At 67.8% G+C, this 57671-nt stretch carries 45 protein-coding genes; 18 read left to right on the top strand and 27 right to left on the bottom strand.

Annotated elements, in window-relative coordinates:
* Positions 1-26: 26 nt before the first annotated feature.
* The gene (locus ACIHAO_RS18235; RefSeq protein ID WP_396559191.1) at positions 27-701 is read left to right on the top strand and encodes a helix-turn-helix domain-containing protein; all 675 of its coding nucleotides are present in this window, start codon (positions 27-29) and stop codon (positions 699-701) included.
* A 60-nt stretch (positions 702-761) separates the two neighbouring features.
* Here ACIHAO_RS18235 and ACIHAO_RS18230 read toward each other — a convergent pair whose 3' ends face one another.
* Entirely contained in the window at positions 762-1580 is an 819-nt protein-coding gene (locus ACIHAO_RS18230; RefSeq protein WP_396559189.1) for a peptidoglycan-binding protein, read from the bottom strand.
* A gap of 255 nt (positions 1581-1835) precedes the next feature.
* On the opposite strand from ACIHAO_RS18230, the gene ACIHAO_RS18225 reads away from it, so the two are divergent.
* From ACIHAO_RS18225 to ACIHAO_RS18215, 3 genes are all read left to right on the top strand, one after another.
* Positions 1836-2597: an NBR1-Ig-like domain-containing protein gene (locus ACIHAO_RS18225; protein ID WP_396559187.1), complete on the top strand. Its 762-nt coding sequence runs from the start codon at positions 1836-1838 to the stop codon at positions 2595-2597.
* A 201-nt stretch (positions 2598-2798) separates the two neighbouring features.
* Positions 2799-3368, top strand: coding sequence for a YbhB/YbcL family Raf kinase inhibitor-like protein (locus ACIHAO_RS18220; protein WP_396559185.1), 570 nt, complete (start codon positions 2799-2801; stop codon positions 3366-3368).
* Between the two features lie 32 nt (positions 3369-3400).
* Positions 3401-6565, top strand: coding sequence for a BTAD domain-containing putative transcriptional regulator (locus tag ACIHAO_RS18215; RefSeq protein WP_396559183.1), 3165 nt, complete (start codon positions 3401-3403; stop codon positions 6563-6565).
* On the opposite strand, the gene ACIHAO_RS18210 is transcribed toward ACIHAO_RS18215, so the two are convergent.
* The gene (locus ACIHAO_RS18210) at positions 6549-7271 is read right to left on the bottom strand and encodes an ABC transporter permease (protein ID WP_396559272.1); all 723 of its coding nucleotides are present in this window, start codon (positions 7269-7271) and stop codon (positions 6549-6551) included. The two genes, ACIHAO_RS18215 and ACIHAO_RS18210, sit on opposite strands and share 17 nt — an antisense overlap.
* A 17-nt stretch (positions 7272-7288) precedes the next feature.
* Positions 7289-8221: an ATP-binding cassette domain-containing protein gene (locus ACIHAO_RS18205; protein ID WP_396559181.1), complete on the bottom strand. Its 933-nt coding sequence runs from the start codon at positions 8219-8221 to the stop codon at positions 7289-7291.
* Positions 8222-8354: 133 nt separating this feature from the next.
* Between ACIHAO_RS18205 and ACIHAO_RS18200 the strand changes: the two genes are divergently transcribed.
* Positions 8355-9572 carry a cytochrome P450 gene (locus tag ACIHAO_RS18200; protein WP_396559180.1) on the top strand — a complete coding sequence of 406 codons (1218 nt, stop codon included), beginning with the start codon at positions 8355-8357 and terminating at the stop codon, positions 9570-9572.
* On the opposite strand, the gene ACIHAO_RS18195 is transcribed toward ACIHAO_RS18200, so the two are convergent.
* From ACIHAO_RS18195 to ACIHAO_RS18185, 3 genes are all read right to left on the bottom strand, one after another.
* Complete coding sequence (locus tag ACIHAO_RS18195) at positions 9556-9756, bottom strand: EamA family transporter (protein ID WP_396559179.1); 201 nt, start codon at positions 9754-9756, stop codon at positions 9556-9558. The two genes, ACIHAO_RS18200 and ACIHAO_RS18195, sit on opposite strands and share 17 nt — an antisense overlap.
* Positions 9757-10441: 685 nt before the next feature.
* Positions 10442-12973 carry a phosphocholine-specific phospholipase C gene (locus ACIHAO_RS18190; protein ID WP_396559177.1) on the bottom strand — a complete coding sequence of 844 codons (2532 nt, stop codon included), beginning with the start codon at positions 12971-12973 and terminating at the stop codon, positions 10442-10444.
* 413 nt (positions 12974-13386) lie between these two features.
* Positions 13387-13800 (bottom strand): hypothetical protein, encoded by a 414-nt coding sequence (locus ACIHAO_RS18185; RefSeq protein WP_396559175.1) that lies wholly within the window; start codon positions 13798-13800, stop codon positions 13387-13389.
* Positions 13801-14001: 201 nt separating this feature from the next.
* Here ACIHAO_RS18185 and ACIHAO_RS18180 point away from each other — a divergent pair, with 201 nt between their 5' ends.
* From ACIHAO_RS18180 to ACIHAO_RS18170, 3 genes are read left to right on the top strand one after another with little or no spacing between them, the layout of a single operon-like run.
* Positions 14002-14715, top strand: a complete 714-nt coding sequence (locus ACIHAO_RS18180) for a Crp/Fnr family transcriptional regulator (protein WP_396559173.1) — start codon at positions 14002-14004, stop codon at positions 14713-14715.
* A gap of 59 nt (positions 14716-14774) precedes the next feature.
* Entirely contained in the window at positions 14775-14990 is a 216-nt protein-coding gene (locus ACIHAO_RS18175) for a hypothetical protein (protein ID WP_396559171.1), read from the top strand.
* The gene (locus tag ACIHAO_RS18170; RefSeq protein WP_396559169.1) at positions 14990-16807 is read left to right on the top strand and encodes an aKG-HExxH-type peptide beta-hydroxylase; all 1818 of its coding nucleotides are present in this window, start codon (positions 14990-14992) and stop codon (positions 16805-16807) included. Before ACIHAO_RS18175 ends, ACIHAO_RS18170 begins: the two co-directional genes overlap by 1 nt.
* Before the next feature lies 1 nt (position 16808).
* On the opposite strand, the gene fxsT is transcribed toward ACIHAO_RS18170, so the two are convergent.
* The 4 genes from fxsT to ACIHAO_RS18150 form a co-directional block, all read right to left on the bottom strand.
* A complete protein-coding gene (fxsT, locus tag ACIHAO_RS18165) occupies positions 16809-21194 on the bottom strand; it encodes an FxSxx-COOH system tetratricopeptide repeat protein (RefSeq protein WP_396559167.1) in 4386 nt (1461 codons plus the stop codon).
* A 1-nt stretch (position 21195) separates the two neighbouring features.
* The gene (locus tag ACIHAO_RS18160) at positions 21196-22278 is read right to left on the bottom strand and encodes an AAA family ATPase (RefSeq protein ID WP_396559165.1); all 1083 of its coding nucleotides are present in this window, start codon (positions 22276-22278) and stop codon (positions 21196-21198) included.
* Positions 22279-22291: 13 nt separating this feature from the next.
* Positions 22292-24058, bottom strand: coding sequence for a hypothetical protein (locus ACIHAO_RS18155; protein WP_396559163.1), 1767 nt, complete (start codon positions 24056-24058; stop codon positions 22292-22294).
* Positions 24059-24221: 163 nt separating this feature from the next.
* Positions 24222-24938, bottom strand: coding sequence for a S1 family peptidase (locus ACIHAO_RS18150; RefSeq protein ID WP_396559161.1), 717 nt, complete (start codon positions 24936-24938; stop codon positions 24222-24224).
* 229 nt (positions 24939-25167) lie between these two features.
* Here ACIHAO_RS18150 and ACIHAO_RS18145 point away from each other — a divergent pair, with 229 nt between their 5' ends.
* Complete coding sequence (locus ACIHAO_RS18145; RefSeq protein ID WP_396559159.1) at positions 25168-26355, top strand: GNAT family N-acetyltransferase; 1188 nt, start codon at positions 25168-25170, stop codon at positions 26353-26355.
* A gap of 197 nt (positions 26356-26552) precedes the next feature.
* A complete protein-coding gene (locus ACIHAO_RS18140) occupies positions 26553-27758 on the top strand; it encodes an acyl-CoA dehydrogenase family protein (protein ID WP_396559157.1) in 1206 nt (401 codons plus the stop codon).
* 15 nt (positions 27759-27773) lie between these two features.
* Here ACIHAO_RS18140 and ACIHAO_RS18135 read toward each other — a convergent pair whose 3' ends face one another.
* Positions 27774-28310, bottom strand: a complete 537-nt coding sequence (locus tag ACIHAO_RS18135) for a dihydrofolate reductase family protein (RefSeq protein ID WP_396559155.1) — start codon at positions 28308-28310, stop codon at positions 27774-27776.
* A 90-nt stretch (positions 28311-28400) separates the two neighbouring features.
* Between ACIHAO_RS18135 and ACIHAO_RS18130 the strand changes: the two genes are divergently transcribed.
* On the top strand, positions 28401-28988 hold the full coding sequence (locus ACIHAO_RS18130; protein ID WP_396559153.1) for a TetR/AcrR family transcriptional regulator: 588 nt from the start codon (positions 28401-28403) through the stop codon (positions 28986-28988).
* Positions 28989-29031: 43 nt separating this feature from the next.
* Here the strand turns inward: ACIHAO_RS18130 and ACIHAO_RS18125 are convergent, their stop codons facing one another.
* From ACIHAO_RS18125 to ACIHAO_RS18110, 4 genes are all read right to left on the bottom strand, one after another.
* On the bottom strand, positions 29032-30003 hold the full coding sequence (locus ACIHAO_RS18125; RefSeq protein WP_396559151.1) for a sporulation protein: 972 nt from the start codon (positions 30001-30003) through the stop codon (positions 29032-29034).
* 119 nt (positions 30004-30122) lie between these two features.
* The gene (locus tag ACIHAO_RS18120; RefSeq protein WP_396559149.1) at positions 30123-31463 is read right to left on the bottom strand and encodes an erythromycin esterase family protein; all 1341 of its coding nucleotides are present in this window, start codon (positions 31461-31463) and stop codon (positions 30123-30125) included.
* Between the two features lie 191 nt (positions 31464-31654).
* Positions 31655-32500 carry a carbohydrate-binding protein gene (locus ACIHAO_RS18115; protein ID WP_396559147.1) on the bottom strand — a complete coding sequence of 282 codons (846 nt, stop codon included), beginning with the start codon at positions 32498-32500 and terminating at the stop codon, positions 31655-31657.
* A 78-nt stretch (positions 32501-32578) separates the two neighbouring features.
* Complete coding sequence (locus ACIHAO_RS18110; protein ID WP_125796251.1) at positions 32579-33484, bottom strand: AraC family transcriptional regulator; 906 nt, start codon at positions 33482-33484, stop codon at positions 32579-32581.
* A gap of 134 nt (positions 33485-33618) precedes the next feature.
* On the opposite strand from ACIHAO_RS18110, the gene ACIHAO_RS18105 reads away from it, so the two are divergent.
* From ACIHAO_RS18105 to ACIHAO_RS18095, 3 genes are all read left to right on the top strand, one after another.
* A complete protein-coding gene (locus ACIHAO_RS18105; protein WP_396559144.1) occupies positions 33619-34794 on the top strand; it encodes a glycosyltransferase 87 family protein in 1176 nt (391 codons plus the stop codon).
* Positions 34782-35531 carry an SDR family NAD(P)-dependent oxidoreductase gene (locus tag ACIHAO_RS18100; RefSeq protein WP_396559142.1) on the top strand — a complete coding sequence of 250 codons (750 nt, stop codon included), beginning with the start codon at positions 34782-34784 and terminating at the stop codon, positions 35529-35531. The genes ACIHAO_RS18105 and ACIHAO_RS18100 overlap by 13 nt, the downstream gene beginning before the upstream one ends.
* Positions 35532-35868: 337 nt before the next feature.
* Positions 35869-37125 (top strand): DUF222 domain-containing protein, encoded by a 1257-nt coding sequence (locus ACIHAO_RS18095; protein WP_396559140.1) that lies wholly within the window; start codon positions 35869-35871, stop codon positions 37123-37125.
* A gap of 143 nt (positions 37126-37268) precedes the next feature.
* Here the strand turns inward: ACIHAO_RS18095 and ACIHAO_RS18090 are convergent, their stop codons facing one another.
* Both ACIHAO_RS18090 and ACIHAO_RS18085 read right to left on the bottom strand, forming a co-directional pair.
* Entirely contained in the window at positions 37269-38465 is a 1197-nt protein-coding gene (locus tag ACIHAO_RS18090; protein WP_396559138.1) for an FAD-dependent monooxygenase, read from the bottom strand.
* Positions 38466-38485: 20 nt separating this feature from the next.
* Positions 38486-39049, bottom strand: coding sequence for a TetR/AcrR family transcriptional regulator (locus ACIHAO_RS18085; protein WP_396559137.1), 564 nt, complete (start codon positions 39047-39049; stop codon positions 38486-38488).
* 435 nt (positions 39050-39484) lie between these two features.
* Between ACIHAO_RS18085 and ACIHAO_RS18080 the strand changes: the two genes are divergently transcribed.
* Both ACIHAO_RS18080 and ACIHAO_RS18075 read left to right on the top strand, forming a co-directional pair.
* A complete protein-coding gene (locus ACIHAO_RS18080) occupies positions 39485-39673 on the top strand; it encodes a hypothetical protein (protein ID WP_396559135.1) in 189 nt (62 codons plus the stop codon).
* Positions 39674-39729: 56 nt separating this feature from the next.
* Positions 39730-40422 carry a hypothetical protein gene (locus ACIHAO_RS18075; RefSeq protein WP_396559133.1) on the top strand — a complete coding sequence of 231 codons (693 nt, stop codon included), beginning with the start codon at positions 39730-39732 and terminating at the stop codon, positions 40420-40422.
* A 10-nt stretch (positions 40423-40432) separates the two neighbouring features.
* On the opposite strand, the gene ACIHAO_RS18070 is transcribed toward ACIHAO_RS18075, so the two are convergent.
* On the bottom strand, positions 40433-41389 hold the full coding sequence (locus ACIHAO_RS18070; RefSeq protein ID WP_396559131.1) for a GlxA family transcriptional regulator: 957 nt from the start codon (positions 41387-41389) through the stop codon (positions 40433-40435).
* 86 nt (positions 41390-41475) lie between these two features.
* Between ACIHAO_RS18070 and ACIHAO_RS18065 the strand changes: the two genes are divergently transcribed.
* Both ACIHAO_RS18065 and ACIHAO_RS18060 read left to right on the top strand, forming a co-directional pair.
* Complete coding sequence (locus ACIHAO_RS18065; RefSeq protein ID WP_396559129.1) at positions 41476-41619, top strand: hypothetical protein; 144 nt, start codon at positions 41476-41478, stop codon at positions 41617-41619.
* Positions 41620-41848: 229 nt separating this feature from the next.
* A complete protein-coding gene (locus tag ACIHAO_RS18060; RefSeq protein ID WP_396559127.1) occupies positions 41849-43594 on the top strand; it encodes a BCCT family transporter in 1746 nt (581 codons plus the stop codon).
* Positions 43595-43657: 63 nt separating this feature from the next.
* Here ACIHAO_RS18060 and ACIHAO_RS18055 read toward each other — a convergent pair whose 3' ends face one another.
* The 9 genes from ACIHAO_RS18055 to ACIHAO_RS18015 form a co-directional block, all read right to left on the bottom strand.
* On the bottom strand, positions 43658-44023 hold the full coding sequence (locus ACIHAO_RS18055; protein WP_396559125.1) for a DoxX family protein: 366 nt from the start codon (positions 44021-44023) through the stop codon (positions 43658-43660).
* Positions 44023-44499, bottom strand: a complete 477-nt coding sequence (locus tag ACIHAO_RS18050) for a carboxymuconolactone decarboxylase family protein (RefSeq protein ID WP_396559123.1) — start codon at positions 44497-44499, stop codon at positions 44023-44025. Before ACIHAO_RS18050 ends, ACIHAO_RS18055 begins: the two co-directional genes overlap by 1 nt.
* Before the next feature lie 28 nt (positions 44500-44527).
* The gene (locus ACIHAO_RS18045; RefSeq protein ID WP_396559121.1) at positions 44528-45391 is read right to left on the bottom strand and encodes a sigma-70 family RNA polymerase sigma factor; all 864 of its coding nucleotides are present in this window, start codon (positions 45389-45391) and stop codon (positions 44528-44530) included.
* Positions 45392-45464: 73 nt separating this feature from the next.
* A complete protein-coding gene (locus tag ACIHAO_RS18040; RefSeq protein ID WP_396559119.1) occupies positions 45465-47357 on the bottom strand; it encodes an OmpL47-type beta-barrel domain-containing protein in 1893 nt (630 codons plus the stop codon).
* 71 nt (positions 47358-47428) lie between these two features.
* The gene (locus tag ACIHAO_RS18035; protein ID WP_396559117.1) at positions 47429-51394 is read right to left on the bottom strand and encodes a ThuA domain-containing protein; all 3966 of its coding nucleotides are present in this window, start codon (positions 51392-51394) and stop codon (positions 47429-47431) included.
* A gap of 19 nt (positions 51395-51413) precedes the next feature.
* A complete protein-coding gene (locus ACIHAO_RS18030; protein ID WP_396559115.1) occupies positions 51414-52427 on the bottom strand; it encodes a multicopper oxidase domain-containing protein in 1014 nt (337 codons plus the stop codon).
* Between the two features lie 14 nt (positions 52428-52441).
* Positions 52442-53317: a sugar phosphate isomerase/epimerase family protein gene (locus ACIHAO_RS18025; RefSeq protein ID WP_396559113.1), complete on the bottom strand. Its 876-nt coding sequence runs from the start codon at positions 53315-53317 to the stop codon at positions 52442-52444.
* 10 nt (positions 53318-53327) lie between these two features.
* On the bottom strand, positions 53328-54332 hold the full coding sequence (locus ACIHAO_RS18020; protein WP_396559111.1) for a sugar phosphate isomerase/epimerase family protein: 1005 nt from the start codon (positions 54330-54332) through the stop codon (positions 53328-53330).
* Entirely contained in the window at positions 54329-57421 is a 3093-nt protein-coding gene (locus ACIHAO_RS18015) for a ThuA domain-containing protein (protein ID WP_396559270.1), read from the bottom strand. The genes ACIHAO_RS18020 and ACIHAO_RS18015 overlap by 4 nt, the downstream gene beginning before the upstream one ends.
* Positions 57422-57671: the final 250 nt, after the last annotated feature.

Here is a 57671-nt window from a genome sequence, read left to right as displayed (position 1 = left end):
CTGAATGCACCAGGAGCGGAGGACGGGTGCCGGGAAACCGCCTGACCCACGACGAGCGCGGGCAGATCGCCTCCGGGCTGGCCGCGGGCCTCACCTACGCCGAAATCGCCCGGCGGCTGGAACGCCCCAAATCGACGGTGATCCGCGAGGTGGCGCGCAACGGCGGCGCCCACGGCTATCGGGCCGGCCAAGCGCACCAGGCGACGCGATGGCGGGCACGCCGCCGCAAACCCGGCCCGCCGCCCGTCACCACGCGGACCCCGGAAACGCTGGGGGACTTCGAAACCGAGTTCGCCGAGATGATGGCCGCGACCGGCGTCCCGGCGATGATGGCCAGGGTGCTGGCCTGCCTGTTCACCGCGGACACCGGCGGCAGTACCGCCGCCGAACTGGTCGCCCGGCTGGAGGTCAGCCCCGCGTCGGTGTCCAAGGCCGTCGGCTGGCTCGGACAACGCGGCCTGATCGGCCGCGAACGCGAAGGCAGACGGCAGCGGTACGTCATCGAAGACGACTTCGGCTATCGCGCCTGGCAGGCCAGCCTCGAAGCGATGACCCAATGGGCGGAGGTCACCCGCCGCGGCGCCGGATTGATCGACGGTCCGGCGGGCGCGCGGCTGGACGCCACCAGCCGGTTCTTCCGGCAGCTGCACAGGGACATGAGCGAGGCGGCCGAACACTGGCGGCGGACGAGCCCGCGGTGACGTGCCGGACGCGGCAGGGCGGGCGGCCGAAGCCGCCCGCCCTGTCCGGAACGCGGTGGGTCAGCCGCGCTTGAACTCTTCCCAGGTCACCTTCTTCACCTTGGGACCGTCGTCCTTGGCGTGGCTCGCCAGACCGTTGAGCCCCTTGAAGTAGTCACCGGCCTGCGCCTGCGCCTGCGGCGACATGTCGGTGTCGCTGATCGCGATACCGTGGATGTGCTCCGCCCAGTTGCCCTGGCCGGGAGTGCGGTGCCACGCGGCGAAGCCGACCTCGCGCAGTGCCTTCACCGCGGCGGTCTTGTTCGAGATGTTGTTCACCGAGATGTCGACGGCGCCCCCGCCGTCGTGCGTGCCACCCGAGGCACCGACGCCGCCGGCGTTGTACGAGCCCTGGGTGATGGTGAACTTGACCCCGGCCTTCTTCTCCGCGGCCGCGATCATGTCGGCGGTGCGCTTGTTCACCGTCTTGCCGTCGAGGCTGGTCTTCGAACCGACGCTGATCGGCGCGGTCACGGTGTAGCGGCCCTTGCCCAGTTCGGTCAGCGAGCCCTTGCCCGGCAGCCCGCTGGCGGCGAGGCCGCTGTGCCCCAGCGACTTCTGGTACTTCTGGTACGCGGTCACCGTCGACGTGCCGAAGTGACCGTCGACCTGCTTCTTGTCGAGAAGGTTCTTCGCGGCCAGCGCCTGCTCGACCGCCTTCACGCTCTCACCGGAACCCGGCGTGATCGACTGGTCGGCCTTGTACGGATCCCACATGGCCGCCTTGACCACGGCCTCCATGTTCACCGACGGCGCGGCCACCGCGGGCTGTGCCGCCGTCATCCCCAGCGCGGCTCCGGACAGAGCGGCGAACATCGCGGCGGTTGCCACCTTGCGCATGACTGCTCCTTCACTCGTCGTGCTGCTCCCTGTGAGCGGCTTGTGATCGACACTGGCCCCGGAGCGGTGTCAGCCGGAACCGCCTGTACGGAACGTCTGACGTCAAAAGCGCAGGTTGACAGCGTTTGACAGGGCCGTGGCCAGGCCGATACCGCTGGTCAGCGCGGCGATCCGGACACTCTTCGCGATATAGTCACCTGGCCGCGCAGAGTGACGAAAATCGTTGTCACATCAGACACGATCGCGAGGGGAAGCGTGCCGGAACCGCGAACAGACGAACGGGCACCGGAGCTGGAAGCGTTCATGGCCGAGCTGCGGAAGCTGCGGACGCGGGCCGGGGAGCCGTCGTTCCGGAAGATGGCCGCGAAGTCCGGCGCGGTGTCGCACGCGACCCTGCACCTCACCGTCACCGGCAAACGGCTCCAGCCGTGGGAGACGGTCCGGGAATTCGTCCGCGCCTGCGACGGTGACGAACAGGAGTGGCACGCCAGATGGCAGGGTGTCCAGCTCGTGCTCGCCACCGACCGTGAACCGGACGCCGCTCCGCGATGGCGGTCCAAGCGTGTCCTGATACCGCTCGCCCTCGTCCTCGTCGCCGCGGTCACCGCCGTCGTGGTCATCCTGCTGCCCGGCGGGCAGGACGAAGCCGGACCGCCGCATCCCGGCGACTCGAGCAAGTTCATCGCCGACGTCACCATCCCCGACGACACCGTCGTCAAACCGGGCACCCAGTTCGTGAAGGTGTGGGAGCTCCAGAACACCGGCACGGTGGAGTGGCGGAAGCGGTACCTGCGCCGCACCGACCTCCCGGTCGCGCCCGGCACCTGCCGCACCCCGGACCGGATCCCGGTCAACGACACCGCCCCGCAGGGCCGCGTGCAGGTGACGGTCACCGTGAGCACCCCGCCGACCGCCCCCGCCGACTGCAAGATCTTCTGGAAGATGGTCGACGAACAGGACCGGGAACTCTTCCCCGCCAACAAGCCGATCTACTTCTCCGTACTCGTCCGCTCCTGACCCGGCCCCCGCGTGATCGCCGCCCAATCACGCGAGATCGCCTTCCAATCACGTGAGTTACGCCTTCAAGCACGCGAAACCCGAGTACCGGCACCCGGCGAAAACACCTCGATCGGCCGGGAAAGTGCGCTAGCCGCGGGTTTCCCGGCTGCCTACGCTGAATCGGGCGCACGGGAACCACCAACGCCTCGGGAGTCTCCGATGAGAGCAACGAGAATCGTGTTCTGCGCCCTGTTCGCCGTCGGCGCCACCGTCCTCTCGCCGTCGGCATCGACGGCACAGAACGCGTTCACCCTGTCCAGTACCGCGTTCGCCGACGGCGGTCTCATGCCCAAGGTCCACGAGTGCACCAGCGGCGGCGGGCAGGATCCGGCCAAGAAGAACGAGTCGCCGCCGTTGGCCTGGTCGGGTGCTCCCGCCGCGGCCAAGAGCCACGCGATCGTCATGCGCGACCTCGACAACGCCAACCTCATCCACTGGGTCATCTACGACATCCCGGCGAGCACGGCTTCGCTCCCCCAGAACGTCCAGCACGTCTACCGCCCGCCGGTTCCGGCGGGCTCCAGGCAGGTCTACTACCGCGGGAGCGCGAGCCTCTACGGCTATCAGGGGCCGTGTTCGCCCTCCACCGTGAACACCTACGAGTTCGTCGTGCACGCCCTCGACCGGGCTTCGCTCACCGGCCTGAACTCCAGCTCGTCGACGCAGACCGCCGCCAGGGCGATCACCGCGGCCTCGATCGGATCGGCGAGGATCACCGGCGAGTCGTAAGTCCCCTGGTCACCCGTGGCAAAATCGGCGCAATGCGGATCGGGATGCTGGGCCCCTTCGAGGTACGCACGGACGACGGCGGCCTCGCCGACGTGCCGGGCGCCCGGCTGCGCGGGTTGCTGATCGCCCTCGCGCTCGAACCGGGGCGGGTGGTTCCGAAAGCGACGCTCGTCGACTGGATCTGGGGTGAACAGCCGCCCGCCGACGCGACGAACGCGTTGCAGCGCTTGGTTTCCCGGCTGCGGAAGGTGCTGCCGGAAGGGGTCGTCGACGGCCAGACGGACGGCTACCGGCTGAAGGTGACGCCCGACGACGTCGACGCCGTGCGGTTCGAGCGTCTCGTCGAGAGCGCCCGCGGCGACGAAGAGCCGAAGCGGCTGCGCGAGGCGCTCGACCTGTGGCGCGGCGCGGCCATGCAAGACGTCGGCCTGCAGGAAAGCGGCGCTTTCGACGCCGCGGTCACCCGGCTCGAAGGGCTTCGCCTGACGGCGCTGGAGGATCGGTTCGACGCGGAACTCGACCTCGGCCACGGCGCGAAACTGGTCACCGAGCTGACGGATCTGGTGGCCGCGCATCCGCTGCGTGAGCGGCTCGTCGCCGCGCTCATGCGGGCTCTCGCGGCGACGGGCCGCGACACCGAGGCCTTGCTCGTGTACCAGCGCACCCGGGAAGCCTTGGCCGACGCGCTGGGCGTCGATCCCTCGCCCGAGCTGTCCGCGGTGCATGTCGCACTCCTGCGGGGTGAGCTGGGACGCCGGGAGGAGAACCGCAAGACCAACGTGCGCGCCGAGCTGACCAGTTTCGTCGGCAAGGACACCGATGTCGCCAAGGTCCGCGAACTCGTCGCCGAGCACCGGCTCACCACGCTGATCGGGCCCGGTGGTTCGGGAAAGACCCGGCTGGCCACGGAAACCGCGCGTACCCTGCTCGGTGACCTGCCGGACGGGGCATGGCTGGTGGAACTCGCGGCCATCGACGCAGACGGGGACAAGGGGGGCGGGCCCGAAGGGCAGGGGGGTGGGAACAACATCGCTCAGGCGACGCTCGCCGCACTCGGTCTTCGCGACGCGCTGCTCGGTGACTCGACGAGCGCCGAACCCGTCGAACGGATCGTCGCCGCGATCCGGGAACGCGAAGTCCTGCTGATCCTCGACAACTGCGAGCACGTGATCGAGGCGGCCGCGGCCTTCGCCCATCGAGTTCTCGGGGAATGCCGCCGTCTGCGGATACTGGCGACGAGCCGGGAGCCGCTCGGGATCACCGGTGAGACGTTGTGGCATGTCGTGCCGCTGGCCGTACCGGACCGGCACGCGGGCCCCGGCGAGATCGAATCCTCCCCCGCCGTCCAATTGCTGCGGGACAGGGCGAGCGCCGTACGCAAGGATTTCGTGGCCGACAAAGCCACTTTGGCCACGATGGCGCGGGTTTGCCGGGTGCTGGACGGGATGCCGCTGGCGATCGAACTGGCCGCGGCCAGGCTGCGCACCATGTCCGTCGACCAGCTCGCGAACCGGCTCGACGACCGGTTCCGCCTGCTGACCGGCGGCAGCCGGACCGCGCTGCCCCGGCATCGGACGTTGCGTGCCATGGTCGACTGGAGCTGGGAGCTGCTGAGCGACGCCGAACGGACCGTCCTGTGCCGTCTTTCGGTGTTCTCGGGCGGGGCGAGCCTGGAGGCGGCCGAACAGGTCTGTGTCAGCGAGGCCGTCGAGCAGTACGAGGTCCTGGAGTTGCTCACCGCGCTGACCGAAAAGTCGCTGCTGGTCGCGGCGGGTGACGAAGCGCCGCGCTACCGGATGCTCGGCACGATCAAGGAGTACGCCGCGCAACGGCTCGCCGAGGCCAGCGAAACGGTGGTGGCACGCCACGCGCATCTGGCCTGTTTCACCGAGCTCGCCGAGGCCGCGGAGCCGATGCTCCGCCGCGCCGAACAGCTCGAATGGCTGGCCAAACTCAATGCCGAGCACGACAACATCATTTCCGCGATGCGCGGTGCGCTCGCCGCGGGCGAGGCACCGGAGGCGATGCGGCTCGCTGCGGCCTGTGGCTGGTACTGGTGGCTCAGCGGGCACCGCGCGGAAGGCATGGAACTGGTCAGCGCGGCCGTCAGGACGCCCGGCGAGGTGTCCGACGACGTCGCGGCCGTGGTCTACGGGCTCGTTTCGCTGTTCGTCAGTTCCGGCTTCGCCGACGAAAACACCGCGGCGAAGTGGATCCACGAGTCGTATCGGCTGAGCAGGCACAGCGAGTCGAAGCATCCGCTGCTCGGGCTCGTCGTCCCGCTGGAACGCATGCTGGCCGGGGACGAAGCGCTGTCCGCGTGGGAACCGGTGCTGGAGGACGAAAACGCGTGGGTCCGCGCGCTGGGCAGGCTGCACCTCGGCAAGATGCGGGTCACCCTCGGCCGTCCCGGCCGGGAGGCGGACGAGTATCTCGAGCGGGCGCTCGGTGAGTTCCGCGCGCTCGGCGAACGGTTCGGCATCTCGTTCGCCCTGACCGAATTGGCGGATCGCATCGCCACTCGCGGCGAGTTCGCCACCGCTTGCGAGTACTACGAAGAGGCGGTCACGGTCGTGACCGAGGTCGGTTCGGTCGAGGACCTCATCCGGCTGCGGTCGCGGCAGGCGCAGCTGTACTGGCTGATGGGCGACGAGGATGCCTGCGCGGCCGCCATGGCCGAAGCGCAGCGGTACTCGGAACAGGTCACGTGGCCGGGGGCATTGGGCATGATGGCCCTTTCAGAGGCGGAACTCGCCCACTGGCGCGGCGAATCCGAGGAAGCGGCGAAGCAACTCACCTTCGCGACGACCGTGATGGGCGACGAGGCGGGCCTGGGACACGTTCGCGCCATCAGCCACGACCTTCAGGGCTACTTCGCGGACGATCTCGAGAAATCCCGGGCGCATCGGGAAGCGGCCTGGCAGGCGGCGGCCGAGGTGCGGCACGTGCCCCTGATCGCCCACATGCTCGTCGGCGTCGCGGATCTGGCCCTGCGCCAGGACGATCCCGCACAGGCCGCGCGGCTGCTCGGGGCGGCCGACGAACTGCGCGGGCTGCCGGATCGGTCCCGTCCGGACGTGACCCGGATCGAGCGGACAGTGCTGCGCCGCCTCGGCGAAGCGAAATTCGCGGAGGCGGCGCAGGAGGGCACCAAGGCGGACTGGAAGCAACTGGTCGAGGTCACGCTCGCTTCTTGAACGTCGAGGACGCCCACAGGTAGCCGGCGAGCGCGATCCCGGCGCACCAGCCGAGAGCGAGATACACGTCGCCCGCGGCCGGTGCCCCGTTGAGAAGGCCGCGCAGGGTCTCGATGATCGGCGTGAACGGCTGGTACTCCGCGAACTCCCGGAGCCCGGGGCCCATCTTCTCGGCGGGAACGATCGCGCTGCTGAAGAACGGCAGCATGACCAGCGGCACCGAGGCCATCCCCGCGGTCTCCGGGGATTTCGCCGCCAGGCCCAGCGCGACGGTGAGCCAGGCCGCCGCGAAACCGAGCAGCACGACGATCCCGACCACGCCCAGCCAGTCGAGGAATCCCGCCGCCGGGGAGAAGCCGAGCAGGAAGGCCACGCCGGTGAGCGCCGCGATGGCGATCAGGTTGGTCAGCACGCTGGCGACGACATGCCCGTTCAGCACCGCGCCGCGGGAGACGTCCATGACCTTGAACCGGTTGATGATGCCCTTGGTCATGTCGGAGTTCACCGCCGTCGCGGTCGCGCCGAGCCCGTAGCAGACGGCCAGCAGCATCAATCCCGGTGTCGCGTAGTCGATGTAGTCGACGCCGACGCTGAACGCGTCACCGAACACGTACACGAACATCAGCATCATCACGACCGGCATCAGGATCGCGTTGAACACCGAGGTCGGATTCCTGACGAGGTGCTTGAAGTTACGGCGCAACATCACCGTCGAGGGGGATTTCACTGCACTGCCTCCGTGTTGTGGCCCGTCAGGGCGAGGAAAACGTCATCGAGATCAGGGGTGTGGACGGAGAACTCTTCGGCGCTGACCGCGTACTCGTCGAGCCGGTCCAGCAGCGAGCGCAGGGATTTCGTCCCGCCGTCGCTGGGGACTCGCAGCGCGAGCGCCTCGTCGTCCCGGGTGGCCCCGGGGAAGATCCGCGCCGCCGCGTCGAGTTCGGCGACGGTGGTGAACCGGAGCCGGACGTGCGTGCCGGGCATCTGCCGCTTGAGTTCGTCGGGAGTGCCGTCGACGACCAGGCGGCCCTGGTCGAGGACCGCGATCCGGTCGGCGAGCTGATCGGCTTCCTCGAGGTACTGGGTGGTGAGGAAGACGGTCACGCCGCCCGCCACCAGCTCGCGGATGATGGACCACATCGTGCGACGGCTGCGCGGGTCCAGTCCCGTGGTGGGCTCGTCGAGGAAGATGATCCGCGGATCGCCGACGAGCGTCATCGCCAGATCCAGTTTCCGGCGCATGCCGCCGGAGTAGGTCGACGCCGGTTTCCGTGCCGATTCCACCAGGTCGAAGCGTTCCAGCAGGTCGGTGACGACCCGCTTGCCGGCGGTGCCCCTGCTCAGGTCCACCATCAGCTGGAGGTTCTCCTGGCCCGTGAGCAGTTCGTCCACCGCGGCGAACTGGCCGGTGACGCCGATCGCCGCGCGCACCGCCTTGGCTTCGGTGACGATGTCGTGGCCGGCGACCTTCGCCGTCCCGCCGTCGGCCTTCATCAAGGTGGTCAGCAGGTTCACCGTCGTCGTCTTGCCCGCCCCGTTCGGCCCGAGCAGGGAGAAAATGGTGCCGGAGGGGACCTCGAGGTCTATACCTTCGAGCACGACCTTGTCGCCGAAGGTCTTCCGCAGTCCGGAGACCGCGATCGCTGTGTCGTTCATGGTCACCACTTTGGGCGGCCGCGCTGACACGCCCCCGCCACGCCGCTGACACGGGTGGTGTCAGTGCCGTGTCAGCCCGATGTCAGGCCGCGCGGTGAGAGTGGTCGTCACAACCACCACGAAAGGCGAAGCGATGACTCAGACGGTTCCCATCCCGCAGGGCCTCCCGATGGACCGCGACGCGGGCCCCTTCGACCCGCCCAGCGAGATCACCCGGCTGCGCGAGGCCCGCCCGGTGAGTCCCATGGTCTTCCCCGACGGCCACGAAGGCTGGCTCGTCACCGGCTACGACGAGGCCCGGCAGCTGATGGCCGACACCCGGTTCAGCTCCCGCCAGGACATCGGCATCCTCCACGCGCCGTACGAGACCCCGGGGATGCCCACCCCGACCGAGCCCTCCCCGCCGATGCCGGGCATGTTCATCGCCATGGACCCGCCGGACCACGGCCGGTTGCGCAAGCGGCTCACCGGCGCCTTCACCGTCAAACGGATGAAGCAGCTCGAAGACCACATCGCCGAGATCACCGAACGGCAGCTGGACGCGATGGCCGCGCTGGTCCCGCCGGTCGATCTGGTCAAGGAGTTCGCGTTGCCGGTGCCGTCACTGGTGATCTGCGAACTGCTCGGCGTCCCGTACGAAGACCGGGAGAGCTTCCAGGCCGACTCCGCCCAGCTCATGGTCAGGGACCAGACGCTGGAGGAGAAGATGGCCGCGTTCATCGGGATGAACACCTTCCTCACCGAACTGGTCACCCGCAAACGCGAGACGCCCGGCGACGACATCCTGTCCGACCTCGGCCGCCACGAAGACCTCACCATCGAGGAGCTCGCGGGAGCCGCTTTCCTGCTGCTGCTCGCGGGCCACGAGACCACCGCGAACATGCTGTCGCTGGGCACTTTCGCGCTGCTGGAACACCCCGAACAGCTGGCCGAACTGCGTGCCGACGCGGAGCTGCTGCCCGGCGCCGTGGAAGAAATGCTGCGCTACCTGTCCGTCGCCGACATCTTCTTCCGCTACGCCACGGAAGACCTGGAACTCGGCGGCGAAACGATCCGCGCGGGGTCGACCGTCATCATCTCGCTGCTGGCCGCCAACCGTGATCCGCGGCGGTTCGACAACCCCGACGCCCTGGACCTGCGCCGCAACGCCCGCGGCCTGTTGTCCTTCGGGCACGGCATCCACCAGTGCCTCGGCCAGCAGCTGGCGCGGATCGAGATGAAGGCGGGTTTCGAGGGATTGCTGCGCCGCTTCCCGACGCTCGCGCTCGCCGTCCCCGCCGACGAGGTCAAGCTCAAGACCGACATGAACATCTACGGCGTCCACGAATTGCCGGTCACCTGGGAGACCTGAGTGTTCGGCTCAGCGTCAACGCGGTGAGGGCGATGGCGAAACCGGTGAGCTGCCAGCCGGTGAGGGTCCGGCCGAGCACCAGGAAACCGGCGGCCGTGGCGACGAGGGGGTTGGCCAGCGTCAGCAGGGAAACCGACGCCGGGGCGAGGCGGTCGATGCCGCGGAACCACAGCGGATAGGCCACCGAAGGGCCACGACCAGCACGTTGTCGAAGGGCACGATCGACCTCCCCGGTCTTGTATCAAACGCACGATACAAGACCGCGCACCCTCGCGCCTGGCGGTCGTTCCGTGAAGGACCCCTTCACGGACTCGGGAGACGCGTGATCCCGCACGTCACACACGTGACTGGACGCCGAACTCGCGTGATCAGAGGCGGGGCCACGTGATTGGAGGCGGAACTCGCGTGATTGGGCGGCGAACTCGCCTGCGAGCGGGTACCGCCGTGTGATGTCCGTCTGGACACGCGTGTCGCGCCCCTGATCACGCGAGTTCCGCCCCTGATCACACGAAAGGGCGAGCCAAGGTGGCGCAGCCCTGGACACCGGCACGGCTTCAGTGTCCACAAGGGACACCGTCAGGCGATCGAGTGTCCGATTGATGCCCCCAATGTGGCATTGGGGACGGTCAGCGTCCCCAATGCCACATTGGGGGCATGCCCGGCGTCCCGATTCCCGCACACACCGCCAGGAGCGACCAGCCTCCCCCAAGCCCTCAACCAGGTGTCGCCCGAAACGCCACTCACGACCCCATCGCGAACTGTGCAAGTCACCCAAATCGAGCACATTCGTCTCGTAATGTGTCCCTTGTGGACAGCCAAGAGCCGGGCGAGGCCCCCGTCAAGTCCACCGCTTAGCGGCGGAGCACCCTTCACGTCCAGCCGAGCGGGGTGACTTCCGCCGCCGACGTCCACGGGCCGCGACCGCCGGCTTCGGTGAGGGCGCGGAACCGCACATAGCGGGCCCGGGCCGGCCAGAGCCGAAGCGTCTTCCGGGCCGCGTCGTCGGGGAAAGTGCCGGTGGCGACAGGACTTCCCCACCCCGAACCGTCCGTGCTCAGGTAGACCTCGTAGCCGCCGACACGGCCGTGGTCCGAACCGTCCTGGCGCGGCAAGTACGCCAGGCCTGTGACGGTGCGGGTGGCGCCCAGGTCGAGGTGCAGTTCGTGCGGCAGCGGGTCTTCCCCGCCGGACCATTTGGTGTGCCAATGGGTGGCGGGATCACCGTCGACGGCGTTCGTGGCGGCACCGGATTCGCCCACGGTCTCCTGGCTGTCGGCCGAGCGGACGGTGGCGGCGAGCGGCCCGGAACCCATGACCGGGTCGCTGATGGTTTCGGCGCCGGTCTCGGCATGGCCCGCGAAGCGGCGAAGGAAGCCATCCGGCCCCTGAACGGTCAGGTCGTACCAACCACTCATGCCGCCTTCGGTGCTGAACCAGTCCTCGACCGTCGCCCCGGAAGCGACCGAGTACGTCCACGGTCCGCCTCCCCGGTTGCCGGCGCGCACAGTGAGCTCGCACGCGGCGCCCGCGTTCGTCATCTTCAGGTACACGACACCGGAACCCTGTCGCAGCACGACTTCCGGATTCGGTTTGCCGCCGGTGGTCGCGGTGATCCGGTTGCCCGCGAACCGCCGGACGAAACCGTTGGGGCCGTGCGCGGTGAGGTCGTACGCGCCGTCCGGGGAACCCACCTGCCAATAGTCCGAGAGCGTCGCGTTCGCGGCGACGGTGTAGCGCCACGGCCCGTCGGTCCGGTGTGCGTTGGCGTACACGTAGAAATGCGCGCCCGCCGCCCCGGTGCTGGCGAAGTCGATCCAGAACCGTTCGGCCGTCACTCGCCCCGAGGCCGTGAGCTGGTAGGGCAACGGCCTCGCCGGGCGGACGCCGGTCTCCGACACGGGAAGTTTCTGCACGGAAGGCGGTTGCGGCTGGGTGTTCCACGGCCCGCTCGTCGGCACCGGCCTGGTCAGCGCCGGATAGGTCGCGCTCGGAGCGGTGGTGTCCAGCGCCGACGTCAGATCGCCGCAGACGGTGCGCCGCCACGGCGAGATGTTCGGTTCGGCGACGCCACACCACCGTTCCAGGAACCGCAGCACCGAGGTGTGGTCGAAGACCTCCGAGCACACCTTCCCGCCGCGGCTCCACGGCGAGATGACGAACATCGGCACCCGGACGCCCAGCCCGATCGGCTCACCGGAGACGAATTCGTCGGTCGTGGCGACGGAACTCTTGCCCTCCGCGTCGGAGGCGGGCGGCGCGGGCGGCGGCATGTGGTCGAAGAAGCCGCCGTCTTCGTCGTAGGTCAGCAGGAACAGCGTCTTGTTCCACACCTCGGGTTTGGAGGCGATCGTGTCCAGGATCGACTTGACCAGATCGGCCCCGGTGTTGGGCCCCCACGCAGGATGTTCGGTCTGCGATTCCGGCGCGACGATCCACGACACCGACGGCAGCCTGCCCGCGTCGACATCGGCTTTGAAGGCACTCGGCAACTGCTTCGGCGCGACCCGGGCCAGCCCGCGGTCGTACAGGGCACGCTCGGACGCGGTCAGGGTCGCGACGCCGGCGGCCAGCCCGTCGAGCAGCCGGGTCCGTTCGGCGGCCGAAGCCGAATCCAGTGCGTAGTAGAAGTACTCCAGCTTCGGGAAGGCTTTTCCGGCGGAGTCCTTCACCTTCGACAGCGCCTTGGTACCGACGGCCAGGAAGCTGCTGAAATAGTCGAGCGAGTTGTCGCCGTAGTTGTCCCATTCCTGATACACCCGCCAGCTGCGGCCCGCGGCCTGGAGACGTTCGGCGTAGGTCTTCCAGGTGTAGCCGGTGTGCCCGGGGTTCTGCCAGGCGTTGTTGCCGATGGCGCGGGTGGTGCCGTCCGGCTCGAAGCCGAGTTTGCCGGTGAACAGGTACATCCGGTTCGGGTTGGTGGGCCCCATTTCGGAGCAGTGGTAGGCGTCGCAGACGGTGAAGGCGTCGGCCAGCTCGTGATAGAACCGCAATGCCGAACGCGTGTGATAGGTCAGCGAGCGAACGCCCTTGGCCGCGCGCCACGCGTCGTGCCTGCCGTTGTTCCACGCCCGGTGCCCGCCGGACCAGCTGTGGTCGACGTCGGCCATGAACTGGTCGTCGATCGCGTACGGCAGCAAGGTGCCCGCGCCGTCGGGCTGCTGGAACACCGAAGCACCCGAAGGCAGCTTGATCGCGGCCGGATCATTGAAGCCCCGCACGCCGCGCAGCGTCCCCAGATAGTGGTCGAACGACCGGTTCTCCTGCATGAACACCACGACGTGCTCGATGACGTCGAGCCCGCCCGTCGGTGCTTCGGCGGCGAGCGCCTCTCGGACGCTCGCCGGGAGCAACGTGAAGGCGGATGCCGCACCAGCGGCCTTCAGCAGGGTACGACGGCGCACGGAGCCCTCCAGGAATTGCGTTGAACCCGCCCGAAGGTGCTCGAAACTGCACCTTTGCTGCGACTATCGAGCAGATAGAAGCATAGGTGCCGGACGGGTTCAAGGGTTCCACCCCGGGGCTGCATGATCGGAGCAACAGGACGCGACTTTCGGATGATGACCGGCCCCATCCGTGAAGGCCCCCTTCCTACCCTCAAGGTAGGCAAGGAGGCCTTCACGGACCCACCACCCGACTCGGCGCCTTTGCCCTATCCCTCAATAGAGCGACCGCCGGCTGACCAAACCTGGCGCTCGCCTCGCAAGGCGCCCGCATCGGGCAGGACCTGAACCTCCCTTTCGCGAATGACCCGTGGCGGGGGCCGCCCCCCTCGAACGGCCCCCACCCGGTTCACCCGGCCGGAACCGGCCGGACGTCATCTCGTGTCGTCGCCCGGCCACCGGGACAAGGTCACCAGCGAAAGCACCATGACGACCGGCCAGATCACGGCCACCAGCGGGGCGCCCCCGAAAGTGATCGCCGTGACCGAAACCGCGGTCGCGATGAGCCCGCCGACGGGCGACAGGTAACAAAACCCCAACGGGCCCAGGAAAAGAGCCCACAACAACGCCGCCTTCACCGATTTGGCCGTCGGACGGGGAACCGGGTACCGCCCCGGCCCGAGAACCTCGTGATCGGCGCCCTGATACCACCCGCCGGACATCAGTGGCGGGTGCGGCGCGAAGAAGGCCGGTCTTCGGCCGAACGCCTTGGGCGTCCGCGGATTCTCCTCGGCCGGCAGGTGACGGTGATCCTTCGGCCGTCCCATGACACTTTCGGCACTGCGCATGATGCCCCTCCCCCGTCGCCGGCCCGAGGCCTGGTGAAGTCACCTCTTGCCTGGCACAATTACCGGTTGCGGTTCGAAACTTCCGGGTCTTTCTGCCCACTGACCATGCTGGCGAATCGGGGGAGCGGCTGATGCGTCAAATGGAACACAGCGCGAAAGAACACTGCGCGAGTCCGACTTCCGGGGGACCGGAGAGCCACGATGACCGGTTCCGCCGCGGATGAGCACGGGGGGCTCGGAACCTGGCGACGGCTGACCCCGGCGGAGCAGTCCGCCCTCCGGCGCGCGGGCCACCTGAAAGTGTGGCGGCCGGGCCAGATCCTCGCCCTCCAGGGCAGTCCGCCCACCAGCATGTTCGTCGTCCTGCACGGCTGGGTGAAGATCAGCGCCACCAACTATCGCGGCGAGGACGCCCCGCTCGCCGCCCGCGGACCCGCGGAAATCGTGGGCGAACTGGCCCCGATCAGCGGACTTCCCCGGTCCGCCACGATGTCGGCGATAGACGAGGTGCACACGCTCGTCGTGCCGAGAGAGAAATTCCTCGGCGTGCTGCGCGCGCAGCCGCGGATCGCGGAGGAAATGTTCCGCAACGCGGCGATGAGGCTGCAGCAGTCCGACAGGCTGCGTCTCGAATCCGGCGGACCGGACTTCCCGCAACGCCTCGCCGCGGTCCTCCTGGAACTGGCGCTGCAGCACTCAGCCGACTGGACGGACGGGAAGCAGGTCGATCTTCGCTTCAACCAAGGGGAATTGGCGGGCTTCGCGCGAGTCTCGCGCAGCACCCTGATCCGGGGGCTCGAAGAACTCCGGCGGCTGGGGGTGGTGCACACCGCCCGCCAGCGCGTCACCATCACCCGTCCTCGCGCACTACGGGAATTGGCCGCCGGACGGCCACCACCTGCGGATGGGGCCTGAGCGAACCCGAAATCTCGGCTATCCTTGTCGAGGTTCAACTCTCGCAACCGTTTCACGGGGTGGAGGGAATCGGCACGATGAGTTCTTTCTCGGCAAGCACCGAACCGGACATCGAATCGGCGTTGATCGATCTCGACGCGGTCTCGTTCACCGCGTTACGAGAGTTGGACGGTGAAGCCTTCCGGCGATCAGCGCGCCATGTCGTCGAACGCACCACTCTCGTCCGCGCACGCTACAGAAGCGCCGGTAGTGCGGGTGGCGAGCGGATCGACTGATGCCGCCATCGGCAGGGTCCCGCCCCGCGTTCCACCGTCTGCCGTGGCGAGACTTCGACGCACTTTCGCGCCTCGACGGTGACGAGGACATGGCTCGGCGCCTGCGCCGAGCGGAGCGGAGCAGGCGCAAACTGCTGATTCACGCGCTGCTGACCGAGGCCACGAAGACACCTGGCCATTCCGGTCCCTTACCGTCGTTGGATTCCGCATGGGAACTCCTCGCCCGTGCCGAAGCACGAGCACCCCGTGCGGTGAACCGGATGCTCACCAATCCGTACACCGGCAGCTGGGCGGGTTATACGACTCGTCTGCTGCGCAACGGAATCGACGGCGTCGGTCCTTTGTGGATGCACCTGGGACACGCACACGCGATCGCCGCGGCCGCGGCGATCCGGGCGGAACTCGACTTCGAAACCGTCATTCCCGCCTGGCACGGCGACGCCATGCTCCCTTCACTCGGGATGGCCAGGTTTCCCGGCGAGGGGACGTTCACTTCGGCTGTCGTGCGCGGCGTGAACGGCCGGTACTCCGTGTCGAGCGCCGACGCGACGGTGCACTTGCCGGACCTGCCCGAGGCCGATGCCGCCGGCTGGTGGGGCATCCGGCGGGTACGGAGTCAGGTCGGCGCGCACCGGTTCTCGTTACGGCTGGACGACCTCGATCCCTATCGCGGGCTCTACGAACCGATCCCGCCGGAACGGCTGCCGGGCAAGGACTTGGCCGATTGGCAACGGCTGATCGACGAAGCCTGCCGTCTGGTCGCCACCCATCTGCCCGGTTTGGCCCGCGTCATGCCGGTGGGATTGGTGTCGCTGGTTCCGAAACCCCAGGTGCTCTTCCGGAATCCGAGCGCGTCGACCGGGGAAGCGTTCGGCAGTGCGGTCCTCGGACTGCCGACCGACGGCGCGTCCCTCGCCGAAACGCTGATCCACGAATTCCAGCACATTGTGCTCGGCGGCCTGTTGCACCTCGTCGAGCTGTACGAGCCCGACCCTCGGGAGCGGATCTACGTGGCCTGGCGTGATGATCCGCGCCCGTTGAGCGGTGCGCTGCAAGGGGTCTACGCCTTTTTCGGGGTCGCGGCCTTCTGGCGCGCGCTGGCTCGTGCCGGGCAGAACCCGCGGCGCTCCGAATTCGAGTTCGCGTACTGGCGTGCGCAGACCTGGTGCACCCTGCGGGTGCTGCGCGCGGACGCGACCCTGACCGCCGCCGGCCGCCGTTTCCTCGACAACATCGCCGAATGCCTCGGGCCCTGGCAGGACGAGCCCGTATCGGCGGAAGCGAGCGAGCTCGCCGCCGCCGTCCGCGGCGATCACGTCGCGGGCTGGCGCGCCCGTCACCTCCGTCCGGCTCCCGCCGTGGTCGCCGAAGTGGCGGCCGCGTGGCTCAGCGGGAGACCGAGGCCTCCCGCCACCTTGGACGCGGCCGACCTTCCCCCGACGCCGGTGCCGGACGGTGGCTGGTCTCCCGCCAGAACGGATCTGATCCGGCTCGCCGTCGGCGGCACGGCGCTGTCGCCGGACGGACGGGCACCGACGGTGCCCGGTGCCACCGCCGCGGATTTCGCTTACGCCGCCGGCGATTTCCTCGGAGCCGCCCAGTCCTACCGTCGGGAACTCGCCGCGGATCCGGACCGGCCGAACTCGTTGGTCGGGCTGGGCCTCGCGCTCTCCGCCCGAGGCCCGCATCCCGCCGCCCGCGCCTTGCTGCACCGTCCCGAACTCGTCCGCGCGGTCCATCGGCGCCTGCGATCCGGTCCCCGGCCACCGGCCGTGGAACAGCTCGCCTCCTGGATCGGGCAACTCGTACCGGACTGACTCACATCAGGATCGGGTCGATGTCACAGTCGGCACGGGCGCCGCGACCGGCCGCCTGCGTTCCCGGGTGGGCCTCGCCCAGGATCCGGCGGTACCGCACCAGGATCGGGTCGCGGAACGGTGCGGCCTCTTCCGCCCGGCCGAGCGCGGCCAGATCCAGCCCGAGGTTGAAGGACGCCGCCAGGACCGTGGGATGCTCCTCGCCGAGCACCTGTATGCCACGCTCGATCGCGTCTCGTCCCAATTCGACCGCCCTGTCGAGCTCACCCACCGCCGACAGGTCACTCGCCAGGTTGATCGTGGCGACGACGGCATAGGGATGGTCCGGGCCGATGGTGACACGGAACTGCTCGAGCGCCCGCTCGTCGAGGACGCGAGCGGCCGCGGGGTCGCCCAGCAGCCGCAACGTCACGGCCAGGTCGACGTTGGCCGCGAGGGTGTGCGGATGATGCTCGCCGAGGCCGCTCCGGTACTGCTCGAACGTCTCCTCGCCGAGCTTCTTCGCCGCGGCCAGCTCACCCGAGTGGCGAAGATCGATCGAATGGGCGAGAGCGCAGGCCATCGTCGTGGCATGGGAATCGCCGTAGACGAGCCGGAACCGTTGGATGGCTTCTTCGGACAAGCCGAACGCCCCGGGGTGGTCGCCGTCCTTCCGCCTGGTCACCGAAAGCAGGAGCTTGTTGACCGTCGAGTCCAATTGGTCGGCGCCGAACCGGGCGATGAAGTTCTCCGTCACCCTCTCCTGCTGAATCCGGGCCTGGCCGTACTCGCCCGCTTCACGCAGGTCCACGATCAACGCGCTGTTGACGCTGAAGGTGCGGACGTGATCGCGGCCGAGGACCTCGATCCGCCGGCGGAGGGTGTCCCGGTCCAGTTCCACGGCCTCTCGGTAGCGCCCGGCCAGCCGGAGGCTGATCGCGTGCTGATACGCGGCGTAGAGCGTCTCCGGGTCGTCTTCGCCGAACATCCGTTTGGCCTTGTGATAGATCTCTTCGCTCAGTTTGGTCGCCGCCGCGAAGTCGCCCTGCGCCCGGAGATCGATCGTGATGTTCCGTTGAAGCGCGAAGGTTTCCTCGTTCTCTTCGCCGGATATCTGGAGGCGTAGCGCGAGGGTCCGCTGGTTGAGCTCCGCGGCTTCGGAATACCGGCCGATCGCCCACAGGTAGAGCCCCAGCCTCGACGAGACCTCGAGTGTCTGCGGGTGCGTGGGGCCGAGGGCTTCGGTGAACTGCTTCCGCGCTTCGAGACCGAGCCGGGCCGCCTCTTCGTGGTCGCCGTACTCGAACAGATAGCGCATCAGGTTGATGTAGAGCTGACGCGGCCAGTCGTCGTCGCAGCCCAGGATGTTCGCCGCGTAGGCGTGCGGAAGCAGCTCCCGGTAGCGCGACCAGTGCCTGCTCGACTCGGGGTCGTTCGGGTCCAGCGCGGCGAGCAACTGATGAGCGCCATGCTGCATTCGCGCGTGGACCTGCCGGGCCATCACGCGATTGCGCAGGACCAGCTGGACAAGGCGGTGCAGCTGGAGGGTGTTGTTGCCGTGGTCGATCTTCGCGAGGCCGTACCGGTTGATGTCGCGGATGGCGCGGGCGAGCTTGATCGGATCACGCAGTGCCGCGTCGAGTTCCGGGGAGATCGACACCCGGTTGACCCCGGTGAGCAGGTCACGCGAAATGGGCTCCGGGGAGAAGAAAGCGCAGATGTGGAGGATTTGGTGAGCCGCCGGGTTGCGGGTCTTCAGTTCCTCGAACGACACGTTCCACGCCGCGGCCACGGAAACCTCGTTGTCGGGCGCCGAAGCGGTGTCGAGGATTTCCTCGACCGACTCGTCGAACAGGCGCAGATACTCCTGCACCGGCATCCCGGTCACCGCACGCCAGGCCGCCGCCTGCTCGACGGCCAAGGGCAGGTCGCCGAGCTTTTCGGCGAGTTCCTCGGCGTCGGCCGGGTCGATCTCCGGGCCGCGGCGGCCGAGCAGTTCGACGCTTTCCTCGCGTTTGAACACCGCCAGCTCCAGCGGGCGCGCGATACCCGCCCAATCGGAGTTCCGCGAGGTGATCAGGATTTCGCCGGGTCCGTTGCGCGGGAAGAACGGCAGCACCGTATCCGGGCTTTCCGCGGCGTCGAAGACCAGCAGCCAGCGGCGGAACGGCCGTCCGGTCCGGAGCGCCTCGATGACCGCCGGGACCGCGACACTGGCCTCGGTCGCGCCCTGGAGACCGAGGATCCCCGCGAGTTCGGTGAGACCGGCTCGGATCTGCGTGGTGTGCGCGGCGTCGATCCACCAGACGAGGTCGTAATCCTGCAGATGCCGATAGATGTACTCGGCGGCCATCTGGGTCTTCCCGATACCGCCGAGACCGTGCAGTGCCGACGGGAGCACGGCGGTGGTACCACTGCTCAACCGCTTGGTGAGCTGGTCAAGCAATTCGTCGCGACCGGTGAAGTTCGGGTTGCGCGGGGGAACGTTCCCGAAGACCAGCGGCGGGTCGTCGGCCAGCCGGTCCGGGAAGTGCCGGGAGGTTTCCGCCGCCGAAGGATGCACCATCCGGGTCGTCGGCTCGTTCGCTTCGGTCTCACTGAGATAGGGCGAGCGTCCCTGTGACACTGACGTTGAGGCAGGCGGACGTTCGACCGTCTCAGGCATTATTGGGCTCACAGTCTTTTTATTTGGTCCAGGTAGGGGTGCGACGACGACTTGGTGTCGTACCGCGTTCTGTAGCCGGTCGGCACGGGACAGATAGGGGCCGGAAAGGGCGCGCATCAGCGCGCTTTCTAGCTCCACATCGGCCGGGGACTCGCGGGTGAGGTCTGGGTCCGGCGTGCTGTTCGGGTCGGCGATGGCATCTCGGAGGTGACCCAAATACCTGATCCGGTCACCGAAATGAGTGGCGGCCACTCGGACGACCTTGGCCGTTTCCGACCGCCGCGCGCCGCTGAGCAGCAATTCCCGGACTGCCTCGGGAAAAGCGAAGACCCCGTCTGTGTCCCAAGTGGACTTGCCCTCCCTGAGTGCGGGAGCGTACATCATCCCCGAAAGTAAAAGTTCGAGGAGGTGCTCCAATCCCGCTTCCGGCACGAACCGCTGTCCCACCAGCTTCGCCACGTCGAGACGGACCGGTACCGCCGCGAGTAACTGCGCCAAGCGTAGCGCCGGCGGCGACGCAACACTGCGGAATCTGTGCACTCTTTCGGCGGGTGACAAAGTTACCGGCCGGTCGGTGGAATCGGACTGGGAGATCCGTTCCGAGGCGAACAGGACCGTCCCTTCGACGGCGCCGGCGTTTTCGCCGGTCATCAACCCGGCCCACCAGCCCAGCGACCGTGGACGCAGTTCCAGCACCGGCACCGGGACGAGGTGATCGGGCACCTCGGAGCCGGGTTCGAGCCACGCGTCCGCGAGATCGCACACCCAGCGACTGTTGGGCGCCAACGCGTTCGGGACTCTCAGCCGGGCCTTGTGGGGGTTCATCCCGCATCGGCCCCACAGCCACTGCGGGAGCAGATGCACGATGCTCACCGGCATCGTCCGGCCCCACCGCGCCAAGATCGGGTACAGCGCGTCCTTCTTCTGCCAGGCGTCCCCGACACCGTCGGTCAGCAGCAATACCGCGCGCCGTCCCGACGAATCGAGGATCTCGTTCGGGTCGCGGGCGGGTGCGCCCGGCGTGCCACCCCGAAGAACGAAATCCTCCTCGTTGTCCTTCGCGGTTTCCAACAGCCTGACCTGAATGGTTCGGAAAGCACCCACTTGCCGGAGTACTTCGACAAAGGCGGACACCCGCGGCCGCCACAAGGCCATCGACGGACCGTTGTCGAGGACGAGGGTCAGATCCAGCCAGCGCTCTTTCCGCGACCGGGTGACAGGCCACCACCGTCCGGTCTCCGCGGCACGGACGGCGGTCGCCACTTCGTCCAGGACCACATTGTTGTGTCGCCGCGAGACCGTCTCCCGTTTCAAGGTTCTCAGTGCGCGGAAGTACGCGAGTGACTCGAGGACCACGACTCCCCCGGGCCCCGTGCCGTCCACCGCGGGTTCGGGCAGCTCACCGGCTACGGCCTCGATCTCGACCGAAGGGGCGGCTTCCTCGTCCGGCACCGGGACTTCGGTGATCCGGGACAATTTACTCTCGGGAAGTTCCGGGATCTCCCCGCGTTCGGAGGGCGCGTTGCGGATCCGCGTGCGCTCCGGCTCCGGTTCGTCGGGCGGAGCGGATCCGTCGTCGGCCCGCAGCGGCGTGATGGCCGCGGCCAGCCACACGATGTCCGCGAAGTCGGTCCAGTTCAGGTCCTCGAATTCGACCCGCCCGACCCCCTGGGGCAGACCGGCCTTCCGCTGCTCCGCCACCGAGGCGGAACGCGAGTCGGACACACCGCCCGGCCCCTCCATGTCACCGCACCGTCAGTCGTTGCCAGAGAGCGTCCACCAGCCGCGGCCATGCCTCCTGATCCGGCTGGTACGCACCCGACGTCGCCAGATAAACGGCGTCGAGCAGCCTGTCGGTCGGGAGACCACCTTCCGCCTTGCTCCGTTCGGCGAAATCGCGGATGAGCCTGTCCCGGTGCTCGCCGTTCTCACCGACCAGATGGCTCGCCACGATCGCCGCCAGCTGGTCGTGGTCCGGATTCTCGATCCGCAACTGCAGACAACGACGCAGGAACGCGGGCGGGAACTCCCGCTCCCCGTTGCTGGTCATGATGACGACCGGGAAAGCGTGGCAGGCGATCCGGCCGTCACGGACCACGGCGGTACGCTGCGGATCCGCGGTGTGCACGGTGACCTCGGGATGCCGGTTGCGCACGCGCGCCAATTCCTCGATGGAGAATTCGCCGTCCTCGAAGATCGACAGGAGATCGTTGGGCAGATCCGCCTCGGATTTGTCCAGCTCGTCGATCAGCAGCACCCGCGGCAGTTTGCCGGGAAGGAAAGCGGTGCCCAGCGGGCCGAGCCGCACGAAATCGCCGATCGGCGGCTCCTCGGCCTCGCCGCCGCGCTGCGCCTGACTGGTCGCCGCGGCCTGGACCCGGCCGATCGCGTCATAGCCGTACAGCCCGGAACTCAGCGCGGTGTGGCTGGTGATCGCCCAGCGCAGCACCCTGCCGAGCCCCAATTCCCTGGCGATCCGATAGGCGAGGCTCGACTTCCCCGTTCCCGGATTACCCGTGACCAGCAAGGGGCGCCGCAGATAGAGGGCGGCGTTCACCATGTTCAGTTCGCTCGCGTCGACATCTTGCTCCGAAAGCGTGAACGCGGTGCCCAGCCGGCGTTCCGCCTCACCGTCGTCCGGCGGGGGCACGTCGTGCTCCGGCGGCGGATCCCCGCGATACGACCGCCACGGCGGTGGCGCGGGCAGCAATTGCGCGAGATCGATGTCGTGAATGGGCCTTCCGGTCCCCCGATAAATCCACCAATCGGGTGCATCGAGCTGCGACGTCCGGCCGTCCGCGGCCACGTCCTGATCGTTCCCGCTCATCCGCGGCATCCCCTTACAGTCGAGTCGGGGTCAACGGCTGGTCCAGAACGATCACACGTTTCGGGTCGTCCCACATTACCACCAGATCGTGAGCCAGAGAATTCTTGAACGGTACGGCCGCCCCGGAATTCGCCAGTTTGCGGCGATCCGGCAGCTCGTTGAAACCGCTCTCCGCGGCCAATACCCAGTCGAGCAACTCGCGCAGGTTCTCCGGTTCCGCGTCCGGATGCCAGAGCACCACCGGAAGGCCACTGCGGAGGGCGGTCGTCAGTTCGTCCGGCACCGCACCCCGTTCCGCTTGGGGCGACGGAGGTTTCGCCAATACCAGGCCGACCCAGTGGTCGTCGCTCAATATGGCGTCGATCGGGTGATCCTCCGCGTATCCGGAATAGTGCAACCGGTCGGCGGCGGGGTGCTCCACCATCGAATCCCAGCGATAGTTCCAAGCGCGATGCCAATGCTTCGCCCGCATCCTCTCCAGCGACCGTATTCCGAGCCGGTACCCGTAGCGCAACGGCTGCGGATGGCCGGTGCCATGTTCCTTCGCCCACCGCTGCACCGGCAAATTGATCAACGTCCTCGGCAGGAGGAATTCCACCGACGCGGACATGCTCTGCCCCGACCAGACACTCTCAGTCTCCAGGATGACGTCATCGACCCTGAACTCGACCTCGTCTATTCCGATTTCCCGCACTCCACCGAGCGCCGGCGGCCAGATCTCCGGATCGTCCTGTCTCCAGAACGCGAGCGTGCACCGCGACGGATCGGCGGTGACCGGATCGAGCATGATCATCAAATGCAAAGGGGGTCGTTCCGGAATGGGCTTGCCGGCCCGCTGATGAGCGAGCGCGGGAACGAGTCGCAACGATCGTGCCAGGTCGGTGACCCGGCCCGCGATCTCGGCGCCCGGTTCACCCGCCACGTTTTCCGCGAGCAGGCGCAGGAACGCGAGGGCGGGCGGGACGCCGTCCGGGCCGGCGTTGTAGTCGGTGAGCAGGTGAAAGGCGGCCCAGGCGTCGGTGATGCCCTCCAGCCGGGGCAACGGGACCGCGGGGCCGAGTGCCCTGCTCATCATGACCGGCAGATGCGGTACCTCCATCCGGGTCAACTGCCGGCGCAGGTCCGCCAAATCCTTGCGGGGGATCAATTCCAGAACCGCGTTGTCCAGGCCGGCCCTGTCTTCGGCGGCGGCCGTCGCGACGTCACCGTGCAACCGTAAATAAGCCATTCCGGTGAAAGTCTTCACCAAGACGGGTATCGATCGGTACAACTCGGGCAACAGGCCCGGGTCCTTTTCGATGACGTCGGTGAAAAACCGCTCCGACGAGATGAACGCGATCATCCGATCGGATTTCGCGAACGCTTCCTTCGCCAGTGGCGCGTCCAGAATGCGGAACGCGGTGTCGATCGCGTCGCCGACCCACCCTTTCCCGTCGTACAGCACCTCACCGGCGTTGAGGCTCACCCGCAGCCGCATCTGCGCTTGCGGTGTCCGCGTGTGGTTGTACCGGCGGAGGGCGACCGCGAGGCGATCCGGCAGCAGGTCGGGGATCAGGCCTTTGGTCGTTCCTGTCGGAAGCAGGACCAGCACGCCGTCGCCGCGATCTTCGTGCGCGCAGGAATCGAAATCGACATTGCTTTCGGCGAAGGCGGTCTTCAGCACTTCGTACATGCCTTGGTGCACGGCGAGTTTGTCGAGGCTGTTCCGGTCCGGGGCGGTGAATCCCACGACGTCCACCACGACGATCGTGCGGTCGAGAGCCTGCGTCGGTCGCGCCATCGGCCCCCTCCCAAGGTCCGCGGCGCCTGCCCACCGGCGCCGACTGCCACATTATCGCGTCGAGCGGCTCCGGGTTGAGTGTCAATTGACAAATTGCAGGTAGCGGGAGTGTGAGTGGCGGGGACGGTCGAAGCCGACCGTCCCCACCACTCACGAGAACCGGTCAGACGCCGGCGATCTGCTGGATCCAGCTGCGGTACCGGGTGATGTTGGTGTAGGCGGTGTTGTTCGACCGGTCACTGGTCGAGGCGACGCCGACCTGGCGGCCGCCGGAGAACATCGGGCCACCGGAGTCGCCGCCGGCGGTGATGCCGTCGACGCGGTTCGCGCAGACCGCGACCCCGCCGTTGTAGTCACTGCAGTTGACCGAGTTCACCCGGACGGTGGCGACCTTCAGGTAACGGGACTGGCAGTTGATCTCCGAACCGCACTGGCTGGTCGCGCCCCAGCCGTAGACCTGGACGTTCTGGCCGACCGCGACGTTGCTCGTGGTGCCGAGCGGCGCGTAGGTGGCGTTGACCGAACTGGTCAGCCGGACGATGGCGAGGTCCGCGCCGGAGTGGCGGGTGATGCTCGCCGCGGTGGCCATGGTGCCGCCGCTCTGCTGGTCGAGGCTGCCGATCCGGAAGGTGTAGCTGCCGCTGCTCGCGACACAGTGCTTGGCGGTGAGGATGTACTGCGGCGCGATGATCGTCGCGCTGCAGTTCTGCTGGCCGTTCACGAACAGCCGGGCCGCCCAGGGGCCGCTCTGCGCGTACTGGCCACCGATGATCATCGGCTGCACGCCAGAGGGCTCGGCGGCGGTCGCGGCGGGGGCGGTCGAGCCGAGCAGCGCCATGAAGGCGGTGCCTGCCAGCAGGACAAGGGAGCGCAGTCGCATGTTCCGACTCATTTCTGCGGCCGGATCCCGGCCGCGTCAGTGGGGACGAACGCGCTGATTCTGTGTCGTGCCAAGGGAAGCCAGGAACCGACGAAAGTTCGCGCGGGCTACCTATTTATTTCCATGACGGCCGGGGACGATCTTTGAGTATGCGCCGAAGATCATTAGGTAGTCCGCGCGTCACCACAAATCGCTTGACGCCGCCAGGGAACCCCCATGCACTGTGCTCATGAAGATCCGCTCCACGACCGAAGAGGACCGCGCCGTCTTCGTCGACACCATGTTCACCGCGTTCGCCCGGTTCCCGGATACCTCCGCCGAGACCTGGTCCGCTCTCGAGATGGACCGCGGCCTGCTCGCCGAGACGGCGGACGGGCGGCCCGTCGGCACGGCCGCCGCGTATTCCTTCGAGCTCACCCTGCCCGGCGAGGTCATCATCCCGGTCTCCGGGGTGACCGCCGTCGGCGTCCTGCCCTCGCACCGGCGGCGAGGCGTGCTCAGCGCGATGATGCGGCATCAGCTCGCCGAATTCCGGGAGCGGGGCGAGTTCCTCTCCGTACTGCTGGCGTCGGAGGCTCTGATCTACCGCCGGTTCGGCTACGGACCGGCGACCTACACCCGGCATATGACGGTGCGGCGCCATCAGGCCGCCTTCGCCGTCCCCCACGCGGACGGCGGCTCGATCGAGGTGCTGCGCCGCACCGAATGCGGCGAGATGCTGGAAGAGATCTACGACCGGTACCGCCGCGCCCGGCCCGGCGCACTGTCCCGTCCAGCCCGCTGGTGGTCCGCGGGGGCCGGACAGCCGCCGATCTCCCGGGCATCGCGGTACATCGCCGTGCACCGCGATGCCGACGGTGTCCCGGACGGCTACGCCTCCTATTTCCTCACCGAGCCCAGCACCTTGACCGTCGACGAGACCATCGCCGTCGACGACGACGTGTCCACGGCCCTGGCGCGGTTCGTGCTCGGGCACGACCTGATCACCGAGGTCGTGTTCAAGCACTGCCCGCCCGACCATCCGCTGCTGTGGCAGCTCGAGGATTTCCGCGCCGGCGAGGCCGGCAGCGACATGGACTGGCTCTGGGTACGGCTGCTGGACCTCCCTCGCGCGCTCACCGCCCGCGGCTGGTCCACCGACGGTGAACTCGTCTTCGACGTCGATGACCCCGCCCTCGGCGAGCACGGCCGCTACCTGCTCGCCATTCGGGGCGGCGAGGCGGACTGCGTACCGACGGACGCCGAACCCGACCTGTCCTTGGACGTGAGCGACCTGGGCTCGATCTACCTCGGCGGCACCGTCCCGAGCACGCTCGTGAGGGCCGGGCGCATCAAGGCCCATCGCGCGGACGCGGCGGCGCTCGCCGACGCCCTCTTCCGCGCCGAACGGCCCCCGCACTGCCTGCACTGGTTCTGATCGCGAGGGGCCCGGTCTCAGAGCGCGGACGTTCGTTGACACCCCGTAGCGCCACTGCTCTACTCGGACGCATGGACGACATCCGCTGTACGGCCTGAATCAGTTTCCGCGCTCTCTTTCCGAGAAACACCCGGGAATTCCGGGCACTCCGCCCTGCCCGGAATTCCCGTTCACCCTCGCACAGAACGGAATCCAGCATGACCACGACCGAGAACCGGATCCGATCGGCCAGTGAATGGCTGGCGGCCGCGAAAGACGTCGCCGCCGAACTCGCGGCGAACGCGGCCGAGCGCGACCGGAAGAACGAGACACCGTACGCGGAAGTCCAGCTGCTGAAGGATTCCGGCTTGGTGACGCTGCTCGGCCCTGTCGAGCACGGTGGTGGCGGCCAGAGCTGGGAGACCGCCTATCGCGTGACCCGCGAGGTCGCGCGCGGCGACGGCTCCATCGGCCAATTGCTCGGCTACCACTACCTTTGGGCGTGGGCCGCCCGGCTCGTGGCGACCGACGAGCAGATCGCCGCGGTGGAAGAGCTGTACACGCGGAACAACTTCTTCTTCGGCGGCGCCGTCAACCCTCGCGATTCCGATCTGAAGATCAGCGAGGACGGCGACGAAATCGTCTACAACGGACACAAGTCGTTCTCCACCGGCGGCAAGGTCTCCGATCTGACGGTGCTCGAAGGCGTCCTCGAAGGCACCGAGGACCACGTCTTCGCCATCGTTCCGTCCGAACAGGACGGTATCGTCTTCCATGACGACTGGGACAACATCGGCCAGCGGCTCACCGAATCGGGCAGCGTCACCATCACCGGCGTGCGCGTCCCGTGGGCCGGCGCCGCGGGTTACGTCGACAAGAAGTTCCGGCCCCTGACCTACAACACGCTCAACGTCCCGGCGATCCAGCTGGTGTTCGCGAACTTCTATCTCGGTATCGCGCAGGGAGCGTTGGAAACCGCGCTGGCGTACACACGCGAGCACACCCGCGCGTGGCCGTACGGCGGCGACAACAAGGTTTCCGCCGGTGAAGAGTGGTACATCCTCGAAGGCTACGGCGATCTCCAGTCGAAGCTGTGGGCGGCCGAAGCGTTGGTGGACAAGGCCGGAGCGGCGATTTCGGCCGTCCTGCACGCGCCGCGCGAGGAGCTGACGCCCGAGGCACGCGGCGAGGTCGCGGTCCTCATCGCCGCCGCCAAACAACGGGTGATCGATACCGGACTGGAAATCGGCACCAAGGTCTTCGAGCTGACCGGCGCCCGCGCGAGCGCCACGAAGTTCGGCCTGGACCGCTTCTGGCGGAATCTGCGCACGCATTCGCTCCACGACCCCGTGGCCTACAAACGCCGCGAAGTCGGTGCTTACGCGCTGCTGAACGAGCTTCCGGAACCCACCTGGTACACCTGATCCCGGCGTCGCCGTCTAGCGCGCGACGGAATACGTGAGCAACAGCGCACCCGAAGCGAACCGGCGCTCATCGATGAGCGTGAGCGCCGTCTTCGCATACTCACCGTCGAACAGCCGCGTCCCGCCGCCGAGGAGCACCGGGTTCACCACGAGCCGCACTTCGTCGAGCAGCCCGAGCCGGGCGGCGGACGTCGCGGCCCTTCCCCCGGCGAAGAGCGCGATGTCACCTTCGAGACCGGCGAGCGCCGAAGCGTCTTCGATCAGGTGGGAGTTATGCCAGGTCGTGGCCCGGAGCGTGCGCGACAGGACGTACTTCGGTAGTTCGTGCATCCTGCGCCGCTGCGTGGCCGAGACCTCGTCCCCGGCGGTCGGCCAATAGCCGGCGAGTTCCTCGTAGGCCTTGCGGCCGAAGGCCATGCCGTCGAGCGACTCCAGCAGCTCGTCGATGTGCGCCTGGAACTCGTCGTCGGCGAAGCGCCAGTCGATGTCGCCCGCGGCGTCGGCGATGTAGCCGTCGAGCGAAACGTTGACGTGCAGGAAGAAGCGACCCATGCGAGCTCCTCGGACGACTTTTTGAACAGTTGAACAAGAAGTCAAGGTACCCTTCTTGAACGCACTGTCAAGAAGTCGTAGGATGCGGCCATGCCACGCACGGGAAGGCCGCGATCCTTCGACGAGGACCAGGTGATCGGAGGAGCGCTCGACGTCTTCTGGCGCCGGGGTTACTCGGCCACGTCGATGCGGGATCTCAAGGAGGAACTCGGCGTCCTGCCAGGAAGTCTGTACGCCGCGTATGGCGACAAGCACGCGCTTTTCCTGCGAGCGCTGGAACACTACGCGGTCGGCACCGCGAACCAGGCGGACGCTCTCGCCGGAGGCCCGGTTCTCGCACAGCTGCGCGAGCTGCTGCTCAACGTCCTGGAAGCGGCGCGGGAGACCCCGGGACGCGGATGCCTGCTGGGCAACACCGCCGCCGAACTGCTGCCCGCCGACGAGGCCGCCGGAATGATCGTCCACAGTGGATTCGAAGCGCTGGAAACCGGCATCAAGCAAGGGCTCGAAGCCGCACAACGTTCCGGCGAGGTCCGCGCGGACGTCGACTGCGGGGCGCAGGCGCGGCTCCTGCTCGTCGTCATGCAGGGCCTGCACGTGGTGGCCAGGGCGGAGGCGGATCCGCGCCGCCTCACCGACGCGGTCGACGCCGCTCTGGCGCCCTTGACCGCGAAGTGACCCCCTGGGCAACACCGCTGCCGGTGTCGCCCAGGCAGCCGGATCACTCCTCGAAGCCCTCGCCGCCGTCGAAGGCGTCCTCCATCACCTCGCCGAGGATCATGCCGCCGACCACCCCGGCCGCGGCACCGGCGACCATGCCGCCCATCCCGGGACCACGCCTGCCGTGGTGACCGTGATGCCCGTGGTGGTCGTACTCGTCGCCGTAGTGCTCCTGGTGCCCGCCGAACATGGCGTGCCCGCCGCCGGACTCGGCGACCTTGGCCAGCCAGCCGTCGATGGCCGCGGTCCAGTCGGTGCGCAGGGCCTCCTCGTGCGAGACGTGGAAGCGGCCGAAGGAGTCTCCGCCGGAGCGGAACATGCCACCGCGCCGGTCGGCTTCCAGCACCACGACGAGGTCGTCAGGGCCGGCGACGAAGGTCAGCTCCACCTGGCTGACGCGGCCGGCGTAACGCGACGGCGGGAAGAACTCGATCTCCTGGAAGAACCCGAGCTCCTGCCGGACGCCGTGCAGCTGCCCGGCTTCGACGTCGGCGCTGCGGAAGGAGAAGCCCAGCTCGCCGAACGCCTCCAGCACCCGGTCCTGCGATTCCAGCGGGCCGACCAGCACCGGGTCGAGGTCGCCCTTGTCCGGCGCGCCGGCGATGACGAGCTCGGTCCGCACGCCGACGACCATGCCCGGCAGCTCCCGTCCGCCGACGGCGCTGATCGGCGTCTCCCACGGCAAGGCGAGCTGGAACGGGATGGTGGTCAGCTGCCCCGCCGTCACCTTCACCTTGCGGCCCGCGCTGACCCGCAGGAACTCCGCGGTCCCGGCACGCTCGTGGTCGCCGCGTTCCACCTCGACCCTGGTGACCAGCGAAAGCAGGATCTCCTCGATCTGGGCGTCGCTCGAACCGCCCTGGATGCGGACCTGGCCGGTGATCACCTCGCCGGGAACGGCGTGCGGCGAGTCGAGCACGGTGTCGACGGACGGGCCGCCGACCCCGAAGGCGCTGAGCATCCGTTTGAACATCAGGGATTTCCTCCGCTGGGTACTGGAAAAGGAGTGCCGGAACACTTCGACTACTACCGAGATCCGCCGTCGCCCGCCAGGCAAACCGGGTTAAAAACCCCTAAACGGGCGGGACGTCACTACCTTCTCAGATCGGCCTGACGGACGTCGTGCAGGTGGATGACGACGTCGTAGGAGCGCCCGAGCGAGATGTCGGCCGGCTCGACGGGGAACAGGGTGCCGATGGTGCGGGTGGGCCGGGCGGCGTCCAGCCAGGCACGCGCGGGCGGCTGAGCGGTGCGTACGTCGAGGTAGAAGTCCTCGAACCGGACCTGGTCCAGGGTGTGCTCGTTCGAACCGGGCGGCGCGGCGGGGACGGAGAAGCGCTTCCACTCACCGCCGACCGCGGTGTCCTTGGACAGGAACGAACCCCGGTCGAAGCTGAACCCGATCGGCAGGTACGCCCGGCCCATTGTTTCGCGCAGGAAGGCGCCTTGGGTCTTCGGATACAGCTTCGGGTTGTCGGTGACGTAGGAGACGTGACCGTTGTGGGCGGAGAGCAGGATCTTGTGCCCGGTCTTCCGGTGCCACCAGGCGACGTTCTCCGCCATCGCCCGGTCGCGCAGGATCTGCGCGGCGGGCAGGGATTCCGGGTCCGCGAGATCGACGGCGAGGAACCGCGCGGTCTGCGCGACGAAGCGGGCGTGCTGTCCGGCCCAGTCGTGGCCGGGCGTTCCGGTCAGGCCTTTGACGAGCTCGTAGGCCTGCTCCGCCTGGGTGGCGAGCCGCTGCCGTTCGCCGAGGGGTTTGCGGAGGTAGGCGAAAGCGTCGTCGATCGGGCGCAGACCGGTATAGAGCCGGTCCAGCTCGGCGGAGTGCGCGGGATGGTGCTGCCGCACGTAGCCGGTGATCCTGGCGAAGAACGCGTCGTTCACCGAAGGCGCACCGAGATCGTCCCCGACGAAGTGCACGGTCCGGCCGGGGTGTGCGCGGTTGTGGTCGCGCATCCACCGGATCAGGCCGACGAACTCCTCGCGATCCCACGGAGAACCGGCCAGCGTCCGCTTCGCGAGCTCCCGGACGTCACCCTTTCCGGTCTGGACGTATTCGTCGATCTCCAGGCCGGCGGACCAGCTCAGCTCCAGCGCGAAGGCCCGGAAGCCCTTCTCCTCGACGAGATAGCGGAACACCCGTTCCTTCATGGTGAAGAACTCGTGGGAGCCGTGTGTGGCCTCGCCGAGGCCGACCACCTTCGCGCCACCGATCATCCCGCCCAAGGCCCGCAGATCGGCCGTGTTCCGGCCCGGCTCGGTCGAGCGCAGCGGATACGCCGCCTGTTGCAGCGACCGCACCGGGTCTCGCCAGGCCGTCTCGGCCGCGAAGGCCGGACTCGCCACGGGGGCGAGCACCGCACCCGTCACCACCACCACGGCGGCGGCCAGCAACGCCCGTCTCCCCCGTCGTTTCCGGTGCTCTTTCATCTCGTTCGCCCTTCTTCCGATGTCGAGGACGATCATCGTCCGCGGACCGGGGCGGGCGCGCTGTAGTAAAGCTCCCAATCGGGGTGAGGAAAACCCCACCCCCGCGAAAAGCGGGTGGACCCCGCCGCCGGGGTGTGGGTCCCGGCGGCGGGAGTCCACCCGCGTTTATCTCCCTCCGCAGCGGCTGTCCGTCACTCCGCGCGCCACAACGCGGGTGTGGACGGCGGCTCCCAGCCGGGCTGGGCCGTGTGCGCCTGCAAGCACACATAACCGCGACCGCTGTAGGTGACCCGGGTACCCGCGGAATAGCCGGTTCCTGCGGCCCAGGTCGTCCCGCCAGGCGGGTTGGAGGTCGAAGTCGACGTCGTCGGCGTCGTCTGTGTCGTACTGGTCGGCCGGGTGGTCGACGTCTGCGGCACGTTCAGCACGAAGTCGAACGCGGCCTGCCTGCCGGGAGGCGCGTCCCGCACGGTCATCAGCAACCGCGGGTCGAAGATCGAGTCGGTGTTGTTGCGCGGCTCGTTGGGGAAGTAGAGCTGCGTGGTCAGCACCGGCCTGCCGGGGGCCTGGACCTTGACGTGGATGTGCCGCGTACGACCGGGGTACAGGCCGGGCACGATCGTGCTCAGCGAGAACGCGCCCTGGTCGTTGGTGAACTGGTGACCGCGGAAGGTGTACCCCACGTTGTCGTAGGCGCCGTTGACGTCGGCCTGCCAGAAGTCCAGCAGCACCCGCGCGATCGGCAGGCACCCGAGACCGAAGACGTAGCCGGAGACGGTGAGCCTCGTCCCTTGCGTGTTCGGCGTGACGAGCGACGTCCGCTGCGGGGAATTCGGCTTGAAGTAAGGACCTTCGGTCTGCGGCGGGGTCGGGTCGTCTCCGTCGTCACAGGCCGGGGTCAGCTCGGGTGCCTGGCCGCTCGCGACGGTGGTGCGCGCGAGCGCGGGGCCGCCGATCAACGCGACCGGGGCGGCGACTCCGGCGGCCAGTGCCGCCTTCAGCACAGTCTTTCGGCTGAGCTTGTTCTCTTCGTCCATACCTGCTCCTCGTGGGGGCTTCGGGAATCACCCTCGACGGTATGGAGAAGATCAGCTGCGGACGATGGACTGACTTGGTCAGTCGTGGTGAATCTCCGGGGCCGCGTCACCGGTCCGGCGATAATCCCCGGGGCTCAGCCCCGTTTCCCGCCGGAAGAACCGGCAGAAATACGCGGGATCCGCGAATCCGACCCGGCTCGCGACCTGCCGGACGGTGAGATCCGTGCCGAGCAGGAACCGTTTCGCTTCCCGTGTCCTCGCCTCGCGCATCAGTTGTGCCGCCGTCCGGCCGGTCGCTGTTTTCACCGCGTCGGTCAGATAACCCGGCGTGACGCCGATGCGTTCCGCGAGCGCGCCGACCGACCAGAGCCCGAGGTCGGGCCGCCCGAGCAACCGGGCGAATTCCGTGCCCACCGCCTGAGCCCTGGCAGGCGGACGCGGATCGGCCAATCCAGGAAGCCGTCCCGCCCGCACGATCAGCACGTGCATCAGGGCCCGCAGCACCGAATCGGTCCCCTGCCCGCCACAACGGAATTCCTCGTCCAATTCCGCGACCAGCCGGGCCGTCTCCTCGGCCGCGCGTTCGTCGAGCCGCCACGGCTGCTGGCTCAGCCGCCGCAGGGTTTCACGATCCGCCGGATGTTCGAGCAGGAAATCGTCGGTGAACAACACGACGAATCCGCTGAGATCGCGGGCATCCCAATGATGCACCTGCCCCGGTGTTATGACCGCCAGTTGTGGTGGCCCCAATTCCCAGCGCGTGAAATCGATGACGTGGTCGCCGGTGCCGCCGGTGACGTGGACGATTTCGTAGAACGTGTGCCGATGCGGGAACGCCGCCCGCGACATCGGCCCTATCGTGTCGAAGGTGCCGACCGTGAACGGCAGGGCGTCCGGCGCGCGGACCTCCAGCCGATGGAGTGGCAATTCCCCCGCCTTCGGTTTCAGGCAGGGCGTCCTGGGCAACACCGTCGTTCCGCGCATGGTCCGGTCCCTTTCACCACACTGGGAAGGAAAAGTCTAGACCAATGCGGGTGCGCTGACTGCCGACGGAAGTCGCTTCTCGCCCGACCGGTACAGTCGAGATCATCGACGCACGTCCGAAGGGTCACCACGCGATGTCTCCCACCAAGTCGCGCGGTCGGGCCCGGTGGTCGCTCGGCGCGTTCGCCGCACTGGCGCTGGCGTGTGCCGTGGCCTGGGCGACAGCGGGCGATTCCCACAGCGACCTCGAGATCTACCGGTTCGGCGTCGACACCCTGTGGAACGGCGGCGACCTCTACGGCGCCTTGCCGCTTTCCGATGCCGGTATCCCGCTGCTGTTCATCTATCCGCCGTTCGCCGCGCTGATACTCACGCCGCTGGCGCTGGTGCCGTGGACCGGCGCGGTGCTCCTGCTGTTCGCGCTCAGCCTGGGGGCACTCGGGATCACCTTCTACGCGATCACCCGCACGCTGTGGCCGTCCGGGGACCGGCGGAAGGCGATGCTCGTCGCGTCGCTGGCGATCACTCCGGCACTCTTCCTCGAACCGGTCCGCCAGACGCTCGGCTTCGGCCAGATCAACCTGCTGCTGATGGGCCTCGTCGCGGCCGACTGTCTGCTGGCTCGGGGCCGTTACCGCGGCATCGGCGTCGGTCTCGCCGCCGCCATCAAGCTGACGCCGATGGCGTTCCTGTTGTTCTTCTTGATACGCAAGGACTTCCGTGGCGCACTGACCGCGATGGGCACCTTCCTGGCCGCATCGGCCGTCGCGTTCGCGGTCGCGCCGGAAGCCTCCGCGCGCTACTGGTTCGGCGGGCTCGCCGGGGCGTCCGGGATCAGCGGCACCTCGTTCCACACCAACCAGACCCTGCAGGCCGTGCTGGCGCGATTCGGCGCCGACTCGGCGAAACCGCTGTGGATCGTGCTCACCTGTGCACTGCTGGTGCTGGTGGCGCTGACCATGTACCGCTCGGCGATCGTGCCGGCGCTGCTGCTGAACGCGACGTTCGCCCTGCTGATCTCGCCGACGTCGTGGTCGCATCACTGGGTGTGGATCGCTCCGGCACTGTTCACCACCGCCGCCTATGTGGCACTCAGACGGCGTCCGGTGGTCTGGCTCACCGTCACCGGGGTCGCCGCCGCGATCTTCGTCGCGGCGCCGTTCCGGTACTTCCCCGCGTTCGACCGGCCGGGCCAGACGTGGACGACCGCCCAGCAATGGCTGGGAAACTGCTACGTCCTCGCGGGCCTGGTATTCGTCGTCGCCGCGGCCGTGCTCACGCTGCGGAAAGGATCTCGATGCTCGACCTGACCGGCACCACCACCCTCGTCACCGGCGCCAGCGGCGGCATCGGCCGCGGCATCGCCCTGCGTTTCGCGGAAGCCGGCAGCGCCGTCGCCGTGCACTACCACCGCGACGAGGCATCCGCGCTCGCCGTCGCCGAGCGGATCCGGAAGGCGGGCGGCACCGCCGAGAGCTTCGCCGCCGACCTCACCGACGACGGCGAATGCCACCGTCTCGTGGCCGCCGCCGCGGCCTGGACCGGGCAACTGGACACCCTGGTCAACAACGCCGGTGTGCAACCTGTCGAACCCCTGCCCGGAATGTCGGCGGAAAGCTGGCGCGCGGTCCTCGACGCGAACCTCACCAGCGCGTTCTCGTGCACGCAAGCCGCGGCCGAAGTGATGAACGGCGGCAGTATCGTCCACATCGCCTCGATCGAAGCGGCCCAACCCGCCCCGGGACACGCGCACTACAGCAGCGCGAAGGCCGCCTTGGTCATGCACGCCCGCGCCGCCGCACTCGAATACGGCCCGCGAGGCATCCGCGTCAACGCCGTCTCCCCCGGCCTGATCGACCGCCCCGGACTCGGCGACGCCTGGCCGGAAGGCGTCCGACGCTGGCACCAGGCCGCGCCGCTGGGCAGACTCGGCACGCCCGACGACGTCGCGAACGCCTGCCTGTTCCTCGCCTCACCGCTCGCGGCGTGGATCACGGGGCACAACCTGACGGTGGACGGGGGCGTGTCGGCTCGTCCCACGTGGTGATCGGGACGCCGTTATTCGCGCTTTCTCCGAAGCGCCACTTACACTCCCTTCGCCGCTTCGCCGGTTGTTGCGCGTGCGTTTCGGGTTCTTTTTCCGCTAGGCCGGTCAGGCTCGCTCGTCTGACCAAGACGGGGCGTGCCTGGCTCGGCCCACGTGATGAACATGGCACGCCAGCCGACACTGACACGCCGCCATTCCCGATTCTCGAAGCTCCACTTAAGCGCCTTCGCGCCTTTAAGCACGCTTCGCTGCTTTCTCTGCACGTGCATTTCAGATTCTTTTCCCGCTAGGCCGTTAGTGCTCGCACGTCTGTTCGATTAGGTGTAGTGTGGGTCTCGTGGCCAGCAACGACGCATCCCCGACGACACCCACCGAGTGGTGGCGCGTCGACACCGCGACGCTGCACGCCCGCAAACAAGAACTCGAAATCATCAAACGACAGGCGGATGCGGAACAGAACGCGATCCTCGCGGAAATCAATGCCCGCGGAGTACGCGGATGCAGCGGCCATTCCACGCTGGCGGCGCTGATCTTCGAAGACTTCCGCGTGACGGACAAGGAAGCCAGCGCCCGCGCCGACCGCGTCCTCGCCCTGCACCCCGGCCCGGGTATCGGCGGCGGCACCGTGCCGCCCCTGGCACCACTGACAGCCGCGGCCGCCGCCGAAGGCGCGATCGGCGGCTCGCAGATCGACGCCATCATCCGCACCCTCGCGCGTATCCCCGCCACCGTCGCTGAAGAGGACGTGCGGGCCGGGGAGAAGATCCTGGTCGACCTGGCCCGTCATGCCGGGCCGCGGCAGATCGCCCGCGCCGGACGCCGCCTGCTGGACAAACTCGACCCCGACGGCAAAGAACCCCGCAACGAGGACCCCAAGGACGTCCGACCGGAGATGCGGTTCGTCCAACACCGCGACGGCACCCTCGGTTTGAAAGCCACCCTCGACCTGGAAACGTATGCCCGGCTGAAGTCGGATCTGGATCCCATGGCCAAACCCCACAAAGCCATCAACGGTGTCCGGGACTCCCGCACCCAGGACGAACGCTACGGCGACGCCTTCACCGACTACGTCCGCTTGAAAACCACCAGCCGTAACCTTCCCGGCCAGGCGGGCGAGGCGACCCACATTTTGGTCACCATGTCCTACGACGACCTGATCCGCGACATCGGCGAAGCCCACCTCGACCTCGTCGGACCGATCAGCGCCACCGACGCCCGCATCCTCGCCTGCGACGCCCGTGTGCGACCCGGAGTTCTCGGCACCGCAGGCGAACCCTTGGACATCGGCCGCTCGAAACGCACCGTCTCCCTGGCGCAGAAGTATGCGTTGACCCTCCGCGATGGCGGCTGCGCCTTCCCGGGCTGTGACATGCCCGTACCCCGCTGCACCGCCCATCACATTGTTTTCTGGCGACACCACGGCGACACGAAGATCGATAATTTGGTGCTGCTGTGCACGAGACACCACCGGCTCATCCACCACAGCAAATGGAAAGTCCACATCGCCCAAGACGGACTCCCCGAATTCACCGCCCCCACCTACCTCGACCCCACCCGAACACCACGGCGCAACACCATGCACCTCAGGATCTAGGCCGAAACCTTTGAGTCAGGCGCCGGAGCTGTCGAACCTCGACTACCGTCCAGAAACCGGCCCCGCTCAACGACATCGACAACGAGTCCGCATCTTCGCGCCAACGAGCAACCGAGCTTCAGTCACCTTTCCGGAAAGCGAGCTCACCGGCTTCGGATCTCGGTCCCTCGCCTCAGGTTCGTCACCAGCGCCGTCGACTTTCCCGTTACGGCGGCCGCGAGTGGTCGATCGAGACCGGGAAGGCGTGCCACGCGAAGCAAAAACCGGCGTGTCTGAAGCAGGAACCGGTTGGCGGGCAGGAACCATCGGGCGCCTCGGCGGGCGACGTGTTGCTTCTCCGCCACCACCGGGCGGACCAGCTTTTCGTACTGCGCGAAGGCGGTCTCGATCGAGGGTGATCGGGTGAGTTGTTCGGCTAGGACGAACGCGCCCGCGATCCCGAGCGAAGCGCCTTGGCCGGCGAGAAGGGAGACTGCGTAACAGGAATCGCCGACGAGGACGACCCGGCCGCGGCTCCAGGACGGCATCTCGATCTGAGCGACCTGGTCGTAGTACACCTCGCGGGGAGGCGGGCAGAGATCGAGGGCCTTGGGGGCCGCCCAGCCGAGCGAGCTGTAGTTCGCGCGGAGTGCCGCTCGCGCGTCGTCGGGCAGGGCCGGATCGGTCGTGCGGTGTACGGCGAACGCCGCGAGTCTGCCGTCGCGGAGACCGTAGAAGCCCATCTGCCTTCCGATGGTGTCGGTCAGACAGAACCGCTCCCCCACCTGCGCGCGGATCTCCGCGTCCTCGAAGACGAAGGCCGCCGTGTGGAAACCGAGGTAGCGCAAGTAGCGGCTCTCGTCACCGAAGACGAGCCGTCGCACGGTCGAATGGATTCCGTCGGCACCGACCAACAGGTCGGCTTCGAGCGTTTCGCCGTCCGCCAGGGTGATCCGTACGCGGTCACCGAGGTCATCGACGCCTGTGACGCCGGCACCGAACCGGAGGTCCACTGTGGACGGAAGCGTCGTACGCAAGACGCGTTCCAGGTCGGGGCGCATGATGCTGCGGAGCCTGCCACGCACCGACTTGGCGAACTGGACGTAGTCGATCGCCGCCCGGCGGCGGCCACGGTCGTCCAGCAAGCTCGCTTCGTTCACTTGGTATGCGACGTCTTCGACCTGAGGCAGCAGGCCCATCTCCTCGACCGCGTCGAAGCCGGGGCCGAAGAAATCGATCATGTAGCCCTGTTCCCGCGGTCCCGTGGCACGTTCCAGCACCACGACCTCGACGTCCGACGCCGCGAGCCGGTGCGCCAGCGCCAGACCGGTGATCCCGGCTCCGCAGATCGCCACCTTCATCGGGGTTCCTCCCTTTCGGTTCAGCCGACCAGCCTGCGCAGGACGGACGGAGAGATGTCGCGGCCGAGCTCCGGGCCGAGCGCCCGATGCAGCAGAAGCCCGTCCACGGCGGCGAAAAGCACCGCGGCCGTGTCTTCGGCATCGGCCACGCCGTGCTCCGCCAGCCAGCCGCCGAATCGGGTGCGCATACCGGCGAGGATTTCGCGGATGCCCTCGCGCAAGGTGTCGTCGCGGGTCGCGGTGAGGTACGCCTCGGCGAACAGCAACGACATCGGGTCGGTGCCGGAGTACTCGCCGACCGACGCCAGCAGCGCGTCCACCGCGTCTTCGGGCGTCTCGACGGTTTCCAGCGCCGGCTCGAAGGCGACGGCGACCTCGTGCATCGCCCCCAGTACAGCCTCGATCAGCAAGGCCTGCAGCGAGGGGAAGTGGTAGTGCACGACGCTCGGCGTGACACCCGCGCGGTCGGCGAGGATGCGGGTGCTGACCGCGGACCAGCCGAGTTCGGGCACAAGCGCGACGGCCGCTTCGAGCAACCGCCGCCGCACGGCCTGACCGCGTTCCGCCGCCGGGGATCCTGCCATCGTCGCCTCCTAGGGCGTTCGTCCTGTACGACTGCCCTGATCGTATGCCCGGATTCGGTTTCGGCGCAAACTCGGTGGTCACAAGGCCCCTTGAAGGCCCGATTCCACCGAGGAAGGGAGCAAGGTGAGGCTGGACGGGCACCCATGGCGCACGCTGGTCAGTCAGGTTCGCCTCGGCAAGGACGAGTACCGCTTCACTCACCCCGGCTCTCACACGGTTCGCCGCGCGAGAGCCGATACGGCGCGGAACTCGACGTTGACAAGGCGGCGGCACGTTCCCCGCGCAGCCTGGCCCATCTCCGCTACCGCACAAGCCGGAGACCACGCGACAGCCCGGCCCTGCCGCACCACAGCCTCCCGGCGCGGTAAAAATGACCTCGCCTCGGCTTGGCGCCATCGTGAGGCTTGCTCTTCCGAACTCACTTTGGAGGAAGCATGGTCTCGAAGCCCCGCGTCTTACTGGGAGCGCTCGTACTGCTCGTACTGGGCGGCGGAATGATCGCGTTGCTGGTCTCGCTCGGCGCGGACGCCTTCTGGGTCAAGACCTTGCCGGGCGTCGTGATGGTGGGCGCAGCGGCCTTCGCCCAGTCCCTCGGCTTCTTCAACAAGGCACCGAAGGACTAGCCCGGGGCAACCTTCCGGCCCCACGGCGCGTTCTCCCAGCACAGGGAGGAGGTGCCATGGAGATCATCGTGGTGAACGAATTGGGTGTCCGCGCCGTCGTGCTGACCCTTCGCGCCAAGGGATCGGCGCTTCGCTTCCGGTTGTTCCCCATGGTGCACCTCGGAACGCAGGCCTACTTCGACGCGGTCCGGCGGCAGGCGAACGACTGTGACGTGGTGGTGGCCGAGGGAGTCGGTGACACCGGATCGGTGTCCCGGTTGACCGCGGGTTATCGGCTGGCGGCACGGAACAAACGTCTCGGACTCGTGGTGCAGGACCTGAAGGCCGGCACCTTCACCGTGCCGACGATCCGTCCCGACCTCGACGGTCAGGCGTTCTCCGAGGGCTGGCGCCGCATCCCGCTCGGTGACCGGCTGATGGTGTCCCTCCTGGCGCCGGCACTGGGCACGTTCCTGCGGGGCTTCGGCACGCGCGGCATGTTGGCGCGGTTCATGACCGTCGACGACGAAGACGACTCCTGGGTCGATTCTGCCGAGGCCATGCCCGAATTCGACGACCTGGTCGTCGGCAGCCGCGACAAACTCCTCGTGGACGCGCTGGCCGGACTGCACGAACAGCGCGGGCACGAACCGGTGACGATCGGCGTGGTCTACGGCGCCGAACACATGCGGGCGGTCGTCCGCGAACTCCGTACCCGGTTCGGCTACGTCGTGCGGGACGCGGAATACGTCACCGTGTTCACCCTCTGACGGGAGACCTTCAGACGCGCTGAGGCGCGAAGGTCCGGCGGTAGTCCTGCGGGGAGACCCCGACGACCTTGTGGAAATGGTGGCGCAGCAAGGCTCCCGAGCCGAAACCGCAGCGGCGCGCGACCTCGTCGATGCCCATCGTCGTCTCTTCCAGCAGGGACCTCGCGTGCAGGACCCGTTGCGTCGAAAGCCATCGGTGCGGGGTGGTGCCCGTCTCGGCGACGAACTTGCGGGCGAAGGTGCGCTCGGACATCCGTGCCCGGCGGGCGAGATCGGCGACGGAGTGGTCGTGGGCGATGGTGTCGAGCATCCAGGTGAGCACCGGCTGGAGGCTGTCGCCGGTGCACTCCGGGATCGGCACCTCGACGAACTGGCGTTGCCCGCCTTCACGCTGCGGCGGCACCACCATGCGCCGGGCGATCGCGGTGGCCGCGGCGGAGCCGAGTTCGCGCCGGACCAGATGCAGGCAGGCGTCGATGCCCGCGGCCGTTCCGGCGCTGGTGATGATGTCGCCGTCGTCGACGAAGAGGACGTCCGGATCCAGCCGCGCCGACGGGAACCGGTTCCGGAACCTGGTGCTGTGCCGCCAGTGGTTCGTGCAGCGCCGCCCGTCGAGCAGGCCGGCGGCGCCCAGTACGAAAGCGCCGGTGCAGACCGAAAGCAGCGTGGCTCCCCGCGCCGAAACGGCGCGAAGCGCGTCGAGGACGGCCGGCGGATACTCGTCGCGTACGTCACAGGCGGGGACGACGACGAGGTCCGCGTCCTCAGTCGCTTCGAGACCGTGTTCCGGGGTCACCTTGACGCCGTGACCGAGGCTGAGTGGGTCTCCCGCCCGCTCCCCGCACACGCGGAAGTCGAGCTGGGGCACTCCGTCGTCGGTGCGGTCGTAGCCGAACACCTCGCAGACGACACCGAACTCGAAGGGGGCGAAGTCGTCCAGCAGTACCACGGCGACGCTCTTCAGCATGGCCAGAGCATAGCTGGCAGGATCTTGACGCACAACGACAGAACTGCCACTTCTGGCAGGATGTCTCGCGGCGCAAACTTACTGCCATGACCGCAATCATCGTCACTCTCGCCCTGATCGCCCTCGTCACCTACCTCCTGAACCGCAACCACGCGCGACAGGGACGCCCGGACGTCGCCGGTGGTGACCCGCTCAGCAGGCCCTTCTGGAGGGGTGGCGCCACAGTTTGAAAGTCACCTTCGAAGGCCACGCTGTCGATGACCCGGTGTCACGAGAGACACGTTCCCCGCCGGGGCCGATGACGGAGCCCGCATCCCCCGAGGTCAAACCGCATATACCGGTTTAAACCTCTTCCGCCGCATTTTCTGCCGGTTACCAGTTTTCTGGTTAGGGTGCAGTGGTGCAAACGGGTTAACTCGGGCGGAAGGAGATCGCGCTGTCATCGGCGCGTGGCTGAACATGAGTTCGCAGGACGGTAAACAAGCGGCAGAAGAGGTAGGCGCGGAGACCGCGGCGGACCTCGCCCACGCACCGGATACGACAGGCCCGGGCCATCCGCCCGATGAGCACGTCCCCCTCGACCTCGCCTCCGAACGCCCCGCCGAGACCGACCGGACCGTTTTCGGGGTGGCCGCGGCACTCGCGCTCGCGATCATCGTCTGGGGTGTGCTGGCGCCGGAGAACCTCGCGAGTGTCGCGTCGACTCTGTTGAACGACGCCGTGATCCCGTACGGCGGCTGGGCTTTCGTGCTGACAGCGAGCGGTTTCGTGCTCTTCGCGGTCTGTCTGGCCATAAGCCGCTACGGCCGGATCCCGCTGGGCGGGGACAAGGAACTGCCCGAATTCCGGACGTCGTCGTGGATCGCGATGATGTTCAGCGCCGGCATGGGCATCGGCCTGATGTTCTTCGGGGTGTACGAACCGGTCTCCCACCTCGCGAGCCCGCCTCCGGGCACCGCGGCCCCGAATTCCGACGAAGCCGTCCACACCGCGATGGCGACGACGTTGTTCCACTGGACCGTGCACCCGTGGGCGATCTACGCGGTGGTCGGTCTCGCGATCGCCTACAGCACCTTCCGCAAGGGCCGCACCCAGCTGATCAGTTCGGTGTTCGCGCCGCTGATCGGCAAGCGGCGCACCGAAGGCCCGCTGGGCAAGGCGATCGACATCATGGCGATCTTCGCCACCCTGTTCGGTTCGGCCGCGTCACTCGGCCTCGGCGCGCTGCAGGTCGGTGGCGGGATGGGCGCCGTCGGCTGGATCGACGACCCCGGCAAGGGCCTGCTGGTCGCGATCATCGCGATCCTCACCATCGCGTTCATCGCTTCGGCGGTTTCCGGGGTGGCCAAGGGGATCCAGTGGCTGTCCAACATCAACATGGTGCTCGCCGCGGTGCTCGCGGTGTTCGTGCTGGTGGTCGGGCCGACCGTGCTGATCCTCAACATCGTGCCGGGCGCGATCGGCGACTACTTCCGTGAGCTGGCCGAGATGTCCGGCCGCACCGGGATGACCGGTGGCGCGGAGATGCAGACCTGGCTCGGCGGCTGGACGGTCTTCTACTGGGCGTGGTGGATCTCGTGGACGCCCTTCGTGGGCATGTTCATCGCGCGGATCTCGCGCGGCCGCACGATCCGGCAGTTCATCTTCGGGGTCATCGCGATCCCGAGCATCGTGAGCCTGATCTGGTTCGCGATCTTCGGTGGCGCGGCGATCAGCAGGCAGCGAGCGGGGACGGACATCGCGGGCGCGGGCAGTGCCCAGTCGGCGACGTTCGAACTGCTCGAGACCCTGCCGTGGTTCCTCCCGATCGCCATCCTGGTGATGATCCTGGTGTCCATCTTCTTCGTCTCCGGTGCGGACGCGGCGTCGGTGGTGATGGGTACCTTGTCCCAGCGCGGAAGTGTGCATCCGAAGAAGACCGTCGTGATCTTCTGGGGCGTGCTGATGGGCGCCGTCGCGGCGGTGATGCTGCTGGTCGGCGGGAACAAGGCGCTGACCGGTCTGCAGAATCTCACCATCCTGATCGCGGTGCCGTTCGTGTTCGTGATGGTCGGGTTGTGCGTGTCGGTCTGGAAGGACCTGCGCAACGACCCGCTGATGAAGCAGGAAGACGCGATGATGCTGTCGCTGAAGGAACTGCACGAAGAACGCACGAACGGCCACGGCCGCCGTCGTATCCTCGGACGGGCGAAGCAGCGCACCTGAGCTGAATCCGCGTGAAGGCCCCCTTCCCTCAGCTGAGCCGAGGGAAGGGGGCCTTCACGCGTGTCAGGCGCGTCCGATGGCGACGAAAGCGCACAGCGCGAGGTACGCGAGATCCAGCAGCGCGACCATGGGCTCGCGGCGGCGCAGCCGCACGACCACGGCGCCCGCCATGACCAGCGCCAGCCCCAGTGCGGCCAGCGGCACCAGTTCCGGCGCGATGTCGAGCAGCGCGGGCAGGATCAGGCCGACCGCGCCCAGGATCTCGACCAGCCCGATGAACTTCACGGTGCCCGGGCCGAAATCCAGCACCCAGCCCGCGGCCGACGCCACTCCGGCGATCTTTTCCCGTTGCAGGAACAGTTTCCCGACGCCGGACACGAGATACATGACGGCAAGCAGCCAGGCGACGATCCACAGTGCGGTGTCCATCAATGCCCCGCGAACTGGCCGGGCGTGTAGTCGCCCGCCGGCTGCCGGGTGATGACGTTCAGCCGGTTGAAGGCGTTGATGAGCGCGATCTGGGTCACCAGCGCCACGAGCTGTTCGTCGTCGTAGTACTTGGCGGCGGCCGCCCACGCTTCATCGGTGACACCGGCGCTGTCGGCTAGACGGCAACCCTGCTCGGTGAGCTCCAGCGCGGCGCGTTCGGCCTCGGTGAAGACCGTCGCCTCGCGCCAGCACGCGATCAGGTTCAGCCGGGTCGTGGTCTCCCCCGCGTGCGCCGCGTCCTTGGTGTGCATGTCGAGGCAGCCCGAGCAGCCGTTGATCTGGCTGGCCCGGATGTTCACCAGTTCCCTTGTCGCCAAAGGAAGTTCGCTGCTGTCGACGACCTTCGCGGCTGAAACGAGGTGCTTCACCAGCTTCGGCGCGAGAGCGGTCTTGAGGAATTCGAGCCGTGCCTGCATGGGATTTCTCCTTCTCGTCGGTGTTCACTTACTTCGACGAGGAGGACTCCCGAGAGGTAACACCCATGGCCGCGAGGCGACGCGGGTCACTCACGGACTCGATTTCGACGATGCGGCCGTCGACGATGGTGCAGGACATCACGCCGAGCAGCTTGCCGGTCTTGCTCCACGACACGATCCCCGCCTTGCCGTCGACCAGCGCGGGACGGGTGGTGACGGCGGCGCGCGCCCCGCGTTGGACCCGCGTGGCCACCTCGGCCGCACCGAGCCGCACGACCTCGCCGTGCCTGCTCCGCGAACGCCACGTCACGTCGGGGTCGAGCACTTCGATCAGACCGTCGAAGTCTCCCTCGCGCGCGGCAGCGAGAAACGCCTCGACGACAGCGCGTTGCCGCGGCTCGTCGGCCGGGCGCTGTCCCCGGACCTTCCGGCGGGCCCGGCTGGCGAGCATCTTGGCCGCGTCGGCGGATTTGCCGAGGACCTCGCCGACCTCGGCGAACGGCACCCCGAACAGATCGTGCAGGACGAACGCCAGCCGCTCGGCCGGGCCGAGGGTGTCGAGCACCACCACCAGCGCCACACCGACCGATTCGGCGAGCAGCGCGTCCTCTTCCGGCGAGTCCTCGAGTACGAGCAGCTCGGGCGGCTCCTCGTAGGAATCCTCGGGGCGGGTCTTGCGGGACCGCAGGAGGTCGATGCAGACGCGGCCGACGACGGTGGTCAGCCAGCCGGACAGGTTGTCGATCGTGTCGGCGTCCTGGCGGGCCAGCCGCAGCCAGGCCTCCTGGACGGCGTCCTCGGCGTCCGCGCGCGAACCGAGCATCCGGTGTGCCACGGCCACCAGACGCCCGCGCTGCTCCTCGAACGCGCTGGCCAGGGCTTCACCGGTCATGTCGATACCTTTCTCGCGCCGAACCCGTCATGGACATGACGAGCGCGACGCGAGAAAGGTAACCGCATCCGGCTCAGACGTCCCGGATAGGCGTCTTCACGGTCTTCTTCATGCCGGGGTTCTTCGTCTCCGGCTTCTTCTGGGGTTCCGGCTCCGCGGTCGAGCCGCCGATGCCGGAGTCGATGGCCGCCGTGACGATCAGGTTCCGCTCGTCGGACGAGATGGCCTCGCCGTCGAGGAGTTCCTGCGTCACGGCACGCACGTAGGTCACGAACTGATCGTTCGACGAATAGTCCGACTCGTCGTCGATCACGTCGTTGATCGTGCAGCCGTTGCCGGTGTCGCGGTTCTCGACCTGGCTGTCCGCCGTGCCGAGGATCACGGTGTCACGGACGTCGGAGTCCGGGCAGGCGTCCGGGCCAGGCGGCGGGCCGACGATGGTGAACGCGCCGCCCTGTTCCGCCGAGACGTTGCCCGCCTTGTCCGAGGCGCGGTACGCCAGTGTGTGCGTGCCGAGCGCGGTCACCTTCACCGGCGCGGTGTAGACCGTCCAGGCTCCACCGTCCAATTTGTACTCGATCTTGTCGACGCCGGATCCGGTGTCGGTCGCGGTCAGGTTGATGGTCGCGTCCTCGATGTAGGACCAGCTTCCGTCCAGGTCACCGCTCACCACCACCGAAACGGCGGGCGCGGTGCTGTCGTCGCCTTCGACGATGGTGAACGTCGCCGTGCCTTCCGCCGAGACGTTGCCCGCCTTGTCGGTGGCGCGGTACTTCACCGTGTGCGCGCCGACGACGGTGAGCGCGAGCGGCGCCGAGTACGCCAGCCACGGGCCACCGTCCAACTGGTACTCGACCTTGCCGACACCCGAACCGGCGTCGGTCGCCGTGAGGGTCACGGTCGCCTTGCCGACGTAGTTCCCGGCGGTGTCCTTGGTCCCGGTCACTTCGGCGGTCACCGTCGGCGCGGTGGTGTCACTGCTGACGATCGTGAAGTGCGCCATGCCCTCCGGCGAGACGTTGCCCGCCTTGTCCGAAGCGCGGTAGTGGACCATGTGCATGCCCGGTGCGGAGACCGCGACCGGAGCGGTGTACGCGGTCCACGCGCCCTCGTCCACTTTGTACTCGACCTTGTCGACGCCGGTGCCGCCAGTGTCGCCATCGGTCGCGGTGAGCTTCACGGTGGCCGTGTCGAGGTAGTTGCCCGCGGTGTCCTTGGTTCCAGTCACCTCGGAAGTCACCGTCGGCGGAGTCGTGTCACCGGGCTGCCCTGTGACGACGGTGAACGACGACATCCCTTCCGGTGAAACGTTTCCCGCCTTGTCGGAAGCGCGGTAGTGGACCATGTGCGCGCCGGCGGCGGAGACCGCCACCGGTGCGGTGTAGGCCGTCCAGGCAGCGCCGTCGAGCTGGTATTCGACCTTGTCCACACCGGACTGGCTGTCCGAAGCGGCCAGGTTCACCGTGGCGGAACCGACGTAGTTCCCGGCGGTGTCCTTGGTGCCGGTGACGTTCGCGGTCACCGTCGGCGGGGTGGTGTCGGCGCCGCCGCCGTCGGTGACGACGAACTCGCCGAACATCTTGCTGTGTCCCTGGATCGTGCAGTAGAACCGGTACTTCCCCGGGGTCAGCGTCACGGTCGCCTGGTGCTCGCCGTTCTTCTCGTCATAGGGGTTGGCGAGGATATTGAGGTTGACGTCGTGGTTGTAGCCCGGCGTCGACGTGTCGAACGTGAGCGTGTGCGACATCGTCGAGCCGAGCGCTTCGGTGTTCTTGAACAGGATCGTGGTCTCGCCGGCCACCGCGGTGGTGGGCGCGCTGAGGTAGTGGTCGGTGCTGTCGCCCGCGGTCCATTCCAGGGTCTGGACGGGGGCGGCGGAGGCAGGGGTGGACGAGGCCGGTAACACCAGGCCCGCCAGCGCGAGCGTCGCGGCCACCAGGGCCACGACGAGGGTTCTTGGGGACATCGCAGGGAAACCTTCCGTACAGGGGACACCGGCCGGGCACGCGAAACCCGCGCGCCCGGCCGGCTTTCGCGCTACAGCTGCCGCACCCGGATGTTGCGGAACTCCATCAGGTCGTTGTCACCGTGGTTCTGCAGACCGATGAACCCGCTGACGAACTGCCGGAAGTCGGTCGACGGGTCGCCCGCCCGCGACGAGTTGATCCCCGGCGCGTTCTCGAACTCGTTGATCACGACACCGTTGCGGATGATCGTGTACTTCTGCCCGACGACCTTGACCTCGTACTCGTTCCAGGTCCCCTTCGGCTTCACGCCCGCCTGGTCCAGCGGCCGCGGGTCGAAGTTGTAGATCGACCCGGTCTTCTGCGGTTCACCGGTGGCACCGTCGTACAGCTGGACCTCGTGGCCGCAGTAGATAGCGACCCATGCCTGCGACGTCTTCGCGGAACCGACGGTGCCGCAGCTGCCCGGCGGACGCTGCTCCACCGGCGTGCGCGGATCCGGGAACCGGACGAACACGCCGCTGTTGGCACTGCTCGTCGGCGCGATGTCCTTGAACTGCAGCTTCACCGAGAAGTTGCCGAACTGCCGTGCGGAGTACCACAGCATGCCCAGTCCGCCCGACGGTCGCAGTGACCCGTCCGGCTGGATGGCGAACTGCCCGGACGGCGCCTGCGACCAGTTGCGGAACGATTCGGGCGTGCCGTCGTAGATCGCGTCGTAGCCGGTGACGCCCTTGTTGCCGATGGGCGACGCGGCGGCCGCGGCGTTGATCTTGTCCGACTCGGCCGCGTTCAGCACGCCGAGATCGCCAAGCCGGTCCACGGCCTGGGTGACGTGGTTGACGAAACCGGCGTGGGAGGTCCATGTGCTCTCGTCGTCAATCATGTCGTCGACCGTGCAGCCGCCACCGGCGTTCCGGTTGGTCACCCCGGTGTCGGTGTCACCGATGGTCACCGTGGCGCTGGAATCCGCCACGAGACACCCGACGCTCACCGAGTTCCGTGCGGTCACCGTCTCGCCGTTCGCATAGGTCACGGTCAGCTTGGCGGTGTACAGCCCGGTGCGGGGGTAGGTGTGCCGCGGGTCGGGCTGCGTCGAGATCGTGCCGTCGCCGAACTCCCACTTGTAGGAGACGCCGCCGGACTTCGACCCGGTGAAGGCCGCGGTGAGCGGTTTGTTCTGCACCATCGTCGACATCGCGGCCGCGGACGGGGTCGCCTCGCCGCCGGTGTAGCTGATCTTCAGCAGCTTCTGGTTGTTGGTCAGGGTGAAGAAGCCGCCACCGTAGTCGAGCACGTACAGCGCGCCGTCCGGCCCGAACTTGGCGTCCATCCACTGGTTCAGCTTGGTGTCGCCACCACCGGTCGGGATGATCTGCCGCACGGTCTCGGCGAACAGCGGCGGATCCTGCTTCGGGACGCCGTTCGGGTCGACGGTGACCGCGATCCGGTTCTGCCCGTTGCTCTGGTCACCGATGAACCACTTGTCGTTCCAGTACGACGGCCACGCGACCCCGCTGGTGGTGTTGACCAGTTCGCGGTGGTACGTCGGCCCGGTCATGACCGCCTGGCCGCCGCCCTTGAGGTAGGGCTGCGTGTAGGTGGCCTCGGCCGCGTTGTACGTCGGGACGGAACTGTTGGGCCGGTTGGGGAACACCGGTCCGCCGCCGTCCGGCGAGTACCAGATCATGTTCTTCTTGACCGGCGGCAGATTCACCAGTCCGGTGTTGCGCGGCGAGGTGTTGACCGGGTTGTCGCAGTCGTACCAACCGGTGAGCACCGCGGCGTCGGTGCTGCTGCGGTCACGGTACGGCTGCTTGTCGCCCATGCAGTACGGCCAGCCGTGGTTGCCCGCCTCGGTGATGATCGTGGCGGTCTCGTACTTGGCCGGGCCGAGTTCCGGGCTCGGCGACGTCGCGTCCGGGCCGACCCACGCGGCGGTCAGCCAGTTGGTCTTCTTGTCGACTTGCAGACGCGAGATGTTCCGCACGCCCATCACGTAGATCTCGGGCCTGGTCTTGTTCCCGGGGTCGTTCGCCTCGGGGAACAGGTTGCCCGCCGGGTTGGTGTAGGTACCGTCGGCCTCGGGGTGGATCCGCAGGATCTTGCCGTTGAGATCGTTGGTGTTACCGGAGGTGCGGCGCGCGTCCTGGAACGAGACGCCCTTGTAGTCCTGGGTCCAGTTGTTGCCGGAGTACCCGTTGGAGCCCTGCGACGAGTTGCTGTCACCGGAACCGATGTAGAGGTTCCCGTCCTTATCGAAGTCCATCCCGCCGCCGGCGTGGCAGCAGCTGTGGACCTGGACGTCCCACGACAGCAGATCCTTGCGAGTCGCCTGGTCCAGCGTCTGGTTCTTCAGGTCGTAGGTGAACCGCGAGACCGTGCGCTTGCCGATCCGCTTGTCGATGTCGACCGACGCGTGCGGCATCCAGTAGGCGTACATGAAGCCGTTCTCGCTGAACTTCGGGTCCAGCACGAGACCGAGGAGGCCTTCCTCGTTCTTGACCAGTTCGTCGCCGCTGCCCCGGTTGCCCATCACCTTCAGCGTGGTGAGCAGCTTCGGCTTCTTGGTGACCGGGTCCCACTGGTGGATCGTGCCGCAGCCGGCGCCGATCTCGGGGTTGGTCCAGTCGTTCGGCGCGGGCACCACGTTGCCGGCGCAGGCTGCGCGGCCGATGTAGAAGACCCGGCCGTTCGGCGCGATGGTGAGGCCGTGCGGCTCGCCCATCTGGTCGAGCTGACCGGTCTGGTTGATCCCGGTCAAGCGTTCGACCTTGTAGTTGGCCGCGATGCCCGCCTTGCAGTCACCGCGCACCATGCCGGTGGTCCACTTCAGCGCGCCGAGGATGTGGCTACGGAACTGGGCTTCGCCGTAGCTCGCCTCGGTCCGGCCCATCCCGGTGTAGAAGGAGCGGCCGCCGTCGTAGTCACGGCACCACGAGATCGGGTGGAAGGCGCCGTTCGCGCCGACACCCGGCTTGTAGGTCGATTCCTCGACCTGCGCGACCGTGTGCACGGTGCCGACCGGGTTGACCTCCCAGTTGAGCCACCGGTCGGTGCGGACCCACTTCTGCGGGAGGCCCGCCGTGGCCGGGTTCGCCTTGTCGAGGACGTCGACCGTGGCCTCGGCCGGCGGGCTCTCCGGCGGCGGCGGAGTGGTCGAGTTGTCCTTGTACAGCTTCCAATCGGCCAGCTGGATGAGCGGGTCACCAGCGTTGGCGGTGATGTGCAGCCGGTAGTTCGCGTACGCCGTGGTGTTGGCGAAGGTGAACTTGCGGCTCTGGAACGTGTCGGTGAACACCTCGTTGGTCCGGGTGTCCAGATCGGTCCAGGTGGTGCCGTCGTTGGAACCCTGCAGGGTCCAGTTCTTCGGGTTACGGCCGGGGAAGTCGTTCGCCGAGACGAGGTCGTAGCTGCTGACGGCGACCGGGGCGGCCATCTTGTAGGCGACCCAACCGGTCGGGGAGAAGGTCAGCCATTTGGTGTTCTCGTTGTTGTCGGCGAGCTTTTCCTTGCTCTCGTTGGGCGGGTTCTCCGCGCTCGCGGTGACCGAGGCGACCGCCTCCGGCGTGGGACGCGCCCCCACCGGACGGGCACCGATCAGCCCCGAGAACCACTGCGAACCGTCCTGGGCCCGCGCGGCGTCGGAGAGGCCGAGGAAGCCGCCGCCCGCCTTCATGTAGGCCTGCAGCGAGGTTTCCTGGTCGCGGTTCAGCGTGATGCCTTGCGCGGACAGGAAAACGACGCCGCGGTACTTCGCGAGATTGGCCTGCGTGAACACCGCGGGGTCCGAAGAGGACGAAACCGAGATGCCGTTCGCCTGGCCGAGGCTCGCGATCGCGTCCGTGGCGCGCAGGACGGGGTCCTTCTGGTCCGCGGCGGTGCCGTGGAAGACCAGGACGTTGATCGGGACGTTCGTCGCGGCTTCGGCGGTCACCGGTGCGATGGCCAGCGGAAGCCCCGAGGTGACGACGGCGCCGACCGCGAGCGCGGCCAATGACCGTCTGCGGAGCCGACGTTGCGAAAATACTCGTCTCAAGTTCTCGCTCCTTTCAAGTCTAGTGGTGGTGGGCCGAAGCGCCGGTGGCGTCCGGAGTGGACGTCGGGTGCTGATGTCCCTTGAAGCGGTCGATCGCTTCCTGGGCGCCCGCGGGCATCCCGCCGTCGGCGTTGCGGACCAGGAACACCCCGGACATGCCGTCGTCCGAGTGCTGCTGGACGTGGCAGTGGTACATCCACGCGCCCGGCCCGACGCCGTCGCCGGCGATCACCTGGAACCCGAAGGAGTTGCCCGGGTCGAGGGTCTTGTTGTCGAGGATCGGAGCGTTGTCGGTCGCGCTGGTGAGCATGCCGGTGCGGGTGTCCGCCCAGCGGTGCGCGTGCAGGTGGAAGGTGTGCATCAGGTTGCCGTGCCCGATGCAGATGAACTCGACGCGTTCGCCGAGGTTCGCCTCGAAGATCGGCGTGTTCGGGGCGACCTGGTGGTTGATCCACATTTCGGTGAACACCACGGTGAACTGCTTGCTGGGCAGCAGATCGCCGCGTTTGCGCACGATCAGGCCGCCGTACAGGCCCTTCATCAGGCCCACGGTGCCGTGGTCGCCGCCGAACGCGTGGTCGTGGTAGTGCCAGTACCCCGCGCTGCCGGGCATCCAGAAACCGTTCGCCGCCTGGTAGGCCGTCCGGGTCTTCCAGGTGTAGGTCTTGGTCTCGTAGGGCTTGTTGAAGGAGTCGTTGAACGGCGAACCGTCCGACTTCGTGTCGTAGTTGACGCCGTGCGGGTGGATCGAGAGCCGCTGGTCGGTGTTGTTGACCAGCTCGATCACCAGCGTGTCGCCCTCGTAGCACTCCAGGAGCGGCCCGGGGATCGTCGGCTTGCCGGGCTCGAGCCCGTAACCGACCCGGGTCGAGCCGGGAACGTAGTCGGCGTAGACGGTGATGTCGCGGGTCATCCCGGCCGCGGCGGCCGGTGCCGAACCGGCGCTCGCGCTCACCACGACCGGGGCGATGACCCCGGCCGCGGTGCCCGCGAGCATCGATCTGCGGGACAGCCCGCGTTTGTTCTTGTCCATTGTGGATTCCCCAGCTAGAAGCGGACGTTACGGAGATAGGTGAATCCGGTCTGGGCGGTGCTCAGGGGATCCGTGGGGTTGTCGTGCTCGACGATGTACTCGGCGAGGTGGGGACGGGTGTGGGAGAAGATGCGCGGGAAGTCGATGACGCCCTTGCCGGGGTCGACCATCTGCCCGTCCGCGGTCCGGTCCTTGACGTGGTACTGCACCACACGCGGGCAGTGCCGCCGGTACAGCGAAACCGGGTCCATCCCGCCTTCCACCGCCCAGAACAGGTCGATCTCCAAGTGCACGTAACGCGGGTTCGTGTACCTGGTGAGCACGTCGTACGGGCGCACGCCGTCGATGGGCGCGAACTCGTGCGCGTGGTTGTGGTAGCCGAGCGGGATACCGGCCTGGCGGAACTTCCGCGCCGCCGTGTCCATCCGGCCGGCGAACTGCTTCCAGCCGTCGATGGTGTCGAAGTTCGCCCACGGCACGTTGGCGCGGGTGTTCCCGAGGACCTTCGCGTCCGCGATGGTCTTGTCGAGGTCACCGTCGATGCCGGTGTGCGTGGACGTCGCCTTGATGTGGTTCTTGTCCAGCAGACCGCGGAACTCTTCGGCCGAGCGGCCGTAGGTGCCCGCCAGTTCGACCTTCCGGTAGCCGATGTCCGCCAGCGCGGACAGCGTTCCCGGCAGATCGGCCTGCAACGCGGTGCGCAGGGAGTAGAGCTGGATGCTGATCTTCTCCACCGGGACCCGGCCCCGACCGTGGTGGCCGGCTCCCTCAGTGGCCGCAGTGGCGACGCTCGGCAGGGCTACCGCCGCGCCGACCGCGACCGCCGCCGTCGCCGCGCCGCGCAGGAGCGCCCGTCGAGAGTGGAACTGCTCAGCTTCTTCACCGCACATGAAACCGCCCTCACTTCTGGTTGCTGAAAGCCGCGTCGAAGGCCGCCGACGGCTTGTCGAACAGGAGCCCCCGCAGAAAGGTCACGGCCTCCGCCGCGCCCCGGAGCCGGTCCATGCCGGCGTCCTCCCACTCCACCGAGATCGGACCGGCGTAGCCGATCGAATTCAGTGCGCGGAAGCAGTCCTCCCAAGGCACGTCGCCGTGCCCGGTCGAAACGAAGTCCCAGCCGCGTCGGGGATCTCCCCAGGGGAGATGCGAGCCGAGCCGTCCGTTCCGTCCGTCGAACCGCTTCCTGGTGTCCTTGCAGTCCACGTGGTAGATCCGGTCGGCGAAGTCGAGGATGAAGCCGACCGGGTCGAGGTCCTGCCAGATGAAATGCGAAGGATCCCAATTGAGCCCGAATGCCGGACGGTCGCCGACAGCTTCGAGCGCACGTTTCGTGGTCCAGTAGTCGTACGCGATCTCCGACGGGTGTACCTCGTGGGCGAACCGCACGCCTACCTCGTCGAAGACGTCGAGGATCGGGTTCCAGCGGTTCGCGAAGTCGGTGTAGCCGTCGTCGATGACCGCCTGCGACACCGGCGGGAACATCGCGACGTACTTCCACGTCTTCGAACCGGTGAAGCCGATCACCGTGTCCACACCGAGTTTCGCCGCCGCGCGGGCGGTGTCGGCCATTTCGTTCGCCGCCCGCTGCCGGACGCCTTCCGGTTCACCGTCGCCCCACACCCTGGACGGGATGATGGCCTGGTGGCGTTCGTCGATCGGATCGTCACACACGGCTTGGCCGACGAGGTGGTTGGAGATGGCCCACACCTTGAGGCCGTGCTCGGCGAGCAGCTTCAGGCGACCGGGCACATAGTCCTCTTCGGACAGTGCGCGGTCGACCTCGAAATGGTCGCCGGAACACGCGATCTCGAGGCCGTCGTAGCCCCATTCGCTCGCGAGCCTGCACACCTCGGTGAACGGCAGATCCGCCCACTGGCCGGTGAACAGCGTGATCGGACGGCTCATGCTTGCTCCTCGAAGGTGATCGCGTCTACGTCGAACAAGCCGCCGGAACCGCCCTTGAACACGAGGAACAACGGGCCGGTGCCGCCGGGGTCGGTGATGGCGGACGCCGGGATGTCGGCATAGGTGTCCCAGCCGCCGGTGTTGGCGACGGCGACCGTCTGGACCAGCGGCCCGTCCACCGCGCCCGATCGGACCTCGATCGTGCCGCCCGCGCCGCCGGAGGAGACCCGGTAGCCGATGCCGCGGACACCCACGAGGTTCACCGGGTCGAACTTGATCCAGTCACCGGATTCGATGTGGCCGACGCGTTTGCCGCCACTGGCGCCGTCGTGCCCGACGACCTCGATCCCGCTGGACTGCGTGTAGAACTCGGCCTGCTTCAGCTTGGGCTGCAGGAGGGACTCCGCCTCGCCGGTCAGCGCCGGGACACCGTTGGCGCCGTTGTCGGTGTAGCTGGCGTTGATGACGCCGAAGACGTTGGCGTCCGCGCCGTGTCCTTCGTCGGCGGGGGTGGAGATGGTGCCTTCACAGCCGGTCGCGCGGCTGAGCGGATGCCCGTGTCCCTCGTGGCCGAGGACGTACTCGACGGTGACCTTCGAGCAGTCGATCGGGTCGTCCTCGGCGTCGGTGACCTCGACCTTGAACGGGACCGTGTCCCCGAAGCTGAACACACTGCCGTTGACCGGCGTCTTCAGCGTGACCACCGGCGCGGTGTTGCCGACGGTGACCACCACGCTCGCCGCCCCGGTCAGCCCGGTGGCGTCGGTGACCGAGAGCTTCGCCGTGTACTGGCCGTTCGCGGCGTAGGTGTGCGAAACGGGGGTGGCCTCGGTGGAGTCGGTGGTGCCGTTGCCGTCGAAGTCCCACGCGTAGGTCAGCGCCTGGCCGTCGGGATCGTTCGTCCCGGCCGGGTCGAACTTCACGGTCAGCGGCGCCTGTCCGGACGTCTTGTCCGCGGCCACCTTGACCTCCGGCGTCCGGCGGCCCTTGGTGTGGTCGATGCGGTAGACGGCGGATTCCTTGGAGCCGCCGAAGTAACCGGTGCCGTAGTCGAGGACGTACAGCGCGCCGTCCGGGCCGAACTCGACGTTCATCGGGCGGACGAGGTCCATCGAGTCGAAGAAGGGCTTGATGGCGCCGCGTTCACCGTTCGGCCCGACGGTGATCTCCTTGATCCAGCTACGTTCCCATTCGTAGGCGAAGGTCTTGCCGTTGAAGTACTCCGGGAACTTGGTCTGCGACGGGTTCTTCGCGTCGTACTGGTAGACCGGTCCGCCCATCGGCGACTCGGGACCGGTGCCGAACTCGGGAACGGAACCGCCGTCGTAGGGGATCCACGCCTTCTCGACCGGCGGCAGATCGGTCAACCCGGTGTTGCGCGGGCTGGTGTTCTTCGGTTTGGCGCAGTCGAACGCGGCGCCGGACTGTTTGGTGGCGAAGTCGTAATCGATGAACGGCTGGTTGTCGCCGACGCAGTACGGCCAGCCGAAGTTGCCCGGCTTCTTGATCAGGTTGAACTCGACCGTGCCGCCGGGGCCGCGCTTGGGGTCGGCCGCACCCGCGTCGGGGCCGTAGTCGGCGAGGTGGATCCAGCCGGTCTTGCGGTCGACGGCGAACCGGAACGGGTTGCGGAAGCCCATCGCGTAGATCTCGGGCTTGGTCTTGGCCGTGCCGCGCGGGAACAGGTTGCCCTTGGGGACGGTGTACTTGCCCTTGGCGTCGACCTTGATCCGCAGCACCTTGCCGCGCAGGTCGTTGGTGTTGCCGGAGGTGCGCTGCGCGTCGTAGACCGGGTTGCGGTCGGCGCGTTCGTCGATCGGGGTGAACCCGTCGGAAGAGAACGGGTTGGAATCGTCCCCTGTGGACAGATAGAGGTTGCCCTGTGCGTCGAAGTCGATCTCGCCGCCGGCGTGGCAGCAGATGCCGCGTTCGGCCGGGACCTGGAGGATCTTCTGCTCGCTGGCGAGGTCGAGGTTGTTGTCGGTGGTGAGTTTGAACCGCGATAGTTGGTTGTAGCCCTTGAACGGTTCGAAGTCCGCCGGGGTGCCGTTCTGCGGGGCGTCACCGGCAGGGGTGTTCAGCTTGGGCGCGTAGTACAGGTACACCCAGCGGTTCTTCGCGAAGTCCGGGTCGATGGCGACGCCCTGGAGGCCGTCTTCGTCGTGGTTGTAGACGGGGATCGTCGCGGCCAGCTTCGTGGTGGCGCCGGAACTGGTGTACCAGACACGGCCGTCGCGTGAGGTGTGCAGGACGTCGCGGTTGGGCAGCACGGAGAGCGCGATCGGCTCGCCGGTCTTCTCTTCACCCTTGGCGAGGGTGATCTGGTCGAAGTCCGCGTCGACCGGAGCTTCCTGAGGCTTGTCGCAGCCGGCCGCGCTCAGCTTGGTGGCGTACTTGATACCGCCCGCCAGATGCTTGCGGAAGGCGGGTTCGGCGTAGGACGCCTTGGTGTGCCCGCCGCCGGTGTACCAGGAACGGCCGCCGGAGTTCTCGTGGCACCAGGCGATCGGGTGATCGCCCATGGCGCCGTCACCGGGCTGGTAGCTCTTCTCGTCCAGGCTCGCCAGGACGTGGACGTTGCTGCGCGGGTTCTCACGGTAGTTGTACCACTCATCCGTCCGCGGCCACGTCTCCGGCAAGTCCACAGTGGACACATGGTCGTGGTCCTCGACCTTGACGTTCGCCTTTTGGATCTGCGGATGGGACTTGAAGTACGCGCCGACCAGCTCGCCGTACCAAGGCCAGTCGTATTCGGTGTCGGAGGCGGCGTGCACGCCCACGTACCCGCCGCCTCCCTTCACGTACCGCTCGAACGCGGCCTGCTGCTCCGCGTTCAGCACGTCACCGGTGGTGGAAAGCCAGACCACCGCGTTGAAGCGCTTGAGGTTCGCGTCGGTGAAGGCCGCCGCGTCCTCGGTGGCCTCGACCCCGAAGTGGTTCTGCGCACCCAGTTCCTTGATCGCCTTGATCCCGTCGGGGATCGAATCGTGCCGGAAACCCGCGGTCTTGGAGAACACGAGCACCGTGGCCGCTTCATGCGCCGATGCGGTTTGCACCGGTAGCGCGACGCCTGTCAGAGCCGTGACCATCGACGTGACGAGCACGCCTAGTCGTCGTTTCAAGGACATAGCAGTAGCGATCCTTTCGATGAGCGGCGGCGATCAAGGAAGGGGATGCGGGTGGAGCGTTCCTTTCGTGAGGGAGGGGGGTGGGGAGGGGGGTGGGGAGGGGAGGGTGGCAGTGGGTGGTGGGGCGCGGTGGTGGGGTGTTTTTTATTTTTGTATTATAAAAAGAAAAAAAAAAAAACACCCCGCAACGCGGGGGGGGTTTGGGTCAGCC

Source organism: Amycolatopsis sp. NPDC052450 (genome assembly GCF_044547565.1).
In the GTDB taxonomy this organism is placed as follows: domain Bacteria; phylum Actinomycetota; class Actinomycetes; order Mycobacteriales; family Pseudonocardiaceae; genus Amycolatopsis.
This window is presented reverse-complemented; position numbering and strand designations above follow the sequence as displayed.

Coding starts and splice junctions, on each gene's coding strand:
- ACIHAO_RS18230 (WP_396559189.1), bottom strand. CDS start 1,580: ATGCGCAAGGTGGCAACCGCCGCGATGTTCGCCGCTCTGTCCGGAGCC.
- ACIHAO_RS18220 (WP_396559185.1), top strand. CDS start 2,799: ATGAGAGCAACGAGAATCGTGTTCTGCGCCCTGTTCGCCGTCGGCGCC.
- ACIHAO_RS18215 (WP_396559183.1), top strand. CDS start 3,401: ATGCGGATCGGGATGCTGGGCCCCTTCGAGGTACGCACGGACGACGGC.
- ACIHAO_RS18210 (WP_396559272.1), bottom strand. CDS start 7,271: ATGTTGCGCCGTAACTTCAAGCACCTCGTCAGGAATCCGACCTCGGTG.
- ACIHAO_RS18205 (WP_396559181.1), bottom strand. CDS start 8,221: ATGAACGACACAGCGATCGCGGTCTCCGGACTGCGGAAGACCTTCGGC.
- ACIHAO_RS18200 (WP_396559180.1), top strand. CDS start 8,355: ATGACTCAGACGGTTCCCATCCCGCAGGGCCTCCCGATGGACCGCGAC.
- ACIHAO_RS18185 (WP_396559175.1), bottom strand. CDS start 13,800: ATGCGCAGTGCCGAAAGTGTCATGGGACGGCCGAAGGATCACCGTCAC.
- ACIHAO_RS18180 (WP_396559173.1), top strand. CDS start 14,002: ATGACCGGTTCCGCCGCGGATGAGCACGGGGGGCTCGGAACCTGGCGA.
- ACIHAO_RS18170 (WP_396559169.1), top strand. CDS start 14,990: ATGCCGCCATCGGCAGGGTCCCGCCCCGCGTTCCACCGTCTGCCGTGG.
- fxsT (WP_396559167.1), bottom strand. CDS start 21,194: ATGGAGGGGCCGGGCGGTGTGTCCGACTCGCGTTCCGCCTCGGTGGCG.
- ACIHAO_RS18160 (WP_396559165.1), bottom strand. CDS start 22,278: ATGAGCGGGAACGATCAGGACGTGGCCGCGGACGGCCGGACGTCGCAG.
- ACIHAO_RS18155 (WP_396559163.1), bottom strand. CDS start 24,058: ATGGCGCGACCGACGCAGGCTCTCGACCGCACGATCGTCGTGGTGGAC.
- ACIHAO_RS18150 (WP_396559161.1), bottom strand. CDS start 24,938: ATGCGACTGCGCTCCCTTGTCCTGCTGGCAGGCACCGCCTTCATGGCG.
- ACIHAO_RS18145 (WP_396559159.1), top strand. CDS start 25,168: ATGAAGATCCGCTCCACGACCGAAGAGGACCGCGCCGTCTTCGTCGAC.
- ACIHAO_RS18140 (WP_396559157.1), top strand. CDS start 26,553: ATGACCACGACCGAGAACCGGATCCGATCGGCCAGTGAATGGCTGGCG.
- ACIHAO_RS18135 (WP_396559155.1), bottom strand. CDS start 28,310: ATGGGTCGCTTCTTCCTGCACGTCAACGTTTCGCTCGACGGCTACATC.
- ACIHAO_RS18130 (WP_396559153.1), top strand. CDS start 28,401: ATGCCACGCACGGGAAGGCCGCGATCCTTCGACGAGGACCAGGTGATC.
- ACIHAO_RS18125 (WP_396559151.1), bottom strand. CDS start 30,003: ATGTTCAAACGGATGCTCAGCGCCTTCGGGGTCGGCGGCCCGTCCGTC.
- ACIHAO_RS18120 (WP_396559149.1), bottom strand. CDS start 31,463: ATGAAAGAGCACCGGAAACGACGGGGGAGACGGGCGTTGCTGGCCGCC.
- ACIHAO_RS18115 (WP_396559147.1), bottom strand. CDS start 32,500: ATGGACGAAGAGAACAAGCTCAGCCGAAAGACTGTGCTGAAGGCGGCA.
- ACIHAO_RS18110 (WP_125796251.1), bottom strand. CDS start 33,484: ATGCGCGGAACGACGGTGTTGCCCAGGACGCCCTGCCTGAAACCGAAG.
- ACIHAO_RS18105 (WP_396559144.1), top strand. CDS start 33,619: ATGTCTCCCACCAAGTCGCGCGGTCGGGCCCGGTGGTCGCTCGGCGCG.
- ACIHAO_RS18100 (WP_396559142.1), top strand. CDS start 34,782: ATGCTCGACCTGACCGGCACCACCACCCTCGTCACCGGCGCCAGCGGC.
- ACIHAO_RS18090 (WP_396559138.1), bottom strand. CDS start 38,465: ATGAAGGTGGCGATCTGCGGAGCCGGGATCACCGGTCTGGCGCTGGCG.
- ACIHAO_RS18085 (WP_396559137.1), bottom strand. CDS start 39,049: ATGGCAGGATCCCCGGCGGCGGAACGCGGTCAGGCCGTGCGGCGGCGG.
- ACIHAO_RS18080 (WP_396559135.1), top strand. CDS start 39,485: ATGGTCTCGAAGCCCCGCGTCTTACTGGGAGCGCTCGTACTGCTCGTA.
- ACIHAO_RS18075 (WP_396559133.1), top strand. CDS start 39,730: ATGGAGATCATCGTGGTGAACGAATTGGGTGTCCGCGCCGTCGTGCTG.
- ACIHAO_RS18070 (WP_396559131.1), bottom strand. CDS start 41,389: ATGCTGAAGAGCGTCGCCGTGGTACTGCTGGACGACTTCGCCCCCTTC.
- ACIHAO_RS18065 (WP_396559129.1), top strand. CDS start 41,476: ATGACCGCAATCATCGTCACTCTCGCCCTGATCGCCCTCGTCACCTAC.
- ACIHAO_RS18060 (WP_396559127.1), top strand. CDS start 41,849: ATGAGTTCGCAGGACGGTAAACAAGCGGCAGAAGAGGTAGGCGCGGAG.
- ACIHAO_RS18055 (WP_396559125.1), bottom strand. CDS start 44,023: ATGGACACCGCACTGTGGATCGTCGCCTGGCTGCTTGCCGTCATGTAT.
- ACIHAO_RS18050 (WP_396559123.1), bottom strand. CDS start 44,499: ATGCAGGCACGGCTCGAATTCCTCAAGACCGCTCTCGCGCCGAAGCTG.
- ACIHAO_RS18045 (WP_396559121.1), bottom strand. CDS start 45,391: ATGACCGGTGAAGCCCTGGCCAGCGCGTTCGAGGAGCAGCGCGGGCGT.
- ACIHAO_RS18040 (WP_396559119.1), bottom strand. CDS start 47,357: ATGTCCCCAAGAACCCTCGTCGTGGCCCTGGTGGCCGCGACGCTCGCG.
- ACIHAO_RS18030 (WP_396559115.1), bottom strand. CDS start 52,427: ATGGACAAGAACAAACGCGGGCTGTCCCGCAGATCGATGCTCGCGGGC.
- ACIHAO_RS18025 (WP_396559113.1), bottom strand. CDS start 53,317: ATGTGCGGTGAAGAAGCTGAGCAGTTCCACTCTCGACGGGCGCTCCTG.
- ACIHAO_RS18020 (WP_396559111.1), bottom strand. CDS start 54,332: ATGAGCCGTCCGATCACGCTGTTCACCGGCCAGTGGGCGGATCTGCCG.
- ACIHAO_RS18015 (WP_396559270.1), bottom strand. CDS start 57,421: ATGGTCACGGCTCTGACAGGCGTCGCGCTACCGGTGCAAACCGCATCG.